This is a genomic window from Geomonas terrae (assembly GCF_004791675.1).
GTDB lineage: Bacteria > Desulfobacterota > Desulfuromonadia > Geobacterales > Geobacteraceae > Geomonas > Geomonas edaphica.
Map to the genome: position 1 here is coordinate 1 of NZ_SRSC01000007.1, position 57,671 is coordinate 57,671.

Consider the following 57,671-nt stretch of genomic DNA (forward strand, 5'->3'; position numbering starts at 1 on the left):
GAAGAGTTTCTCTGTGGCAATGCCGAGAGGGCCACACCCGTTCCCATCCCGAACACGGAAGTTAAGCCTCTCTGGGCCGATGGTACTGCATTGGTAACGATGTGGGAGAGTAGGTCGCCGCAGGGAACTTAATAGAAAAGCCCCACTGGATATCCCAGTGGGGCTTTTCGCTTTCCTGCCTTCTACCAAGCTGTCATGGCGGACCCGCCGCCGGCGGCCCTCTTACCCCCTGCCGTCTCCCTCTCCCGCAGATCAAAGCGCTTCCTCCTGTACCGTGTCGTTGCATTCCGTCGGCCCCCGGCTAAAATGTGGGCTGGTCAATTCTTGGGGGAGGTGTCTCATGGGAAACTTATGGCTCGTAATCCCGTTGTCGGTGCTCCTGGCTGGCTGCGCCAGCAAAGGTTATGTCGAAAGACAGATCGATCCGGTGTCATGCCGGGTGGACGTCCTCGAGTCGAAAATGGGGGCAGCGGAGACGAAGAGTGCCTCTGACGAGCAGCGCCTCAACGCGCTGGAAGCGAGGCTTGCCACCATCGAGGGGCAGGTAAGCCAGGCGCAGCTCGCCAACAAGGCAATGCTGGACGAGGCTACCGCCAAGGCAGCCGACAGCGCCCAGAGGGCCGAATCTGCCGCATCTTCGGCAGCACAGTCGGCGGAACGGGCGCAAAAGATCTTTGAACTAGGGCAGAAGAAGTAGCCTGCACGGCACTCCGATGCTTCGTCCCCTCGCCAGGTTGATTACTTCCCTTGGTCTTGTAGCCCTTGCAACTACAGCGGCGCAAGCGCCGGTTGATGCCGTCTACTATGACGGCTACCTCGGAAAAGTCTTCCAGTACCGGGTGCGCGAAGGCGAGTCGCTTTTGGAGATTGGTCGCCGCTTTGACCTGGGCTTCAACGAAGTAACCGCCGCCAACGTAGGCGTCGACCCCTACATGCCTTTTCCCGGCACTTTAGTTACCATCCCGACAGCGTGGATTCCGCCCGAGTTGTCTCCCCGCCCCTCGATCGTGGTCAATCTGGCTGAACTCCGGTTGTACTTTTTCCCGAAGGACCCTGCCGACCCACTCCTTTCCTTCCCGATAGGTATCGGAGATGAAGGGACCGATACACCGCTTGGCCTTTATACGGTGGATCGGAAGTCACTCAACCCTTCATGGCACGTACCTGCCTCCATACTGCAACAAAGGCAAGATCTCCCGCCCGTTGTCCCTCCCGGCCCGGAGAACCCTCTGGGAACCCGAGCCCTGCATCTCGCAGGTAACGACATCCTGATTCATGGCACAAACCGCCCCTGGGGGATTGGCAGACGTTCGAGCCACGGATGCATCAGACTCTATCCGGAAGATATCGTGCGGCTGTTCGAATGCGTGGGGAAAGGGACGCAGGTGCCTATCGTGAACCGCCCCGTCAAGGTTGGCCTGAGAAAGGGCAAGGTCTTCCTGGAGGTGCACGGGGAAGGGAATTACCAAGCAGAGCCCGGCGAGGTCCTGCACCAGATGGCGCGGCTTGATTTGCTGGCGAAGATTGACATCGGCCTGGTGGTCAGAGCGGTTTCCGAGAAGAGAGGATATCCTGTTGAGGTGACCTCGATCCGACGATGATCAAGGCATGGTCTTTCCGACGGAGGTGGCATCCCTCCATCGGAAAGGTCCGTTGTAGAAGTCACTTCTTTGGTTTCAGCGGGCTTTGCTTGTAAAAAATCCCAAGGACGCTCTGCTCATCAGCGGTGAGCTTCACCCCTTTGAGTTCCATTCTGTGTTGGATCTTTTGCATGTCCTTGCCCGCGGCAATGGCGCTCTCGATGCGCTCTGCGGTATGGCATGAGACGCATTTCTTGTCTATTACCAGGTGCGCTTCCTTGAACGTACCGCCAGTCACGGCGCCCAGGTCCTTACCTGACGAGGGGAATTGTGCGGCAAGTACAGTCCCGGCGTAAATGAGTGTCGCAGCAGCTCCCAATGCAATCGCATGTCTCATTGCAACTCCTTTGTCACGGGTGTTTTGAAACTGATATGACTCAACATATATCAGGTTTTCTGCGAATTGCTCAGTCTGCTTCTCATTTACTTGTTCTTGACAGCAAATGTGAGAGGTCTATTATCCAAAAAGCGCCGCTCGTTAGCATCTACTCACCGCCGGGGTTAAGCCGAGGTGACAGTGCCGGCCTGAGACCATAATTCTCTTTTCAGGAGGTCGTTATGGCAGTGCAAGCAGCAACTACTGTGAGGATGTTCGGAGCCCTGCATGGTATCAGAAGGGACCGCGGGTTACCTTCAGTGGTCGATGTGGACATCCCCGCTGACGGTTGTGCTGCCAGCGCGATAGCTGTAGCGCTGGAACTGCCCCTGAACCGGATTGACGGAGTTTTTATAAACCACAGGGTATATCCACTGGACCACCTGGTTCTCCCCGGTGATCGCGTTGCCTTCATCCCCGTCGGGGTGCCTGGCGGATCGGGGTTATTCAGCAGGCCTGTCTGTCGCTAGTTCATCTTCCACCACTTTCCTGCATGGCTCCACCTGTCTTTGCGAGCCTCGTTCATCTGTCTTCCAAGTCAGCCGTACGACCTTTCCTGAAACGAAGTGACAGCGGCTTGGTGAATCGCTTTGAAGACGTGGTAAACTCTGTCTGTTCACGGGACAGCCTATCCGGCCGATGCTCCTAATCATCTGACATGACAGACACGGAGATGCGGGAAATGGTAAAGCTAAAGCGCATTCTGTTGGTGGAGGATAACGCAAACGATGCCGAACTCACGTTGGAGGCGTTGGCAGAACACAACCTCGCCAATGGAGTCGATGTTGTCAGGGACGGTGCCGAAGCTCTTGATTACCTCTACCAGAGGGGGAAATACGAAGAGTATGAGCCGGGCAACCTGGCCGTTATCCTTCTGGATCTGAAACTCCCCAAAGTCGACGGCCTTGAGGTGCTGAGCGCCATTAAGGCTGATGAAAAGCTTAAATTCATCCCGGTGGTGGTTCTCACCTCGTCACGCGAAGAAAGAGACGTCGTTGAGAGCTACCGGCTCGGCGTGAACGCCTATGTCGTCAAGCCGGTGAACTTTTCCGAGTTCATCACGGCCGTCAAGGAAATCGGTGCCTTCTGGGCCATCGTCAATGAACCGCCCCCGATGTCTTCCCGAGGTTTGAATAAATGACGCAGCGTCTGCGCATACTACATCTTGAAGACGATCCGATGGATGCCGAGCTGGTTTTAATGGCGCTCAGCGCGGAAGGTGTGGATTGTGAAGTCGAGGTGGTATCTCGGCGTGAGGAGTTCCAGAATGCTCTGGAGCGGGGGGGGATGGATCTCATCCTCGCCGACTTCGCCCTCCCGGCCTTTGACGGTATGACGGCCCTCGCCATGGTGCGGACCAAGCTTCCCGACCTTCCCTTTGTCTTTGTGTCGGGCAAACTGGGCGAGGAAGCGGCGATCGAGTCCCTGAAAAGCGGCGCGACGGACTACGTGCTGAAAAGCCGGCTGTCTCGACTGGTCCCCGCGGTGCAGCGCGCGCTCACCGAGGCGAAGGAGCGGGCGAAGCAGCGGGAGACCGAACGGGAACTCGAGGTGGCCCACGCTGAGATTGAGAAAAGGGCCGAGGACTATCGGAACCTCTTCAACAGCATCCGGGACGTGATCGTGGTGTCCAATCACCACCGGACCATACTGCATGTGAACCAGCCAGCCCTGCGCGAGATCTTCGGATACGACTCCGAAGAGGTAATCGGCAAGAGCAGCAGGATTCTCTACGCAGACAAGCGTGACTACGAAAGCACCGGTAAAGAGGTGTTCGATGTACAGACCCCGGTGAAAGGTGCGCTATCGGAACTCCACTTCCGCAGAAAAAACGGCGAGGTGTTCATCGGCGAACTCTTCGCCATGAAGCGCCTGGACCGCTTCGGCAAGGTCACCGGCAACATATCCATTTTCAGGGATACAAGCGAACGCAAAAAAGCGGAGGCAGACCTCCGCGAGAGCGAGTTGCGCCGCATGCAACTGCAGATGGAGCTCGTCTACGCGGCCGAGATCCAGGCGAAGCTTTTACCACGTTGCTACCCGCAGATCCCGCACTTCGAGATGGCCGCCCGGTGCCTACCGGCCAAGCAGGTTGGTGGGGACTTCTACGACTGGCAGCAGGTGTCACCGGCGCTGTTCAATCTGACCCTTGGGGACGTGATGGGGAAGGGGATGGCGGCGGCCATGCTCATGGCGACCGTTCGGGCGGCGCTGCACGCGGTCACCCTGTACAACCAGCCCGCCCAGGCCGTGCATCTTGCCGAGAGGGCGCTCAACGAGGACCTGGAAAATTCAGAGAGCTTCGTGACCCTCTTTCACGCACAGCTCGACTCTGGCACGAGGACTCTCTCCTTTGTCGACTGCGGCCACGGCTACGTTTTTCTCCGGCGCGCGAACGGGAAGGTGGAGACACTGTTGCCGCGGGGGCTCCCGCTCGGTGTGAAAGGGGAGGAGATCTACCAGGAAGGCAGGATTCGCTTCGGGAGGGGGGACGTCATGGTCCTTTACAGCGACGGCCTGGTGGATGCGAAGCCGCAACTGGAACTGACCCACGAACTGATCGCCCGGCAACTGGCCGGCAAGGAGAGCGCCCTAGAGATGGTGGACAGCCTGATCGCCCTGACCGACAAGCCGGACCCGCAGCCGGACGACATAACCGTACTGGTGCTGCGAGGGCTGTAAGCCCCCGCGCCGGGTGCCGACCGCCTCGACCTCTCCTACTCGCCGATGATCTTGATCAGCACGCGCTTTCTCCGCATGCCGTCGAACTCCCCGTAAAAAACCTGCTCCCAGGGACCTAGATCCAGCTTCCCGCCCGTCACCGCAACGACAACCTCGCGCCCCATGATCGTCCTCTTCAGATGAGCGTCGCCGTTATCCTCGCCCACGTTGTGCCGGTAGCGGCTGTGCGGCTTTTCCGGGGCGAGCTCTTCCAGCCATTGCTCGAAGTCCTGGTGTAGCCCGCTTTCGTCGTCGTTTATAAAGACGCTGGCGGTGATGTGCATGGCGTTGCAAAGCAGCAGCCCTTCCCTGATGCCGCTTTCGGCGAGAGCCGCCTCTAAATCGCGGGTGATGTTAACGAACCCCCGTCTGCTCTTGATCTGGAACCACAGTTCCTTCCGGTGGTGCTTCATCTGAACTCCTTGTTTGTACGGTCTCCGCCCGCTTGGTAGCGCGTTGCGGTGAGCCGGCGGCGAAGGCTGCGTCAAGCAGGGCCGGGGCCGCCTTCCAGCGGTTGGGTGAATGCATGATGACCAGGAGCACCTTGCGGTCCTCGCGCTCGGCGATCGCCACGAGGCACTGTCCGGCGTTGGGTGTGGTGCCCGTCTTCACGCCGACGGCGCCGGGATAGCGTCCGATCAGCCTGTTCTTGTTTCTGAAGTAGAAGCTCCGCCTGCCGTCGACGGTCGAGATGCGCATGTTTTGCCGGGCGACAAGTCTCGCGAAATAGGGTATCCGCATACCCGCCTCGGCGAGGCGGGCGAGGTCGTGGGCGCTCGAGTAGAGCCCGGCGCTGTCGTGGCCGCAGGCGTTACTGAAGCGGGTGTTTTCGAGGCCTAACGCCCGGGCGCGCGCGTTCATCTGTAACACGAAAGTTTTCTGATTACCACAGGCGTGATCGGCGAGGGCCCGGCATGCGTCGTTAGCCGAGGCGATAAGGGTAGCGGCAAGCAGGTCACGCACCCTGAACTTCTGCCCACTGCGCAGACCTATCCTGCTCCCGGTTTCGCGGGATGCCGCACGGGAAACGGTGACCACGTCGTCCAGGTCGCAGCGCTCCATTACGACGAGGGCGGTCATCATCTTGGTGAGGCTTGCGGGCGCGCGCCTTAGAGAGGCGTTACGCTGGCGGTAGATGTGCCCGTCGATCTTCAGCAGATAGGTGGGGGCGGGGTAGCTTGATGCCGCGGCTGCGGGGGGGGAGGGGACGCAGACCAAAAGGAAAAGGATGAGAACTGGCTTTATTGGTGAGAAAATTTTCATCCTGCACGTTATAGCATCCTTTGCAGGTGCCGCAACGCGCAAGCCGGCGGCTCCGCCTCACGGAGCAATCTTGAATTTACAAACCGTCGCCGGTTAAGGTATCTTGGCTCCTTCGATTAACAAGATGGCTGTGAGGGACGACATTGGCTACAAAGATCCGCATTCTTCCTGAAAATCTCACCAACAAGATCGCCGCCGGCGAGGTGGTGGAGCGTCCCGCCTCCGTCGTCAAGGAACTGGTGGAAAACGCGCTCGACGCCGGTTCGAAAGAGGTGACGGTGGAGATCGAGTCCGGCGGCAGGCGGCTCATCAAGGTCACCGATTCGGGGAGCGGCATGTCCCGCGAGGACGCCCTGCTCGCCCTCGAGCGCCACGCCACGAGCAAAATCGCCAGCGACGACGACCTCTTTTCCCTGACCACCCTTGGTTTCCGCGGCGAGGCGCTGCCGTCGGTCGCCTCGGTGTCGCGTCTCACCATCGCCACCCGCACCGCGGAAACCCTGGAAGGAGCGGAGATCTACGTCGAAGGGGGGCGCATCAAGGAGGTCAAGGAGTGCGGCATGGCCTCGGGGACGGTGATCGAGGTGCGCAACCTCTTCTTCAACACACCGGCGCGCCTTAAGTTCATGAAGAGCGCGGAGACCGAGGGGGGGCACGTGGGCGAGCTGTTGACCCGACTGGCCATCTCCCGCCCGGACGTCCGCTTCACCTACAAAAACGACGGTAAGGTCGTCTTCCGTGCTCTCGACGCCGACCTTAAGGAGCGGGTGGCGACGCTTCTTGGTCGCTCCATCGCTTCCTTTCTCTACCCCGTCTCTTACGAAGACGGGGGCGTAACGGTAAGCGGACTGGTGGCGGCGCCCGAGTGCAGCCGCAGCGCGGCAAGCCATCTCTACACCTACATAAATGGCCGCTTCATCAAGGACAAGGTGGTGCAGCACGCCGTTCTCCAGGCCTACCGCAACTTCATGGAGCGCGGACGCTATCCGGTGGTTGCGGTCTTCATCGATATCCCTCCCGGCGAGGTCGACGTCAACGTGCACCCGACCAAGCACGAGGTGAGGTTCAGACAGCAGGGGCGTGTGCACGACGCGATCCAGTTCGCCGTGGAAAGCGTCCTGAAACAGACGCCGTGGCTGAAACGTCCTGCCGCGCCGGACGCTGCGCGCCCGGCGGAGACGCAAGCCGCGGCGGCGACTACGGCGACGAGGCCGCTTTGGACGCAGGCGGCGCCTCCCACTCAGGCTGCCCCGCCGAAGCAGGAGCGCTTTGAGGTACCCGCGGCGGCTCCCGCGCTGGAGCAACCGGCACCGTCGGTCAGCGAGGCCAAGGTGGCGGAGATTCGCGAACTGCTCACCGGGTACCAGGCGAAGCCTCAGCCCGCCCTGCGGCAGCAGTTACACTTCCCTTCCCAGTCGGAAAAGCCGCAGTCTGCACCCGAGCCCCCGGTCGTGCCGCAGCCGATCAAGGAAGAGGAGGCGGAAGGCGGCGCGCCCGGGTATTTCTCCTCCCTTGCCGTGATCGGCCAGTTCAACGCCTCTTACATCCTGTGCCAGCGGGGCACGGACCTGGTGCTCATCGACCAGCATGCGGCCCACGAGCGCGTTGCCTTCGAGAGACTGAAGGGGGAGTTTTCCGGGCGGGCGGTCGACAGCCAGGGGCTTCTCTTCCCGGAGACGCTGGAACTCTCCTTCAAGGAGTCTGCGGTACTCATGGAACATCTGGAGGAGTTGCGCCGACTCGGCTTCTCCTTCGAAGAGTTCGGCGGCAACACGTGGCTTTTAAACGCCGTGCCGCAGCTCTTGGCAGGGAGTGACTACCTGCGTACCGTGCGCGACATCCTGGAGGAACTCTCGAGCCTGAGTCGCAGCCGCACCTTCACCGACGTGCAGGAGGATCTGCTGGCGCGTATCGCCTGCCACAGCGTGGTGCGCGGGCGGCGCTCCTTGAGCGCCCAGGAGATTGCCGCTCTCTTCAGGCAGATGGATGAGACCGACTTTTCCAGTAACTGCCCGCACGGCAGGCCGGTCATGCAGACGCTCACCCTCTCCGAGGTCGAGAAGATGTTCAAGAGGGTGTAGCGGGGCATGACGGAGACTGCGAAAAAGAAAATCAAGCTGCTTGTGATCGGCGGCCCGACCGGTTCGGGGAAGAGCGATCTGGCCCTTAGGCTTGCGGAGGAGATCGGCGCCGAGATCGTGAACGCGGACTCGATGCAGGTCTACCGGGGCATGGACATCGGCACAGCGAAGCCTAGCCCCGAGGAACTCGCCCGCGTGCCGCACCACCTGATCGACATCGTGTCGCCGAACCAGGACTTCACCGCGTCGGAGTTTCGGTGTGCCGCCACCGCCGCCATCGAGGACATCGACCGGCGCGGCAAGAAGGCGATCGTCGTCGGGGGGACCGGTCTTTACCTGCGTGCCCTCTTGGAGGGGCTGCTCGACTCCCCGACCGGCGACCCGGAGCTGCGCCGTCAGTTCGACGATGTCCCGGGGGAGGAACTGCACCGTCGCCTGCTGCTGGCAGACCCGGAGACCGCGGCCCGGCTGCACCCAAACGACCGGGTCCGCCTGATCCGCGCCCTCGAGGTCTACCTCCAGACAGGTCGGCCCATCTCCGCGTTTCGTGCCGAGCATGGCTTTTCCGGTGCTTACTTCGATGCCTTCAAGGCGGCCATATCAGTGGAGCGCCAGGAGCTGTACCGCCGCCTCGAGCTCAGGGTGGAGCGGATGATAGCCGCCGGGCTCGTGGACGAGGTGAAAGGTCTCCTCGCCTCAGGGTACCGCCGCGACATGAAGGCCATGCGCTCTATCGGCTACAAGGAGATTTCCGCCCATCTGGATGGAAAAATTACGCTGGATGAAGCAGTTACGCTGATAAAGAGGGACACGAGGCGTTACGCTAAGCGGCAGATGACATGGTTTGCCAGGGAAAATGAAATTTATTGGCTTGAATATCCTACAGGTTTTGCTAGTATCCTTGGTCATGTGATTGAATTTTTTGGGTAAAGGAGCGGAATCATGCCGAAAACGCCTTTTAACATTCAGGACCAGTACCTCAACCAGTCCCGCAAGGAGCGTGTAAAGGTCCTGGTGCAGCTCATGTCCGGCGAAAAGCTGGAAGGGCATATCAAATCCTTCGACAATTTCTCCGTGTTGATGGAAGTGCACGGTGATATTCTCATCTACAAGCATGCGATCTGCAGCATCACCTCGGTAGACGGTGTATTCCGTCTGCACCAGTAGTTCAATAACCAGGGAAAAGCCACAGCAGAACCATGCGGCGCGGACCGAGATCCATCGGTGCGTCCCTTCCGGTTCACCGAAGTCCTCTCCCCAACCGGCCCGTTAGGGCCGGTTCGTTTTTTATCTGTTGCCAAAAACCTACTTCTCCTCCTATCATTAAGCCTGCATGCGCGCCGCCTGCTCCGCCCTGCGCCGAGAGAGCGGCAGTTTTCGCAGCCGGAAATACCTGCGTCTGCTGCAAGGCATGCACATCACAGGAGGAACCCCATGTCAGGGCTTACCATAGACCGGATCACACCGGGAAGCATAGCGGATGAGCTGGAGCTCCAGCCCGGTGACCGGCTCGTTGCGGTGAACGGTCACCAACTGCGAGATGTTATCGACTACAACTTTTACGCCGCGGACGACGAGCTCGAGCTGCAAGTTGAGAAGGCGGACGGGGAGCTTTGGGAGCTCGAGGTCGAACGCGAAGAGGGTGAGCCGTTGGGGCTTTCCTTCCAGGCGCCCGCTCCGGCGCGCTGCGGCAACAACTGCGTGTTCTGCTTCGTGCACCAGCTTCCCCGAGGGTTGCGCGGCCCTCTCTACGTGAAGGATGAGGATTACCGGCTCTCCTTTCTTTACGGCAACTACGTCACCATGGCGAACATCGGGCGGGCCGAGCTGGAGCGGATCAAGGAGCAGCGCCTTTCGCCGCTCTACATCTCGGTGCATGCGACGGAACCGGCACTGCGGGAGAAGCTACTCGGAAAGAGCGGCATCCTTTCCATCCTCGACGTGATCCGCGAGCTCGCCGAGGCGCGCATCACCATGCACACCCAGGTGGTACTCTGCCCCGGTTGGAACGATGGCGACGTCTTCGCGAAGACCGTCGCGGACTTGGCGGCGCTGCACCCGTGGGTGTCGTCGCTTGCCGTCGTTCCGGTCGGTCTCACCGAGCACCGCCATAATCTTCCACCCTTGGCGCCGGTCACCAAGGAGTTCGCCGCCGCCTTTGTGGGGGAGTGGTTCCCGCAGTCGCAGCTCCTCGAGGAGCGCCTTGGTGCGCCGTTTCTCTTTCTGGCCGATGAATTCTATATAAAGGGGGAGGTTCCTTTCCCGGACGTGGCGAGCTACGGCGACCTGCCGCAGTTGGAGAACGGCGTCGGGATGATACCGCTTTTCCTCTCCGAGGCCGATCAGGTGCTGCAGGAGGCCGAAAAGCTGAAGTCGGGACGCTTCACCGTGGTGACCGGCGAGTCCCCGTACCGCTTCCTCGCGGAGTTCCTGGAGCGCCTCTCCGGTGCCACGGGGGTCGCCATGCATCCGGTACCGGTACGCAACCGGCTCTTTGGCCCCACCGTCACCGTGACGGGCCTCGTGTGCGGCGCCGACTTGGTGGCTGCCCTGCAGGGAGTGGATCTTGGCGACGCGGTACTCGTGCCGGACGTGATGCTAAAGGAGGGGGAGGGGGTCTTCCTGGACGACCTTAGTCTGCATGACGTTGAGCAGCAGCTGGGTGCCCCGGTCCAGGTTGTGGAGTCGACCCCCTACGGGATCTACGACGCACTGGTGGAGCGGCTCGGGTAGGTAACGAGAGGCGGTGGCAGGATAATAAAAAAGCCGGAGGGGATCCATTCCCTTCCGGCTTTTCTCTTGTGGACTTCTTTTCCTAGCGGCTCATCGCGTCGATCGCCTCAAAGTCGAAGACGCTTTCGGCGGTGGACTGGATCAGGCTGATCTTCTCCACGTCGTCCGCGGTCATCTTCGAGACGTGCTCGGTCAGGGTGAGGAAGGCGTCGGCCGTGTTCTGCGAGGTGCGCAGGTACGGGATGTTGCTGTCATCCAGGATCTTCTGGGTGATGGCGGATACCGGCGCCGAGCCAGGGATGACCATCCCCGCCAGCTTGTGCCGGTAGGCCGGGATGTTGTACAGCGCCGACGCGGTGACGATGAGCTCGTCGCGCGAACTGGTGGTGATGAGGAGCGTCGAGTCCTGCAGGGTGTCGATGACACGCTGCGACGAGGCGGCGCCCAACTGGATGTGGTTGATGATCCGGTTCTTCCCGTCCTGATCCCCCTGCAGTGGCAGTTTCAGAAGCTTGGAGAGGTCGAGGAGGGTCGGATTCGCCAGGGTGCGGGAGTAGTCGAAGGCACCGGCGACACGCTGCTGGCGGCTTTCGAAGAAGGTCCGCAGGAACCCGAGCGTCTCTTCGCGCTTGGCGGAGAGAAGCTTGTTCACGAGGACCAGCTTCACGTCGGCACCCTGCTGCTGGAACAGGGAAAGGTTCAACTGCACCGAGTCGATGACGCAGCCGATGCCGCCCGCGGCGACCATGATCACCGGCGCATCGAGCGTCCTCGCCACCTGAGCGTTGTTGATGCCGACCACCGAGCCCACGCCGCCGTGTCCGGACCCCTCGATGATGAGGAAGTCGTTCTTCGCCTCGAGCTCGCGGCACGCCTTCTTGATCGCCTCAAGCGGCGCTTCGGGCGCGATCTCGCCGGAGAGGTACTTCTTCGTGTACCCCTTGCCGACGACGACCGGCGACATGAGCTTGCGGTCGGCCTCCAGGCCGTACACGGCGGCGATCAATGCGGCGTCCATGTCCATCTCGACACCGTCCAGCACGAATACCTTCGGGCCGATCGGCTTGATGAAGCCTACGCGGGCGTACTTCTTTTTCGCGAGGTGCAGCAGCGAAAGACTGATGGTCGTCTTCCCTACATGCTGTCCTGTCGCGGCTATGAAAATCTTCTTGCACATCTGGTTGTAGCCTCTTTGCAGCCCTTTCGGACGTAGTTCAGCTATTCACCCGGATTATACTGGTTTAGAAAAACGGGGGCAACATGGTATACGGTACCGCCGCGACTCTCTTCGCAACCCTTCAGCCTCCTTTCTTCTGTCTGGCCCGGAGCGCCTCCACACACTCCAGCTTCCCGTTATCTTCTTGACGGTTTAACGAGATTCTGCAATAATCCGCCGGTCCAAACGCCTGTTTGTTTACATCAAAATTTTCTAAGCTTCACCATCACCGACTACAGCAAAGAAAAGGAGCGTAAACGTGAAAAAGATCTGGGTTATCCTGTCGTCTCTGCTCGTCCTTGCCTGCGCCGTCTCGGCCTTCGCCGGCGACGGGTCCTTCAAAAGGGTGAAAAGCGCCGGTGCCATGACCATCGGGCTCGATGACGCGTTCCCCCCCATGGGCTACCGTAACGACAAGGGGCAGTTGGTAGGCTTCGACATCGATGCCGCCGAGGAAGTGGGCAAGCGTCTGGGCATCAAGATCAACTGGCAGCCGACCGCATGGGACGGCGTCATCCACGCTCTCAACTCCAAGAAGTTTGACTGCATCTGGAACGGCATGACCATCACCGATGAGCGCAAGAAAGAGGTCGCCTTCACCAAGCCGTACAAGATGGACGGCCAGGTAGCCGTGGTCCGCTTCGCCGACAAGAAGCACAAGAAACTTGCCGACCTGAAGGGCGCCAAAGTGGGCGTTCAGAAAGGTTCCTCCGCCGTCGAGGCGGTCAAAAAGCTTCCCGCTGCCGCAGGCGAAGTGCGCGAGTACGAGGACAACCCGAAAGCGCTGCTCGATCTCGAGTCCGACCGTCTTGACACCGTCATCATCGACGACGCAACAGGCCGCGACTTCATCGCCAAGCGCCCGGGCAAGTTCCGCATCCTGCCGGGCAACATCACCAAGGAGCCGTTCGGCGTCGCCTTCCGCAAGGAAGATGTCGAGCTGCGCGAAGCCGTTCAGAAGACCCTCGATAAGATGGTCAAGGACGGCACCATGGCGAAGATCTCCAAGAAGTGGTTCGGTGAGGACATCACCAACCCCAAGAAGTGGAAATAGTTAACCGTTTTCCCCTCCCCCTCGCGGGGAGGGGAAGAGTCACAAGTCCAGTCAGGTGTGCCGATGAAATTCTTTAACGGCAGGATTGCCAAAAGGTCGATCCTGCTTTTTTCATGCGTGCTGCTCTTCGCAGCCTCCATCTGTTTTGCCAAGGATTACGACCAGCTTTTCACCGAAGCCAATGACGCGATGGCTCAGGGTGACCTCCCCGCCGCCATCTCCATCCTGAAAAAGGTGGAGTTCGAGAAGGGGGACGATAGCGGTGCCTTCGTCAGGAGCAGGATGCAGATCGCGCGCCTGCAGTTCGCCCTGAAGGACATGAACGCCGCCAGCGCCGCCGCCAAGGAGGTGCTCGCCGTATACCCCGACAACAGCGAGGCGCTCAATTTCATGGCCTCGGTGCAACAGGAGCAAAAGCCCAGGTACAAGGTGTTCATCGAGGACTGCCTCCGCTTCCTGCCGCAGCTGTTGAAGGGCGCGGTGATGACGATCACCCTGGTGGTCTGCATCATCCTGATCTCTCCCGTCGGCGGGCTCCTCATCGCGCTCGGGCGCATCAGCACCTTCAAGCCGGTCTCCGGTCTTTGCTGGTTCTTCATCTGGCTCTTCCGCGGCACGCCGCTTCTTCTGCAGCTCTTCTTCATTTACTACGGCCTTCCGTCCCTCGGCATCACCTTCAAGCCGTTCACCGCAGCCATCCTGGGCCTCGGGCTCAACTACTCGGCGTACCTGGGCGAGATCATCCGCGGCGGCATCCAGAGCATCGAGCACGGGCAGATGGAGGCCGCTAAGGCGATCGGCATGACTTACTGGCAGGCGATGCGCCGGGTGATCATCCCGCAGACCTACAAGCGGCTCATGCCCCCCATCGGGAACGAGTTCATCGCGCTCATCAAGGACACCGCTCTCGTCTCCACCATCGCCATGGTCGAGTTGATGCGCTCCGCGGACCAGATGTTCAACGCCTACTTCAACGTGACCGCGTTGATCCTGGCGGCGCTCATCTACCTGCTCTTCACCACCATTTTCACCTTCATCTTCGAAAAGATCGAGATTCGGGCCGGCATCTATGAAAACCGCTAACCAACCGTTGTTAAGCCTCAAGGGGATCACCAAGCAGTTCGGCTCGCTCACCGCCGTGAACGGCGTCGACCTGGACGTCTGCCCGGGGGAGATCGTGGTCATCATCGGCCCCTCCGGTTCCGGGAAATCGACCCTTTTGCGCTCGATCAACTTCCTGGAGGAGATCGAGGAGGGGACCATCCTCTTCGAGGGACAAGAGATCGGTTACGTGACCAGCAAGCACGGGCGCCGTCACCTGGACGCGCCGCACAAGATATGCGCGCTGCGCTCCGAGATCGGCATGGTGTTCCAGCACTTCAACCTCTTCCCGCACATGACCGTCCTCGGCAACGTAATGGAAGGTCCGCTCACCGTGCAGAAGAAGAGCCCGCAGGAGGCGCGCGCGATCGCGATCGACATGCTGGCCAAGGTCGGCCTCTCCGACAAGCGCGACGTCTACCCGGCGACCCTCTCGGGGGGGCAGAAACAGCGCGTCGCCATCGCCCGGGCGCTTGCCATGCGTCCGAAGCTAATGCTCTTCGACGAGCCGACCTCCGCGCTCGACCCGGAACTGATCGGCGAGGTGTTCGATACCATCCGCGACCTCGGCAAGGAAGGGATGACCATGATCATCGTCACGCACCAGATGGGGTTCGCGAAGGAGATGGCGGACCGGGTCATCTTCATGGAGAAGGGCTCCTTCGTCGCCCAGGGGACCCCCGAGGACTTCTTTGCCAACCAGATGGAACACGACCGCATCAAATCCTTCCTGAACCGCATCCTCTAAAAAGCCGGCGGCAGCGACCCTGCCGCCGTTTTCCGCTATCCGCACTCCACTCCTTTTGTTCGACAACCCCCTGCCGCGTGCTACAATCTTCCCGTTGTCGCCTGGCCTATTATTAATGCACCGAAGCAGTGCGTCACATGGGGACCTGGCTCCGTGCTCTTTCACGGGCAGCCGGGAAAGGGGGAGAACATGATTAGAGCGGAAGAGGTTATCGGAACCATTCGTGCCGCCTTGGAGAGGGAAGCACGGGTGAACCTGCACGGGCACCCCATCGAGCTTGCTTTCGCCGACGGCGTGGTCACCATCTCGGGCGAGGTCGGTGGGATCGCCGCGAAGAAGCTCGCCCTCGAGATCGCCGCACGTCCCGCGCCGGTCACCGGCATCGTGGACCGGCTGCGCGTCGAGCCCTCCGAACCGATGGAGGACGGTGCCATTAGGGACCACGTCTGCAACGCGCTTTCCAGCGAGCCGGCCTTCATGCAGTACGCCGTCCAGGCGGTGGTGAAGCAGGAACTGGAGGAGGTGCGCGGCACCGCGCAAAGAGGGCTCGAGCGGGTGATCGAGGTTGAGGTCACTGACGGTGTCGTCGTCCTGAACGGCAGGGCCGAGAGCGTGTCGCACAAGCGTCTCGCCGGCGTGCTCGCCTGGTGGGTCCCCGGCAGCAGGGACGTGGTGAACGGGATCGAGGTCTGGTCCGACACCGAGGAAAACGACGAGGAGCTGGTCGACCTGATCAGGATCGTCCTGGAGAAGGATCCCCTGGTGAACGCCTCGCAGATCACGGCGCGCAGCACGGAAGGGGTCGTTACACTCGAGGGAGCCGTGCCGACGCCGAACAACAGGAGGGCCGCCGAGTCGGACGTATGGTACGTGCTCGGCGTGAACGAGGTGGTGAACCACCTGGTGGTAACCGGGTGAAGGAGCGACCGAAAGAGCCCTTCGTCCCGGCGCGGCGTCACGAGACCCTGCGCCGGGAGCTGGTTGCGCTGCTACGGGGGGAGACGCTCACCGCGAAGGAGCTCTCCGGCATGGTGGGGATATCCGAGAAGGAGGTGCTGGAGCACCTCGAGCATATAAAAACCGCACTCCATGGCAAGCTGGTGGTAACCCCGTCCCGCTGCCTGGAGTGCGGTTTTTCCTTTCAGAAAAGGGAACGTGTGAAAAAGCCGGGGCGCTGCCCGGTCTGTCGCAGCGAACGTATCGTGGATCCCGCCTTTAGCGTCGAGGCGGGGGATTAGACGTCCAGCACCACCGTCGCCCGCCACCCCTTGGCCACCTTTTCCAGCTTGTAGCGGAGCATGGTGACCGCCTTCACGTCCGTGTTCATCTGGTGCCGAACGACGTCGATCTCTTCACCGGACAGCCTCGCCCGCAACACGAAACCGCCGTCCGCGGGGGCCACGCTCACCTCGGTGGGAAGCAGCAGCAGTCGCCTCGCGTCCTTGTAGAAGATGAGCTCGTTCAAAAAGTCGAAGAGGAGCATCTCCTCGTTTTCTTCTTCCAGTTTCACCTCGAGCGTCTGCGCCGGACGCACCTCGCTCAGGTTCTCCACCATGACCTGCATGGTCGCCCGCCCCGCCTCTTGGAAGAGTTCCTCCAGGGTCGGCGCCCAGGCGTCGAAGGCTACGTCGGCGTGCGCTATGTCCCCGCGGTATGCAAACGGCATATACCCTCCGCTACCCCTTGATGTTCCCGATCGGTACGAGACGCGCGACGCGCTTACTGAGCCCGGCCAGCTCGGTCGCCGCCACCACCTCGTCGATGTTCTTGTAGGCGGGGCCCGCTTCCTCGGCGAGCCCGCCGAAGGAGTCGGTACGGACGTAGATGCCGCGCTGTTCCATGTCGCGCTGCAGCTTGTCCCCCCGAAAGCTCTTCTTCGCCTCGTGCCGGCTCATGGTCCTGCCGCTGCCGTGCGCCGTGGTGAAAAAGGCGTCCGCGCCGCTGGACATGCCTGCGAGGAGGTAGGAGCCGGTCTCCATGCTCCCTCCGATGATCACCGGCTGCCCGGTCTTCTCGTAGCATTCCGGCAGGCCTTCCCCTCCCGGAGGCCAGGCGCGCGTCGAGCCCTTGCGGTGCACCAGGAACTCCTTTTGTGTACCGTGCACGGCGTGCCGTTCGAGCTTCGCCGTGTTGTGCGCCACGTCGTAGACCATGCGCAGGCCGAGCTCGTCCGGAGAGGCGTGAAAGACGTCCGAGAAGACCTCCCTGATCCGGTGCAGGATCACCTGTCGGTTGGCAAATGCCATGTTGACCGCGCACTTCATGGCGCTGAAGTAGGCCTGTCCCTCCGGGGAATGGAAGGGGGCGCAGGCGAGCTCCCGGTCGACGATTTTTATGCCGTACTTTCTTTCCATGACGGAGAGGAAGAGCTTCAGGTAATCGGTTGCGACCTGGTGGCCGAACCCCCGGCTGCCGCAGTGGAACATGATGACGACCTGGTTCGGGACGGCTGTGAGCCCGAAGGCATCGGCTAACTTACGGTCCATGATGTTTTCCTGGCGCACCACCTGGATCTCGCAGTAGTGGTTGCCTCCCCTTTTATTTAGAAAAAAAAATTCACGATTGCAAGTGTGTGTGTAGATACTCACTCCTTATCGTGAAATTCACGATTAATATTCAAGCGGAAAAAGTTTAGAAAATATGGTTTGAGGGCAGCCGACCGATACCGGTGTTGCAAACTGCGCAGAACTCACCAACCCTGTTATAATAGATTAACATATTGCAAGGAGGTGGAGTATGGCCTTTCCGCATGACATCAAAAAAATCTCCCCGACGGTGTGGGAGTTGCCTGTTCATTACAAAGAGGGGATGCTGGTTCCTGCGCGGATATACGCAACAGAAAAGCTCTTGATGGCCATGGATGAAGGTGTGTTTGAGCAAGTGAGTAATGTCGCCTGCCTTCCTGGTATTTTGAAGTACGCATTCTGCATGCCAGACGGCCACTGGGGATATGGGTTTCCAATAGGTGGAGTGGCAGCAATGGATCCTGTGACAGGAGTAATCTCTCCTGGGGGAATTGGGTTCGATATTAATTGCGGTATGAGACTGGTGTTGACAAATCTAACGCACGAGGAAGTCGCCCCGCGTATACATGAACTCGTCGATGCCTTGTTTAATCGAATTCCGACTGGGGTGGGATGTAAAGGATTTATCAAGGTTTCCCAAAGCGAGTTTAGAGATGTTCTTGAAGAAGGCTCCAAGTGGTGCCTGAAAAAGGGATTTGCACGACCTGAAGATATTGAAGTGACAGAAGAAGGAGGATGCTTTGCAGGTGCTGAGTCATCTTCAATAAGTGATAAGGCAATTGAACGTGGAATAGACCAAATTGGAACTCTCGGTTCAGGTAATCACTATTGTGAAATACAAGTTGCAAAGGATGTGAATGTTTTTGATGAAATAATAGCAAAAAAATTTGGGTTCACTGTTCCAAATCAAGTTGTAGTAATGTTTCATTGTGGAAGCAGAGGCTTTGGACATCAGGTCGCTACGGACTACTTAAAATTATTCCTACAGGTAATGGGCAGCAAGTATAAAATAAATATTCGAGATAGGGAATTAGCTTGTGCTCCCTTCCATTCTAAGGAAGGTCAGTTATATTTTTCAGCTATGAAGTGTGCAGTGAATATGGCATTCGCCAATCGTCAGGTGATTTTGTACAGGATAAGAGAAGTTTTTAGCCGCATTTTTAGCAAAAGCCCAGAAGACTTGGGCATGGATATGATATATGATGTTGCACATAATACTGCAAAATTAGAGACTCACATAATAAACGGGGCAACGAAAGAAATTTTGGTTCATAGAAAGGGATCAACCCGTGCTTTTGGCCCAGTAATGGAGGGAATTCCTTCTGTTTACAGGGAGATAGGGCAACCAGTAATCATCGGCGGTAGCATGGAAACGGGCTCTTACCTCCTTGCAGGTCTTGAAACTGGTGCGGAGACCTTCTATACCACGGCCCATGGAAGTGGTCGCACCATGAGTAGGCATGAGGCAAAAAAAAACGTAAGGGGGAAGAAGCTTCAGCAGGATATGGAGGCGAGGGGAATTTATGTCCGTACCGATTCTTGGGGCGGTTTGGCTGAGGAGGCAGGTTCAGCATACAAAAATATAGACGAAATTGCTGAGTCAACAGAATTGGCCGGGCTGAGTAGACGTGTGGTTAAACTGGTTCCTATTGGGAATATAAAAGGTTAACTCGAACTTCACGGTCCACTGTGTGCTGTTGGGATGGTGCCTCCGGTGGTTGTTGTGGGAATCCTCCTGGGGCTCTTAAGACCAAGCCTGCCCAAATAACGGATCCTGGGACAGTGCTACCGCTCCCGGACTCTGTGGTAAGATAGGGGACACTGATGCCAGGATGTTGAGCTTCTCCAGCTGAAACCATTCCCTCGCCCCCAAGCGGAGATTATCTCATGATTGCCTTTGTAACTTTGAAGACCAATCTTAATTTTTCCTCCGATGCGTCCTTCAACAGATCTTCAACGGAAGATACCTTTAAGGTTTCCCCTTGCAAATGATCGTAATCAAAGAAATCTTTTAGCTCGACCTCTAATGTCCTGGCCATCTTCTCCAGCGTATCCAGGGACGGGTACGTAGCCCCGACCTCAATTCTGCTGACGAAGTTGGTGGCAATGCTAAGCTTCTCCGCCAAATCAGCTTGCGACAGACCTTCACTCCTTCTAATCTCTTTTATCCGTGCACCAAGCAGTTGCTTTGTCGATTTCATTAATCCCCCAGGGAAAAGTGAAATCTTAATGCTTTCTCTCTTGCTTTAGAACAACCTGTTGGGTTGTAAAACTTGCAAAAAATATAACTGAGAGGTATAGTTTGAGCTTGAGACAGCCCAGACCGCCTCCCCACTCGCGAGGCTACTGTGCGCATTTTTCCGCCACGTCGGATGGGCAGTTGCTCTGAAGGTGGTAAACGAGGTCGTCAATGCCGTACGTGGATAAGGAAAAGCAGCGGAAGTTTTGTCGTGAGCATTTGCAGAAAAAGAAGCAGGAAAATCCTAAGTGGCATATGGAGTTAAAGAGACGCCATAAGCAAAAACGGCAAGTGATTCATGATATAGTGGACCATATTAAAAGGAGCTTTGGTTGCCTTTTGTGTGAAGAAAAAAATCCCAAGAAGCTTCAGTTTCATCATGTCCTGCCAGAGTTAAAGGAAGTAACAGTAGCAGAGTTGATCAGCAAGAGGTCAAAGCTGATCACCATTTTAAAAGAAATTGATAAATGCGTCTGTGTCTGCGTCGCTTGTCACCGCCTCTTGCAGTCCAATCTGACTTTCGTTCATGGGGTCATGAGAAATGAAGGGTGGTACACAGACTGGGGTCTTCACGAGGCGCTATGGTGGGCAGATTCGCACCCTCAATACCGGATGAGAAAGCCGGAGTTTTTAGAGATCATTAAAGCCGTGATTAGAAATTCACAATTGCAGGATCTGAAAAAGTTCAGGCTCTTGGCTCCATAAGCTTTGTAACTGGAGAGAGATGTGGCTACTAATAAAGCTGAGCAGATCAAAGAGATAGTTAAAGCAAGCATTTGGGCGACGCCATCTGTTGCAGATCAGCCGTCAGTTCGACTCGTGCGTTGGTCGGTTATGCAAACAACTGAAGGGCATCAGCATTTTGTAGGTTACAACGTGGATGGTCGTGAAGGTAGAGTGAGTACGGAAATCCAGTGCTTCAATCCGAAAACGGCACAAGGCTTAACCCGATCAGGCAGAATATATCAACTCGTTGGGCCAGCAGGCCACGATTCTGACGGGTTATGGGTATGGAACAACCTGGCAAATGCGCGGAAACTGCAGTGGTGGGACGTTACCGAGGAATTTCAGCGTCTGCTACGTGATGAAGCAGAATAGTGAAAACAGAGATGCTGTTCAGAAGGAGATGATTTGTTCGTCGTATTAACAATCGCCAGAGTAGTGCGCAGTTCCGCGGGAAACCACAATTGGGTGTTATGTGAACTCAGGCACCCCTGCCCACACACGTGAATGGAAACACGGTAATATCCCTGCAAGGCCTTCTTTCATAACTGCAAGTTAACACGGACATGCCTTACCTCGAGGGCAGTTTTACAAATCGCTGTAGATTGACATGGAGGAGTATATGGTCCTATCCTTAGTCATTTCCAAAGCTGATTGCCAGAACGAAGCAAGAATTACCTCGGGTTCCGACCTTAGGGAGATTCTTCTTTTTTTGAATTTTTTGGGTGCTGATTGCTGGCAATTATACGATAAGGGCACAACGAGATTAGAATCGAACTTATCAGAGGTCTATGTGGCGATCGGTCCACTCAACTCTGATGATAGGGAAAAGTTTCTTGGACAAGTGGAATCATGTCTAATGGCGGTTTAAGTATCCGACTTGACGAGATTTAACAGGTCTCCCTTCACTTTCGTGGTGGACAAAATCCTTACCTTCCTCATGGCAATATCCAATTGCCCGCGAAGAATTTTGACCTCCTCCTCAAAATCACGCAGCTTGGCCTCGGCTTTTTTCCGCAAGGTGCTCTCTCTCTCCAGTTTATTCTCAGTGGAGGTAAGCCTCTGCCTCAAATCATCGACTTTCTTCAAGATGTGACCAAACTCCTTCTCGTCAAGTTGATCAGGAGAGGGCAGTGCAGATGCAGCGACCTCGTCGGCACCTATCCCCCAGCGCTTCAGGAGGTACTCTTTCACATGCTTTTTGCTAAAAGTCGCCGATGCTACACCTGAGGCTAGAGTTAGATTTCGACGAGTTATGCAGCGCCCCTCATCTCTTAACGTTCCTGCCGCGGTTTCGATTTTGTCATAGGTTTCCTGGCGGTCCCTCTCTTGCTTTAACCTAAGTGCCTCAGGTATTTCCTTCTTTGCCATCAGATCTCCTTTGCTGCCATGGCCGCTCTTAGATCAAAACCCACGGAAACGGATGAGACATTTGGTTCAGCCTCTATTGCGCGGGCAAAGGCCTGCCAGTTACCCACAAATACCACTTGCAGTCGTGCCCTCGTCAATGCCGTATATAGCAATGATCGATCAAGCCCCTTTGATTCCGTCACCGGAACGACAACCCGATTGAACTCCGACCCCTGTGCCTTGTGTACTGTGATGCCGTAAGCCAATTCAATCCCAACCTCAACCATCTGCTCATCGTCAAGCGTAATTTCCCTGTCACCAAAAAGGAATACAGGGTTGTACCCCTCTAGCCGCACCAATTGTCCTAACGTTCCGTTAAATAAGCCCAGTTCGTAACAGTTGCGGGTCACGATCACCGGGTCACCCACAAAGAAGCCCCATCGCGCCAAGTGCACGCAAGTCTGCGCATCCGAGAGTCTGTACTGAAAGTAGCGGTTCACCTTGGATGATGAATCGTCGCCAAAACGACGACGGACACAAAGCACCTGGCAGTCAAAGCTGAGTTTCTCACTTATGACGTAAAGCACAGCTGCAATATCGGAGTTGTCGTCAGCGCTGACAAAAAAAACTCCTTCTGCATGTCCCTCAAAGGCCTCAACGCTTGTAATCATCTGGAGGCCTGGAACGCACCCTACTCTCACGGATCTTGATATACCTGGTATGCCGGTGGTATCTTTCTGGCGGATGATCTTCTTAAGCTCAACAGTTCTAATGCCTTCGACGCCAACCAACAAGTGAAAGACGACACCGAAACCAATCGGCGGGAGTTGCCCGGGATCACCGATGAAACAGATCTTAACTTTATCAGGTAGGAGACCCAGCAACTTGTGAATTAAGGTCAAGTCGACCATACTGGCCTCATCTATAATAATATGGGCCCCTTCTTCGACCACCACAGCATCTTTGCTGCCTGGCATTTCCTTCCCCTTCTTCAGGTGCTCAATGAACGCATGGAGTGTATAGGCTTTCCGCCCGGTGGCCTCTTCAAGACGCTCCTTCGCACGCCCAGCCAGAGCCATTTGGAAGACGGTCCCTGAGGTCCGGTCGACCATATCATGAACGGCTCTCAGGATAGTCGTTTTGCCGGTGCCGGCGCCGCCAGAAACCACGCAGAGGTGTGAGGAACAAATCATGCGAACAGCTCGGAGTTGCTCTGAGTTTAAGCCGCTGCCATTACGCTCCGTAAATTTTTCATCAACCTGCGCTAGTAGTACCTCGAGGTGGTCAGCGTCTAGAGAAAACAAATTCTCGTAAGAGGATGAGTGGTCTAAGCGTGCTAACGTCACCAACCTGGATTCAACGCGTGCTTCCATACTGGCAGGGCCAATCGGCTGAAGCCCGTCCCCACACCGAACTAAAAGTTTCTCGTTTGTAGCGGCACGGATGGCTTTCTCAAACAGCGCATCAGACTTAGTTCTTAGAAGCATCTTAACCAAGGGCTTCAACTCATCTAGGGTGGTTGCTGTGTGGCCATCTGCCAGCCTATCATAAAGAGCCTGCGCGACTGACGCTGCAATTCGCCTATGATCTTGGCTGCCGATCCCCAAAAGCGCGGCGGCGGCCTCGGCCTTCTTCCACATGCTCTGCGTGGGCGTCCCGAAGGCAATCAGCCGGTATACGTTATCGTTCAGGCGAGAAACTACGTTTTCCTTAAAAACCCTTCGTACAACAACAGCGAGTGACCTGTCGAAGCCGTAGTTGTCGAGGAACTCGTAAATGTTGGCTGATTCACTGGACTGGAGCCATGCCTCGACCAACTTCTCAACCATTCCGACTGGCAGATACTTAGACATGAGCTCAACCTGCCCTTCATTAAGTGCATCTCTGACTGAAATGCCTTCAGTAGCTAAGCCAGCTTCCAGTCTGTCTAACTTACTTGCACCGAAACCGAATCCGCGAAACTGCTCACCCTCACAGAGGAATTGTTTGGTCAGCTTTCCCAAGGGAGGCGCGACGGAAATTGCATTCTTCACGTGGATAGTTTTAGGGTTTCTGGAGAAAGGTTTTTTTACACCCTCGACCCGCCACACCTCGCCCTTAACCGGCAGGCGCCCTTTCCATTTGTAGTCAATGGCCGCTGATATTTCATGGCCAGCGTCATTTTCGCCGTAAAAAATGGCTCCACCTCTGCTGCCAGGGAAAACCCCTTTAACAAAGAACACTGCAGTTTCGTTCTGATTTATCAACGGCTTCTCCTGAGCACTGGGTGGTAATGTGAACGAGCGGTGCTATAGCAAAACCCGTCTACCAGTCTCGAAAAGATGGTCAATTGCAGCACTCTCTTCCTGCCTGCAGAGGCGGGTCCGCTTAAGGTCTCCCTCTAGTCGCTTTACTAGATCCTTCAAACGAACATTCTCCTCAGTTAACGAGTCGATTTTTGCTTGCAGGATACTGTTAGCAGAGTCTAGTCGATCAGCGCGTTCAGTTAGCGCATCCTCACGTGTTTTTTCTTTCGTTTTTACCCGCGACTCCTGACCAATTTCTGCAAGGCACTCTGTGTGTTTTTTGCTGATGTGAGGGTTCTTGTAAAGGTGCTGTCGGTCTTCTTCCCGACCAAAAGCCGCAACGGCGATATCCTTTGTGGTTCCGGGAAAGCGACGCCCCTCTTTTTTCAGTCGTGTTACATAGTCCTCATACCAATATGAGTAAAGGAGGCTTATTTCAGAAGGGGACAATTTGAGTTTTGAAATACACTCACGGTCACCGGGCTTGATGCCCCTCAACATCCTGTCAGTACTAGCCACTGGTTGCTTCCCCTGCCTGCATGAAAAGGCTAAGCCGAATCCTGTCCAGCAGTTTCTCGTACTGCTGGGCCATATAGCTGGCTTGCTCAGCCAAGCTTCTGTTGCCACTCTTCGTATGCTTTACGATCCGATCAGCCCACTTTCCGTACTCGGCGGCATAGTAGTCCTCATTGTCGGCATCCGGTACGAGATACTCGCAGTCGAGGCATTCAAACAGGTCGCTTCCACATGAGGTCACGTCAGAACAGATGCCAAGATTGCCGATGCGGTATGCGCGAGGGGTCTTGAGGAGCTGTTCCTCTTTCTCAGTAGACATGTTCATAATCCGGCCCCTGAACAGGACAGGTGGACCTTGCTCACCCCTCTCTCGTCGCTCCTTGGCACGGGCCTTGATTTCTTCATCCTTGACGTGAACGTAGGATGTCGTCAGCATCTGAGTACCATGGTGCCCCGACATGTCGCGAATCTCGACAAAGGTGAAACCCTCGTAGAGCCGCTCGGTGATGCCGTTGTGACGGAAACAGTGCGTGATCAAGTCGTAAGATTTGCCATCTGTGCCAATCACTTTGAAATGCTCTGTCATTTGCTTCATCCTCCTGCGAACCGTGGGGCCAGTCAAAATAAAAGGTGCCAGTTTCCGGTCTTGGTCGCTACCGGCAAGTATCGCGTTAATCATTCGGTTATGTGGAGAAATCATCAGGTATCCCTTATCACTTTCGGGCAGCACATCCTGTAGCTCCTTCGCAACCTTCTGTTGGGCGCGTACCATATCGAGCAGGAACTTGCCGTGTCCTTCGTCCAAGATATGTATCAACTTTTTCCTCGCTTTGTGTTGATTGGCAGCTTGCTTATAATCCGGCACCGTGAGGATGAATCCTTTTCTGCCGTTGAACACATATGGACGAAGGCACTTTAGTCGGATGGAGCATAACTCGCCGACGCGGGAGGGGATGCTCCTAAGAATCCAGTAGCATAGACGATCCTCAAGAGGAACGCGTTCGTCGCGGTACGCCAGGTCAAGCTGTTCGAGAACCATCTCAGGAACAAGGCGCTGACTGTGTTTTCGATCGAGTTCTGTCCGAGAGAAGGGGTTTCCCGGCGCAACTGGTGTTGCGTCGGGCATGTATGGCCAAGTCTGCATGTCCTTGAAGAAGTTATTTACGGCGCTCCACCAACACTCCTTGCTTGACTTACTAATGTCCCTGCGTGGCAACAGGTAATCCTCATATGCCTCAATAACCAGACGGTTGATCTCTGAAAGGTCAGGGGCACCGACTTCCTTGATAAAGAACTTGAGGCAATTGGCCATACTCACAACATTGCTGGATTGGGTGCTTACGGCCCCTCCGTTGCGCAGCCTAAGTAAGACCCAGAAACGTACCACATCCCTATACATAGCAGGAATGCTTGCGAAGTAGATCTTATAGTTGCCATCGCTGTGACCAGCCGAGCGTTTAAGCTTGTCTAAGAACCAGATGGTGTCAGTAAAAGCCGATGCGCTCGTCAGGGTCTGAAAATAATCCTTAAGCTCGGTTTCAATGCCCTCGGTGTACTCGTCAGCTATCGCAACGTCTGTTAACATAAGGTTCCATCATAGGATTCGATGTTTTCTAACGTAGAACTGTAGGCCATCAGCAACCTTTTCGATTTCTGGTACTCGCGGTACTCACAGTATTCCGACTCAGGAATGCCGGCCTTAGCATAGACAGCTTCAAGTTCCGCTGTCTCGCGCCTCTGCGACTCTACAAGGCTTAGCCACTTCGGCTTGAACTGTGGACCAGTGCAAAGATTTTTACAGGTGGCACAATTCGTCTCGCCTGGTCTCTTGCTACAGGGGCCTTCACTGGCGTGCTTGACACACCGCCCCAATTCAACGTCACGCTGGCCTAAAGCAAACTCTGTGTACAACACTCGACGTTCCTCTTCACTGAACTTACTCAACTGTTTCTGCGGCACTTGGGCACGGAATTTTTTCTCGAAAAATTCATGGTTCAGCTCCCCCTGCCGAAGCTTACGAACCTCTGCATAGATTCCGTCTGTCGTCTTCTGGTCGAGATGGCCGAGAAACTGCCTGACCTCAATTGGACGTGCTTTGTTTTCAACCATCACAACGGCAACGGTTTTCCGACACTGGTGAGATTTAAAATCCCACAAATTACCGTCATGATCAGTAATGTTGTGCTTCGCGATGAGCATCCTGATTGGGTGCGTGAAGCCGTGAGCGCTCAGGACATTAACTTTGGACGACTCATCGGAAGACTTCTTCACGAAGATCAGCTTCGTTCCGGTCTCAGCCCGAAGTGCTTCGCTAGCCCGCTCCTGTTCCAAGAGGGCTCGAACGACATCCAGATCCTGGACTCCGACCTCATGGTACAGGCTAAGCCCCCTCCTCACTCGGTGGTTCTTCGTCTTCTGCGGAATATATTTCAAGATGTGCATCTCGATGTCATCGTCATAGGTGAGGCCCCCTTCCTCAATCATCACTGCGTCTAGGTACCTAAGCCCCATTTCCATCATGATTGTAAGACAGCGATTGACCTCAATTGGCAATTCGGTCTTATGGAGAAGCAATTGCAGTACTATCTCCTCCGGAATATACTCAGTAGATGCAGTGTGATCACTTTCGTTCTTGAAACTAACAGTGCGGAAAACATTTTTCAGAACAGGTGGTTGGCCGTCCGGTACAATTACAGTTGTTCGTGCCAGCCAATCGAACATCTGGTTCAGAATCTTGAAGTGGCCTCGGACGGAAGCCATGGCAAGAGGCTTATTTTTATAGGAGCGGGCTTCACAGCACAGGTACTGTACGAGCCTTCTGATGTGTGTGGCAGTTACTGCCGATGGAGTTGCAACGCCAATCTTATCCGACAGGAAGTTGAAAGCCCTCGCGATCATTCCTGTAAAAGTTGATCCGCGAAAGCTGGTCACCTTATTGCGCCATCGCTTGTTAATGAGCCAATATTTGAAAGCTGACTTAAAGTAGGGGTTTTTGACTACAGAGAAATCAAATTCAGCACTCTGCAAACTGGTTCCTTCTGATTTAACCCAGAAGACCTTCCACACGTCGGTGTCCATTCGCATGGCGGCGGCGTTTGATTTTGGCAGAACAACTTGCTGCACCTTCTCCGCCTTGCCGATAATGTCATAAACATGCCTCTTGAAGGTCTTAAATTGTGCAATTTGGTGTGGCTCATTGCCACCTTGAAATTCTCCGATTTCAATGCCGAATACCGTCCTGTAAAAAGAGCTCTGATTAATCTTCTCTCTCTTCGCAGTAAAGATGCTTGCCTGCCTTGTTAGATAGTCCCGGAATTCGACTGGCCACAGAGTGAAGCCAATCTTTAACACGGATGTGATCCCATGCCTCTTTACATGGCATACCAGGGTATCCTCACCATCCAGGGTAAACCTCAGTTCATAGATCTGCTCACGAAGTTCCAGGCCAAGGAATTCTGTGCTTTCATCAATATGTTTCAGTGCGAGACAACGTTCCGACATTGAATCCTGTGGTGGAATGTCAAGAAACGAACGGCAAAGTTTATAGAGGGGCCTGTTGCGTCCACCGTTCAATTCTACTCCCATATCCACCCCCCATCGTGTTCCCTACTTATCTGTCATATGCGCCGTTTTACCAACGGCTTCGCCGCCTTTCGGCAGCATTTTTGATTACTTTCTTGCTTCGCGTGTCCCTATAGGCGTCTAAAGGTTTTTGGGAAGCCCAGCCAACCATCTGGCGGATAATTTCTGGATCTTCTCCTTCCTCTAACTTCTCTTGGATAAAACTTCTACGCCCCACATGGGTCGCAATCTCGGTTGGGTCAATGCCAACTTTTTTTGCAGCCGTCTTCAGTACTCCCCACCAGTTGCGGTAGGTGACAGCTTTCCCGTAGGAAACATCATGCTTCTTCAGATTCACAAACATTGGCACCAAATAATCATCCAAGGCCGTCTCCACGTCCGCTCGCTCCGTCTGTATGTACCGGTCGATGTACTCAGAGGTCCGCTGGTCATGGAACGCGATAATCCTGAACTTGTCCTCGTACTCGTCCGTGTAGCCTTTCGAGCGGGATGGCTTTACCGTCAGGTCGTCGCTGTCATATGCTGAATATTTTATGCTCAAAGCCTCATCGATACGCATGCCCTCGCATAAAAGCATGAAAATCGCCTTATCTCTCTCGGTGTGGAAACTGTCTAGGAAGGCCTTCTTCTCTGCTTCTGTAAGCCAGTGCTTCTTATAGCCCGATGGCTTAAGACGCATATTCTCAATGTCCAGGATCTCGTCAACATGAACCTCATAGATCTGGCCGTACATAAAGCTGTGCTTTACTTTGTTACGAGCATTAAACTTCCTCTGAGCGCTCGTATGAACAGGTACAAATACTTCAACATGGCCTGCAAACCACCTATAAAATCCTTGAATAGCGATTATTGCCCTTTTCAAAGTGCTGTATGTAATCTCACTTGTGATTTTGAGTACACTGCTATTACAGTAAAGACCGTAAGCAAGGTAGTCTTTATAAGCTTCTATGTCGGGTAATGTAGCTTCATGGTACTCAGTCTTGCGCCGATAGAGAAAGTTTAACCACGCCACAAGGTCATAAGCATATGTTTTCCCCGTGCTAGGAGATCGACCACTTTTCTTATGTATGAATTGGTTAATTGCATTAACAGGTAGGCAGTCGCGATAGACATACCACCTCTGAACGTACCCTCCTTTGTCATTGGGAAGAAGAGCTTCTTTGACTTCATGCGGACTGACAGGTTGTCTGTTTGTCACTTGCGCGCGCCTCAACCAGCTCGTTTAGTTATTGAATTTTTGCCCTCATTTCGGTTTGTCCTGCACTATTTGGCCTCCAGAGGTGTGTCAGCAATGTGGAATATCAGAACCTGTAACGAATTTGAGCACCCGATGTGCCGCGGAGGACGCGGAAACGGCAAGGTCACGGAATGAGAAACTATTAGTTGCCGCCGCACTTCCCGCCCCCTTCCAGGCAATGGGAGAGAGACAAGACGTCACTCTTGGGTATTTTTGCTAGTGGCCAGTCTTAGGAGTAGTCACCCCTTCTCAAAGATGGTAGGCTTTGTAAACCGGGGTTCGCTGTGAACCTGGGTTTACAAAGGTATACTTAATCATACGCAACATGTCAATGCGATTTAATTTCGATATGGAGATGAGATAGTGGGTGATAATTTCAGCAATCTACTGGACGAGTTTAAAGCAAAAGAAGGGATCAGGAGCGATGCGGCATTGGCAAAGAGCCTTGGTGTAACCCGCACGTTTATCTGTGCAATCCGAAATGGTAGAAAATGCATGCCACAGACCCTGCAAGACCATATTTCACTGAGGTTGGCTACTGACGTGGCAGCTGAAAGCCAACTACAAGACTACGTTGTTAAGCCTTCTCCCAAAAGCTATCCAATTGATTTAACGGTCATAATAGCCGCTGCGACGAGAGCAAATGGTAAATGCGAGCTTTGTGAACAGCCCGCTCCGTTCTTACGTGCTAACGGGGACCCATACCTTGAGGCACACCACATCAAGCCTCTAGGTGAAGGTGGACTCGATACGGTGTACAACGTCGCGATGTTGTGCCCTAACTGCCACCGGAGAATTCATTACGCAAAAAACGAAGACGATGATAAAAAACTAATCTCAGGCTGCAAAAAATGCACATACAAGTTCTGAAGCGTTTGGAGCCAGAGGGTCCCAGCCACCTCTAGACGTCATTTGCGTAGGTCGTTGTAAGCGGCAACAGCAGTAGGTGGTCTACAGGACATCTCACAGCTTTTGAAAAGGCACGCTAGGTACCTCCTCGTAGTCGTCGTAGTACGGTTTGATCGTGATGCTGGGCAGCCGCTATTATCGGTTCTTCAGGGTTTTCCGTGGGGAAACGAAGCCTGTCACCCTTGGAAATCGGCTGGTGGTTGGAACGGATCGATTTGAAGCCGCCGGTAGCAGCATCTGGTTGAGAGTGGAGCGGTGGAATTTGGGCCGGACCTGGATGGCTAGGCATATCGGTCGGCGGTCAAGAAGGCGAGGCGTGAGTTGGAGGTGTAGGTATGCAAAAGACGATAATTGAACTGACCCATTGGGCTGTGATGGAACGGCCGAACGGGACCAGACATATCATCGCAGACAGCAGAGAGCGCCCAAAACGCTGCCTCACGACAAAAATCCAAGATTTCTTTCCCGCAACCCAGCAGGTAAAAACTTGGGGGGATTATACCTACCAACTCGTCGGGCCGCCTTCTCCGTCTCCTGATGGCACTTGGGAGTTGGGGCAGCACTGGGACGGCAGGGATATCTCCGCTGACTTTGAAAGACAGATCGAGGCCGCAAAAGGAGGCGAAACCCAAAAGTAGTGAGAACCATCCATGAGTGGTTGGGAGGTATGAGTCTTCTCCGGTATCGAGTTTTTGAGCCACCTTCCGCGCCAGGAGTTGTGGCATCTCGGTTATTGCCCCCACGGAAAACCCTGAAGAGCCCTATTATCCTGGTTGGCTGACCAAAAACACTTGGTCCGAAGACTGGCGTCATTTCCTGTGTGACCGCGTTACGGGGGTGCCGGTAAAACTTATTTCGTTGACAGCCCCCCACTTCCCACTTGATGTGTCTGCGCCGTCCAAGCATTTATCAGTTCTCTACCAAAACGTTGACCTGTAAGCGTATTTGTACTATACCATTTTAATCTTTCACGATTTGCACAGAGCTTGTTCTGAGAATGGTGGTTCTTTATAGTTTCGGGTATTTACCATGGGTAATATACAGTGGCGCGCTACTCATGCCTTGGATCTCATTTTAATGGAGTTACCCCAGGCGAGTCGCAAACAGATCATGAGGCAAGTATGACGCCTGAAGCCAAAGCGCGCCTTAAAATTGATGAACAGCTCGATGAAGCCGGCTGGAAAGTGCAAGATTTCAAGCAGATCAATCTTGGGGCCAATCTGGGCGTTGCCGTGCGTGAGTACCCCACCGACACCGGTCCCGCTGATTACGTTCTTTTCGTGAGCCGCGAGCCGATTGGGGTGGTCGAGGCCAAAGCGTTTAACACTATCCTTACCTTTGTAGAAGACCAGACCGAGCGCTATGCGAACAGCAAGCTCAAATGGAAAGTTCGGGCGACCCCGCTTCCCTTTCTCTATGAAAGCACCAGTTTGGTTACTCATTTTACTGACGGCCGCGATCCGGCTCCGCGTTCCCGCGAGGTGTTCCACTTCCACCGGCCTGAGACGCTGGCTGATTGGCTGGGTCAGCCGAACACTCTTCGCCGCCGTCTTACCGAGCAAATGCCAGAACTTCCTGTCCGGAACCTACGCGACTGTCAGGTAAATGCAGTCACTGAGCTGGAGAAATCCTTTGCCTACAACAAGCCGCGTGCTCTGGTGCAGATGGCTACAGGCGCCGGCAAAACCTTCACCGCAATAACCTCAGTTTATCGTTTGCTCAAGTTCGGCGGGGCAAAGCGTATCCTATTTCTGGTAGATACCCGCAATCTCGGGAAACAAGCTCATCAGGAGTTTCACGCCTACACTCCGCCCGATGACGGTCGTAAATTCACGGAACTCTACAATGTACAACGTTTGGCAAGTAATACGCTTGATCCACATGCCCAGGTCTGCATATCGACCATCCAGCGGCAGTACTCCATGCTCAGCGGGGAGCCTATCGATGAATCGGCCGAGGACGTGTCGCTCAACGAGGTGATACAGACCGAGAATCAGGAAAAGGCCGTCGTCTATAACCCGGCCATCCCCATCGAGAGTTTCGATTTCATCTTCATCGATGAGTGCCACCGCTCCATTTATAACCTCTGGAAGCAGGTGCTTGATTATTACGATGCCTTCCTCATCGGCCTGACCGCCACACCCGACAAGCGCACTTTTGGCTTCTTCAACGAGAATGTGGTAGCTGAATACTCCTATGAACAGTCAGTTGCCGATGGTGTAAATGTCGGCTATGACGTATTTGAGATTGAAACCGAAATCACTAAGAAAGGCTCCAGGCTCAAGGCTAAGGAGTGGGTGGACCATCGCGACCGCCTCACCCGCAAGAAACGCTGGAGCCAGCTCGACGAAGATACCCTCTACAATGGCAAGGAACTGGATCGATCGGTGGTAAACAAGAGCCAGATTCGCAAGGTGATCCAGGAAATGAAGTCAGCAGTGGAAACGGTGATTTTCCCGAATCGACGGGAGGTTCCTAAAACCCTCATCTTTGCTAAGACCGACAGCCATGCCGATGACATCATCGCGAGTGTCCGCGAAGTCTATGGGCAGGGCAACGCCTTTTGCAAGAAAGTTACTTACAGGGCAGAAGAAGACCCGGACAGTATCCTTTCCAGCTTCCGCAACGACTACAATCCGCGTATTGCTGTCACCGTGGACATGATCGCCACCGGTACCGATGTCAAGCCTTTGGAAGTGCTGCTCTTCATGCGTGATGTCCGGAGCAAAAACTACTATGAGCAGATGAAGGGGCGTGGGGTGCGGAGCCTCGGTTTTGACGACCTGCACCGCGTCAGCCAGTCTGCCGACAGCGCCAAGACCCGCTTCGTCCTGATCGATGCCGTAGGGGTGGAAAAGTCTCTTAAGACCGACAGCCGTCCGCTGGAGCGCAAGCCCGGTGTGTCGCTCAAAGACCTGTTGCAAGGGGTAGCCATCGGTCACCGCGATAATGACACGGTGCTCAGCCTTGCCAACCGTCTTATTCGGCTGGCAAAACAGTTGGACGAAAAGACGCTGGGGCGTATAGCTAGGGAAGCCGGTGGTGTAAAATTGCCGGAGCTAGCCAAGAGACTGTTGTGTGCGCTAGACCCGGACAAGGTTGCCGAAGCTGCCATTACCGCCGCTCAGGTAGAAGGCACAAGTCGCACAGAAGAGACATTGACCGAGGAGGAATTACAAGTTGCCCGCACCCAGCGCCTTACAGAGGCGTGCGCCCCTTTTGATAAGCCAGAACTGCGAGAGATTATCGAAGCTGCTCGGCTGGAGCGCGAGCAGGTAATCGACCACATCAACCTCGATCAGGTAACCTTCAGCGGTTTCAGCGAGCAGGCAGAGGTCGCAGCCCACAAGACCATCCAGAAATTTACCGATTACATTGCCGCCCATAAGGACGAGATAGCTGCGCTCGACTTCTTCTACCAGCAGCCCTACCAACGCCGCCGCCTGACCTTCGAGATGATTGAGGAGTTGCATGATGCTCTCGCGCGACCTCCGCTATTGCTCACGACCGAGCGGTTGTGGAGCGCCTATTACCGTGTCCAGCAAAGCCAGGTGAAAGGAGCTGACAGCAAGCGGCAGATGACTGACCTGATTGCGCTTGTCCGTTTTGCCATCGGACTGGATGGCGAACTAAAGCCCCTTGCCGATACGGTCAACCTGCGCTTCCAGGAATGGATCTTCCGCCACAATGGCCAGCGCACAACGGCATTTACCCCTGAGCAGACCGAGTGGCTGCGGCTGATGAAAGACCATATTGCCGCCAGTTGTGGTATTGATAGGAATGATTTTGACTATGCGGAGTTTGCTGACAAAGGTGGGCTGCAGAAGGCTTGGAGGCTATTCGGGACGGAATTGGATATGTTGATGAATGAAATGAATAAGGAGCTAGTGGCGTAAGCCGCTGAAACGTAATGGCATTAACCAAAAGTTTAAAAGAGATTATTGCGGAAGACCAGACGGGGCTTCTTTCAAAGCACGAAACGTGGGAACGAGTGCGTCTCGGAGATGTTGCCGGTGTGCTTAATGGATTCCCTTTTGAATCTCGATTTTTTCATCCTTCAGCAGGAATGCCTTTGATTCGTATCAGAGACGTTTTGTCAGGTTCAACAGACACATTTTATACGGGTGAGTTCGAGAGACAATTCTTGGTTAATCCAAGTGAACTTCTTGTTGGTATGGATGGTGATTTTAACTCTGCGCGTTGGAAGAGCAGCCCCGGGTTGCTCAATCAGCGAGTCTGCAAAATCACGCCAAACGAAAACTTCTATTTGGGGCGTTTACTTGAATATGCGTTGCCTGGTTTTCTTGCGGCTATTAACGCGGCTACATCATCAGTGACTGTGAAGCACTTGTCTTCTCGAAGTATTGAAGAAATAGAACTTCCATTACCTCCTCTTAAAGAACAAAGCCGTATCGTAGAAAAACTTGATGAAATCCTGTCTGACCACGATGCCGGTGTGGCCGAATTGAAAGCCGCACAAAAGAAGCTGGCCCAATATCGACAATCAGTTTTGAAATCAGCTTTTGAGGGTGAGCTCTCCGCAGCGTGGCGAATGAAGCGGCCTAAACAAGTTAATTTTCAGGATACAGGCGCACAACTACTCGAAAAAATTCTTGCCGACCGTCGTAAACGTTGGGAAGAAAAACAGCTAATCAAATTTAAGGAACAAGGCAAAGTCCCTCCCAAAGGATGGCAAGATAAATACCTTGAACCAGCAAAGCAAGATGCCACAAATTTGCCTATATTGCCTGATAATTGGGTATGGGCGAATTTGGGACTTTGTTTTTATGTAGGTGTGGGAGCAACTCCGAGCCGGAAAGAGCCAGATTACTGGAATGGTGAAATACCATGGGTAAGTTCCGGAGAAGTTCAGTTCTCACGAATTAGCTCAACGCGGGAGCATATTTCCGAAAAAGGATTGAAAAACACCAGTACCCAGGTAAACCCTAAAGGCTCCGTGTTACTTGGCATGGTTGGCGAGGGCAAGACACGCGGACAGGTATCTATTCTCGATATTGACGCTGCTAATAACCAGAATTGCGCCGCAATCTGGGTTTCAGAAACTGGGATCATGCCGGAGTTCGTTTACTACTGGCTGTGGTCGCAATATGATGCGACACGTAGAGGAAGTAGCGGCAATAATCAACCCGCACTCAACAAGTCCCTGGTAGAGAAAATAGCTATTCCTATCCCGCCACTCGCTGAGATAGAAGTAATCGCTGACATGATTGATTCTGCTTTAATTAATATTTCGGATCAAGAATCCGCAATCATCAATTCCCTTAAACAATCAGAAGTTCAACGCAAGAACATACTAAAAAGTGCATTCTCCGGCAAACTGGTGCCTCAAGATCCAAACGACGAACCGGCTACTGTTCTGCTAGAGCGCATTCATGCCGAGCGCGAAGGACTTGCGAAACAGCCTAAAATGCGCAAGGCAAAGGTGAAAAAGGAGATCTCCGCTGCGATGAAAAAGTTGATCGAAGTGCTCGGGGAGACTGGCGATTGGATGCTTGCTCAAGACGCATTCCGTTTGTGTGGAGTGGCTGATGTTGGTGCAACTACAGATCAAATTGAGGGCTTATATGCTGAACTGAGAGAGCTAGACAAGGCAAAGCGTCTTATGGTGGAGGTGGTAACCGATGCTAACGGCCGCAAACAATACGATCGGCTGAAGCTCGCGGAGAAAGTCTAGTCATGCGTTTGGACAAAATCACAATAGGAAGTGAGAAAGATAGCCCGGCTCACCAATTCAAGAACCTGAAGAACGTCACCATTGACTTTGACCAAGATCATTGGGTGACAGTTGTGATAGGTTGGAATGGAACCGGGAAGTCCAATGTTCTGGAAGCTTTGGCGATAATCTTCCGAGAACTGATCAGCAGTAAAAAGCCTAAGATCGATTTTGCTTTCAAACTGGCTTACCGCATGGGTGCAGGTGGTACCACACGGCACATTCACATAGACGCTGATCCTGATCGCGATAAAGATCCCTTCATAATCCATGTTGCAACAAACAAAGAGGCTCAGGGTAAAGGGGCAGAGGAGGGGGTATCCGCTCTCCGAGGCAAACGAATAAGACTATCCACGTTTGTTGCAGAGGATGAAATAAATCTGCCACGATATGTGTTCAGCTACTATTCTGGTGAAAGTACTCGAATGTATGAAGTTTTTCGGCCTTACCTGGAAAACTTCGATAGTAAGCTGCGAAAGGGCATTGACCCTGGGTTAAAACGTCTTTTCTACGCCATGCCGGTACACAGTCAATTTGTTTTGTTAGCATTTTTGATACAACAAAGCGACGTAGTCCGGGAATTTCTGGATGAGCATCTTGGATTGGATGCGGATGAGGGTATTGAATCCGTGTTGTTCGTATTGCGCGAGCCACCATGGAAATCAAAGGACGGCGATCCGCGCTTTTGGAATGCACGTGGTGTGGTCAGCAATTTTCTTGCGAAGCTTTACGACATTGCTCTAGCTCCGATCAAAGTAAGCCGCAATGTGGCTACCTCGATCTGGAATAAGGAAAAGTTGGAGTTCAAATACCTTTATGTTAAAGACATCCAGGCATTACGAATGTTGGTCGGAGACCAGACTCCGGCGCAATTCTTTCGTGATCTTGAAAGTACCTATGTCTCTGAACTATTTGAAGAAGTACGAATCCGTGTACGGCTTAAAAAAAACGACGGCAGTGTGACCTTTCGCGAACTGAGCGAAGGAGAACAGCAGTTGCTTACTGTACTAGGACTGATGTGTTTTACTGCAGAAAAGGAAAGTTTATTCTTGTTAGATGAGCCAGATACCCACCTAAACCCAAAATGGTGTGTCGATTATTTTGGTTATCTTCAGAAATTTGCAGGTTCAGATGCAACGAACCGTGAGACCAGTCATATTTTGCTGACTACACATAACCCATTAGCCATAGCAGAATTAGTCAAAGAGCAAGTGCAGATTTTACAACTCAAACATGGCGATGATAAGCGGTGCATTGTAGCCACCCATCCGGATATGGACCCACGTGGTCAAGGTTATGCAGCTATTGTTACAAGCGACATGTTTGGGATAGCATCATCACTGGATAAATCGACACAGGAACTTTTAGAAAGACAACGTCTTTACGCTGGTAAATCGAAATTGAGCGAGGAGGAGTTGCGCTCCCTAGATGAAATTAATACAAAGCTTGAACGCTTAGGCTTTCGATTCTTCCTCCCAGATGATGAGTATTCGAGGTACCTTCGCATTAGATTCCAGGTGTTAGAAGCTAAATTCGGGGCTGATAATGCTGAGGTCACCGCTAAGGTGCTTGCGATGTCACGTATTGAAAGGGAGGAACTGGCAAGTGAACTTATTGATGCTCTTGTGAAAGACGAAGATAATGAGCCGAAAGGGCAAAAATGAGATACATCGATATTGACGACCTGGTCTTGCCCGCTAACTGGAATGCCCGCGCTACTGCCGCTGCGGCGAAGGTTGCGCTGGGGGGAGATCCAGATGTTGACAGCCAAGTTTGGCGAGATTTGAAGGACGGTCTTGGGGACCTGTCAAATGATAAATGCTGGTATTGTGAAACGCCCATCCCCCGCTCTGATAACGCCGTTGACCATTTTCGTCCCAAAGGACGATGCAGCGACGCGGCTACAACCCACAACGGTTATCGATGGCTAGCTTTTGAAAAGACCAACTACCGTTATTCATGTACTTTTTGCAATAGCCGCCGAAAGGATGTTTCTCACGGCACCGTAGGCGGAAAAGCAGACAGATTCCCACTACTAAATGAAGCTAACCGTCTGTATGCACCGGGGCCACTTCATCAAGAAGAGCCAGCCCTTCTTGACCCTTGCGCCTTGGATGACTGGGAGCTGCTTGGTTGCCGTCAGGAGGATGGATCGCCATGCGCATCTAGCAATGATCCGATTGTTGAACAACGGGTACGTGCTTCAATAGAAGTTTGTCATTTAGACCATGAACCTACTTGTAAACTTCGACATCCTCTGGTTGTAAAACTCCTTAGCGAAGTTGCTCAAGCAAAGCGATTTTTTCCTTTAAGCAAAACAGATCCGGCAATGCGTCATGAGTTTTATGAAGTAGCTAAAAGAATAAAAAAGTCCATCGACCGAAAGTCTCCTTTTAGTGGAGAGTTAATATTTATCCTAAAAGGGCAGCGCCACACTGACCACCCCTGGATACAAAAAATACTGGAGTCTTAACGTGACATCTTCTGCTCTTGTTCAAAAACTGTGGAACTTCTGTAACACTCTGCGCGATGACGGCGTTGGCTATGGCGATTATCTTGAACAACTCACCTATCTGCTGTTCCTGAAATTAGCCCACGAGTACGCCCAAGAACCTTATAAGCGCGACACTCACATTCCTAAAGGTTACGACTGGCCGACGCTGCGATCTAAGAACGGCGCGCCTCTCGAAGCCCATTACATAGAGGTTTTGCAGAAGTTGGGTAAAGAAACGGGTATGCTGGGGGCAATTTTCTTCAAGGCCCAGAACAAAATCCAGGATCCAGCCAAGCTCTCCCGCCTGGTGCAATTGATCGACGCAGAAAACTGGATCAGCGTTGACACCGATACCAAGGGAGACCTCTACGAAGGCCTGTTGCAGAAGAACGCTGAAGACACCAAAAGCGGCGCTGGGCAGTATTTCACACCTCGGCCTCTGATCGATGCTGTGGTGGCCTGTGTAAGGCCCGAGCCGATGAGGACCATTGCTGACCCAGCTTGTGGTACTGGCGGCTTCTTCCTTGGCGCTTATAAATGGCTCAACCGCAAGGGCATAACTTTGGACAAAAAACAGAAGGAGTTTCTAAGGCGCTCGACATTTTACGGAAATGAAATCGTAGCCGGTACTCGCCGACTTTGCATGATGAACCTGTTTCTGCACAACATTGGTGATCTCGACGGAGAGCCCAGCGTGGACCGTGCCGACGCCTTGCTATCAGACCCAGGTAATCGCTTTGACTACGTGCTGGCAAATCCTCCTTTTGGCAAGAAGAGCAGCATGACCATTACCAACGAAGAGGGAGGAGAGGATAAGGATGCCCTGACTTACCAGCGCCAGGACTTTTGGGAAACTACCTCAAACAAGCAACTCAACTTTGTACAACACATTTGCACTATCTTAAGAGATGACGGTAAGGCTGCCGTGGTTCTGCCAGACAATGTGCTGTTTGAGGGAGGGGCTGGTGAGAAGATCCGTAAAAAACTATTGGAAACCTGCGATGTACACACCATCTTACGCCTCCCCACTGGCATCTTCTACGCGCAAGGTGTGAAAGCAAATGTAGTGTTCTTCGATAACAAGCCGAAAGATGGGAAAGTGCATACAAAGGGTGTTTGGTTCTACGATCTTCGCACCAACAAGCACTTCACCCTCAAGACCAGGCCGCTCAAAATCGACGACCTCAAAGATTTTATAGCCTGCTACAACCCTGACAATCGACATGAGCGCACAGCATCTGAGCGGTTCAAGTACTTTCCCTACGATGACCTTATTGCACGCGACAAAGCGAGCCTTGATATTTTCTGGCTCAAGGATGATAGTTTGGACAACCTCGATGAACTGCCGCCACCCGACGTCCTCGCGCAGGAGATCATCGAACACCTTGAGGCTGCCTTGAACTCTTTCCGGGATGTGGCTGCTGGATTGGCCAGCAGTAAGTAGATAGGTTGTTAATGAAAGGTAATTTGAAGATTTGATAAAGTTCACGTACTCAGTGTTGTACTGCAAATGCCGCAGGAGGTGAATGTTGGTATGGGCTGTTTGTTCTGCACGGAGTAGTCAAACGAATACCTTGCCCTAAGCTTAACGATTTCTGTCCGCTAGGCTTGAACCTTCACATTGTTATGTCGTTCCCCTAAAGGAGTTGTTCCAATGGACTTGGACTTAGATTATACATCCCTTCTTGCAGGCATTAGCATCACAGCAGTTGCGGGGTGGATCGGTTCCTTCTTCGGTTTACGGAAGGATGAACGTACTGTTCAGATGGAGCAGGTGACGAAGGAACGGACAAAGTGGCGGGAAAACATACGTAAACTTACAGAAGAAATAGTCGCCACATACCTTGGACACACCCCCACCAAGCCACAGGCAGAAAAAATTGCAACGTGCAGAAGTCGGTTGGCCACCTCTCTTAATCCGAAAGACCATAGTGATAATGAACTATTAGAGCACTTTGACATGCTGTTTAAAGGAGAGAGGACGGACATAACTCTCTTTACACACCGAATTGCCCTTCTTCTAAAGCATGACTGGGAACGAGTAAAGTGGGAGTGCACACCAATCTACATAAAGCCTTTCCTGGTTTTCAGTAAGAACCAACGCCTTCGGCGAAGGTCCGATTATCGGGAAATTGGGCCTAAAATATAAGTACAAAGGCTGTGATATCACAAGGTAAGTATGGGCGGGGACACAGGAACTTTTAATGCCCCCGCATGCGACCCTAGTTATAAAGCTGGTTCTTTGAATGCATCCAGATTTTACGGAGCTCGTTGTGGCCGATGCATATCAGGAAAAACACTCATTTCCACCCTCCCTCATGTTTTGGCTAATAACCTGGACGTTGCTGCAAAACTAATCCACGCCTTTCATCGAGCAGAATGCAGGAGTAGCAAGAGAATTCTTGGCTACCCACGTGTTCCGTCGGGTGTCCTAGCCTGTTGCTTGGCGCGAGCTGCCCCTCTCTGATTTAATCAGTTGCGAGGTAACTCAAACAGTATCGTACCCCACTTCACGAGGGAGGTCACGAACGGAAAAAAAGAGTTGCCATGCGACGTAGGAGACTTCCGCCGCCCTGTCTGGCCCTGTATCCAGAGCTGTCTTCATGGTCGATGGCTTTGCCGCCGAGCCCGGCACGGTGGCGGGGTTCCATATCAAAAGCTGCGGCGTCAGCAACGCCAATGTTATCGACACCGTCAGACGCGCGGTTATGGTAATTGTCCTGGCCCCTTCCCGCCGACTAGGACGACACCACCCTCTAAACCCTCCACCCCGCAGTTCCTCTCCCAAATCGGTTCATCCGCAGCGGGAATGGCGCAGCCTTCCTGAAGCTGACTATGACAAAGACATGCCCCCTGTGTGGTTGATAGAGTTTTACGATATGCGAGGCATAAAAGTCAGCTGTCAAGGTATGGTGATGTGGCTGCAAGGGTGAAAGGCACTAATCGTGACGTGTTTCTAAATAAAACGCTCCCCAAGGTGCCGAGCTGATGGTAACCGCGCTCGATCGCCTTCTCGCTTATGTGCGATGGATCGGCACCGGCAAAGCATCCCCCCTCCTCGGTCATCTCCAGGTCCTGCTCCGTCGCGAAGCCGTTTTTAAGGCACCAGCGCGACCCCTGCTGCACCACGGTGCGGAAGTCGTCCTGCTTCAGTTTCACGAACCCCTGGCATCCCACACCGGTCGGGATGCGGGCGAAGAGGCGGTCGACCAGTTGGTGGAGCTTCGGTTGGACTTCTTCGGCGGTGAGGGTGGTGAGTACGAGACGCATGCCGCAGTTGATGTCGAAGCCAATCCCCCCAGGCGAGATCACCCCCGAGCCTGGATCCATGGCGGCGACCCCGCCGATGGGGAAACCGTAGCCCCAGTGGCCGTCGGGCATGCAAAAGGCGTAGCGTTGGATGCCGGGGAGGGTGGCTACGTTGCTCACCTGCTCGAAGACGCCGGCGTCCATCTCGTTGACGAGTTTCTCGCTGGCCACGATCCTTGCGGGGACGAGCATCCCCGTCTTGTAGCTCACCGGGAGCTCCCAGATCGTGTCGGAAATGCGCTTGAGCGCGGCTGGTACGTTCATGGTTCCTCCGTCTTATGCTCGGCTGACGCTGCACCCTGGAGATGTTACCACACCTGTTCGGGGTTGCCGGGCATGAGGAGGCGCGCTGGGGGAGGGGAGACGGCGGGCTTTCGTCTCAGGCCGAGCCGGATGCAAAAGAGTGAAGAGGCGGCACGGCAGGCGCCGTTTCCTGTTTCACCCAGTGTTCCGACCTGTCATAGCCCAGGATGCAGCCGGTCTCCAGCAGGTGTTCGAGGTAGTAATCGTTGATGACGTCGTAGGTGAAATCGTCGTAACAGACAAGCACGCCCATTGGTCTCTCCTTCATCCGTGACAGTGGCTGTTTTTTATTCCTATCGGAGCAGGGACGTTAAGGCTTTAACTTCTTTTCATGGCGGCCTCTTTCTTTCCGCTCCCCCTGGTTTCCATCCCCTTACTCTGTCAGCCGAAGCGGAGCGCCAGAAAGATCTTTCAAAGCAGCTCAAGTAGTTGACAAGGGTACGGGGTCCCCTGTATGCTCCTTTGGTGCTAAAGCGCAACAAAACGTTCAGAGGTATTTAAATGGATATCGATCACAGGGAAGAGATGGAAAACGAAGAGGAGAGCTTTGCCGATCTGTTCGAGCGGAGCCAGAAGGACGCCGGCCGGCTTGAGCCGGGTGCCAAGGTCGAGGCGACCGTACTGCAAATCGCCAAGGACTGGGTCTTTCTGGATACCGGCCGCAAAGGCGAAGGGATCCTCGACATCAAGGAAGTCCTCGACGCTGACGGCAATGTGACCGTCAAGGTTGGCGACAAGGTCACCGCCTGGTTCCTCTCTTCGCGCAACAACGAGATGCGTTTCACCACCAAGGTTGGCGCGGGGAGCGGTCAGGCTGCCGGCAACGCGCAGCTCGAGGAAGCTTTCGCGGCCGGCATCCCGGTCGAGGGCGTGGTGGAGAAGGAAGTGAAGGGTGGTTTCGAGGTGAAGGTGGCAGGCTCGCGTGCCTTCTGTCCGTTCTCCCAGATTGCCCTGAGAAGGGTCGAGGACACCGCGGCGCTTCTCGGCAAGCACATGTCGTTTAAGATCATGGAATACTCCGAGAAGGGGCGCAACATCGTGCTGTCGCACCGTGCCCTCCTCGAGGAGGAGCAGCAGGCGCAGAAAGAGGCGCTCAAGGAAACCCTCAAGGTCGGCGACCGCGTGAAGGGGACCGTGACCTCGCTGCGCGACTTCGGCGCTTTCGTCTCCATCGGCGCGGTGGAGGGGCTTCTGCCCGTCTCCGAGGTTGCCTGGGCGCGCGTGAATCACGTAAGTGACGTGCTCTCCGTCGGACAGGAAGTCGAGGTAGTGATCAAGGGGATCGACTGGGACAAGAACCGTATCTCCTTCTCCCTGAAAGACACCCTGGCCGACCCTTGGGAAGAGGCGGCGGGCGCGTTCCCGGAAGGTTCCTACCAAAACGGCAAGGTAGCAAGGCTCACCCCGTTCGGCGCCTTCGTTACCCTGGCGGCCGGCGTGGACGGCCTCATCCATATCTCCAAGCTCGGCGCCGGCAAGCGGATCCAGCACCCCCGCGAAGTCCTCGCCGAAGGGCAGGAGGTCGAGGTGAAGGTCGAGTCGGTGGACCGTGATGCGAAGAAGATCTCCCTGTCGCTTGCTTCCGTGAGCCGCGCCCAGGAAGAGCAGACCGCCAGCATGGACGCCTACAAGAAGACGGTTTCCGAGGCCCCCAAAGGGATGGGGACCCTGGGCGACCTGCTCAAGGCGAAGCTGAAGGGGTAGCCCGTGGAGGAGCTTTTCCCTGATACGGACCGGCTGCTGCAGTTGGCCCGCACCAGGATGCCCTATGGGAAGTACGCCGGCGTGCTGCTCGTGGACCTTCCCGAGCCTTATCTCGTATGGATGAGGCAGAAGGGGTTCCCCGGAGGGGAACTCGGGGCGATGCTCGCATGCATGTACGAGGTGAAGGCAAACGGCCTCGAGTACCTGTTCGAGCCGCTGCGACGCAGGTAGCAAGTCTCATCCATCAGCAATTTACCCAAGAAAAAGCCCCCCTCGCCTGGCGAGGGGGGCTTTTTCTTTCCGAGCGGCGCGCTTTCCTAGCGCGTCCAGTCGACCCGGACCATGCGCTGGTCGTGGCTCCACTTGTAGTGAAGCTCACCGCGCTGCGACTTGTACAGCTCTCGCCCGATCTTCTGCGCCAGTTTGTCCTCGGTCGTGGTCACCACGATACCGCCATTCTCCTCCCTGATCTCCATGATGCGCCCGAGCGGGTTCTTTTCCCGGTGCTTCACCTCCTGCTGCTTCACCGTGTTCAAGATCTCCTCACGGTGCTGCGCGAGGAACGGGCCGGAGAGCGTCACCACGCCGGCGGGGTCTTCTCCGACGATGCGCCGGCAGGCGGGGCAGAGGACGTCGCCCTTTTGTGCAGCGACGCTTCCCGCCACGATCTGCCAGCGTTTGTTGTGGTAGACGATGCCGCAACCCTTGCACACGGTTCCGTCCGGCAGTCCGCGCTTGGGCAGGTAAGGCTCAGGGCTGCGGGCGGTCATTTGTCCCTTTTCCTCCATGGTTATTCTGGCTCCGCGTGGCATGGCAACCTCCATTCTTTTAGATTCGCCATAATTAGCGCGCACCCATTATAACACCCGCTTGCACCGCTGCATGGCGGAGGTCCGGTTTGCGGCACGAAAAGGCCGGTTTGCGGCACGAAAAAGGCCCGGTGCTTGATGCACCGGGCCTTAAAAAATGTAACTGGCGCCACTTTATGAGATCCTTTACCCCTATCCGTCGGTGGAAGGCGGGTACCGGGGGCGGATAACGCGCTCCGGCGGGACCGTGTTGCCCGTTGCTCCGGGTTCCTTCCCCTTTTTGAAGCGGTTTTTACGCGCATGGCGGATGAGATTATTTTAGGCCAATCGGCTTGATCTCCGTAAGCGCCAGTTACTGGCTCCAAAGTGCCGTAAAGGTTTATGTGAGACCACGCTCTTTTGTGAAGCATCTCCCCGGAAAACGCTTTAGGTAATTCCGTAGAAGCATCGGGAACTGCACACCACGTCTGAAACCTGGGAAATCATAAGTGTGGAATAACCTGGCTACCTCACGCCACCTTTACCTGTACTCCAGAGCTTTTTTCAAAGAGCCTTTCATCTGATTTAAGTCTACGCCTGCCCCATATAAGAGTCAACAGGTTGAATGTTACGCATTGTGGCACGTAATTAGTGAGTTCTAATGCCTTTGCCGCGCTTGCTTGATACTTGGCTGCGCGCCGTTACCGGCTACCAGATCCAGTCGCAGGTCGTCCGGGAACGTTCGGTTGAGACGACCGGTCCCTGTGGTAACATTGCGCCTTCGGGGGGATGCCATGACCAGCGACCTCAAGAGAGAATTGATGGCGAGGAAAGAGCGGATGCTGACCGATCACCTGGCGGGGCGCGGCATCAGGGACGGCGCCGTGCTGAAGGCGATGCGCGAGGTGCCGCGCGAGTCGTTCTTGCCGCCGGAGATGAAGTTTCTCGCCTACGAGGACGGCCCGCTGCTGATCCAGGAGGGACAGACCATATCCCAGCCGTACATCGTCGCCTACATGATCGAGGCACTGGAGCTCGGTGGGGCCGAGAGGGTGCTGGAGATCGGGACCGGCTCGGGCTATGCCGCCGCCGTGCTGAGCCTCTGCGCCGCCGAGGTATTCACCGTCGAGCGCCTTTCGTACCTTGCTTGCAGCGCGGAGGAGCGGCTTCGGGAACTGGGTTACCGAAACGTGACGGTGCACCTGGGTGACGGGACGCTGGGATGGCCGGAGCACGCCCCTTACGACGGCATCGTGGTGACCGCAGGGGCGCCCGAGGTGCCCGACACGCTGCTGGAGCAGCTCGCACCGGGGGGGAGACTCGTGATACCGGTGGGGCGCAGCCAGCACCTGCAGGAACTCGTGCGGGTGCGCCGCCTCGACGGGGGAGAGCTCCGCTACGAGGAGCTCTGCGGTGTCCGCTTTGTTCCCCTCATCGGGGCCAAAGGTTGGGGCGACTAGGAAAGGGTTGCTGCCTCGGCCGCGGGAATCTCGCCGAGCGCTGCCAGTAGGGCCTCCTCCCCAATGGAACCGAAACGGGAGGCGAGACGCAGCAGCTGCTCGGGAAGCGGCGCCGGTACGTCGATCTCCTCGCCGGTGGCCGGGTGCATGAGTGTTGTGCGGAAGGAGTGGAGCGCGTGGCCGGCGAAGCCGGTGAGGCTCCTGCCGCCGTAGCGCTTGTCACCGAGGATCGGGTGCCCGATCATACGGAAGTGCTGCCTTATCTGGTGCATCCTGCCGGTCAGCGGATAGACCGCCAGCAGGGCGACCCCGCCCCCCTGCAGGAGTCTCACGTAACTCGTCTGCGATTCCTTGCCGTCCAGGGCGGCATCGATGGTCCCCTGCTTCTGCAGCTTCCCCTCCACCACCGCGAGATACAGCTTTCCGAGCCCTTCCTCCTGGATCATCTTGCCGAACATGCCGGCGGCGACCGCGCTCTTCGCGAGGATGATCGCGCCGGAGGTCCCCTTGTCGAGCCGGTTGACCGGCCTGAGCTTTCCGGAGCCGTCCCGCTTTTGGAGCAGGGCCTCGGCGAGATCGACCAGGGTGATCTCCTCCGGGTCTTCGGTGCGATGCACGGCGATCCCGGCGGGTTTGTTAAGGCAGAGGATCCAGGTGTCTTCGAAGAGGATGTCGAGCTCCGGGGTGAGGCGGGCGAGAAGCGCGGTCGTCTTCGAGCTCTCCTTGATGGTGATCTGGTCGCCCAGACGGAGCAGCTCGCCGGGGTCGGCTGGAGCGCCGTTTAGCTTCAGGTGCCCGGAGGCGATGAGCTTCTTGATGTAGGAGGACTGGGCGCTTGGGAGCAGGTTCCGCATGAAGCTGTCCACGCGCCGCAAGTGGTCTTTGGCCGCTATCTGGTAGGTTAACATGGGACGGAGTATACCTTCATGAGGAAGAAGGCGCAAGGGAATCCGGGGGAGGGGGAGGGGGAGGGGCAAAGAAAAAGGGCGCACCCCGGTGGGTGCGCCCTCGATGTTACCGGAAGGTGCGGGAGCGATCAGCCCCTACTTCTTCACGTTGTAGAACACCTCGTGTCCCCTGAAGATGGCGACCTCGTCGAGTTCGTCCTCGATCCTCAGGAGCTGGTTGTACTTGGCGACGCGGTCGGTGCGGCAGAGCGAACCGGTCTTGATCTGGCCGGCGTTGACCGCGACGGAAAGGTCGGCGAGGGTCACGTCCTCGGTCTCGCCGGAGCGGTGCGAGATGACGCAGGTGTAACCGGCACGCTTGGCCATCTCGATGGCGTCGAGGGTTTCGGTCAGGGTGCCGATCTGGTTCAGCTTGATCAGGATGGAGTTCGCGATCCCCTTCTTGATCCCTTCTTTAAGGATGGAGGGGTTGGTCACGAAGAGGTCGTCGCCCACGATCTGGATGCGCTTGCCGAGGCGGTCGGTGAGTTTCTTCCAGCCGTCCCAGTCGTTTTCGGCCATGCCGTCCTCGATGGAGATGATCGGGTACTTGTTGACGAGGTTCTCGTAGAAGTCGACCATCTGGTCGGCGGTCTTCTTCGACTCCGCCTCGTTCTCCAGGGTGTACACCCCGTTTTCGAAGAGCTCGGAAGAGGCGACGTCGAGGGCGAGGACGACTTCCTCACCCGGCTTGTAGCCCGCCTTCACGATGGCCTCCATGATCACCTGGAGCGCCTCCTCGTTGGATTTGAGGTTCGGCGCGAAGCCACCCTCGTCCCCCACCGCGGTGTTGTAGCCCTTACCCTTCAGGACCGACTTGAGGGCGTGGAAGATCTCGGCGCCCATGCGGAGCGCCTCCTTGAAGCTCTTCGCACCCGCCGGCATGATCATGAATTCCTGGATGTCGACGTTGTTGTCGGCATGCGCGCCGCCGTTGATGATGTTCATCATGGGCAGCGGCAGTTCCTTGGCGTTGGCGCCGCCGATGTACTGGTACAGCGGCAGACCGACCTCGTCGGCTGCGGCCTTGGCCACGGCGAGCGAGACGCCGAGGATCGCGTTGGCGCCCAGACGGCTCTTGAACTCGGTACCGTCGAGTTCGAGCATCTTCTTGTCGATACCTACCTGGTCGGTGGCGTCCATGCCGGTGATCTCGTCGGCGATGATGTCGTTGACGTTGGAGACGGCCTTCTCAACGCCCTTGCCGAGATAGCGCCCCTTGTCGCCGTCGCGCAGCTCAAGGGCCTCGCGCTCGCCGGTAGATGCGCCTGAAGGAACCGCTGCTCTACCCATGGCACCGGAATCCAGGAACACTTCGACCTCGAGTGTCGGGTTTCCCCTGGAATCAAGGATTTCTCTGGCGTAAACGTCGGTTATCTGGCTCATCTCTCCCCTCCCTGCAATGGATTTTGGATTGTGAACGGGCGGCACCGCCCGTCTTAATGGAGTTCCGTTATATAACATAACGTGCCTCAAAGGGAAGGAACTTTTGTAAAAATTTGCTAACTTGCCGTCGTGACAGCGGTTCCCGAGTTTTCGTTTAGATTGACAGTAATCGAATAAAAGGGATATATTGTGCCCTTGCTGCTAGCCTTGCAGTCTCTGTCCTTACGACACGGGAACCATTGAAATAATGCCCACTGAAAGCGGCGATAAACAGACAAATCAGAAGAGCTCGCTGATCCGGTTGTGTGACAGCTGGATGGAAGCGGTCGCCCAAGGTTTCTCCTGCGACCGTTATGAGAAGCGCAGCCGCTTCATCATGCTCTTCCTCACCGCCTTATTCCTCACCCTGTTCATCATCCCGAGCCCGCAGTTCCTCTCGGTGCACTACCGGGAGGGGGATATTGCGACCTCCGACATCCGCGCCACGCAGGACTACCTCATCGAGGACCTGCTCCTCACCGAGAAGAAGCGTGCCGAGGCCGAGGCTGCCGCCCCCTTCGTCTATACGCTCGCACCCAACGGCAACATCGACCTGGTGCGCCGCCTGGAGGACGCCCTCGAGCTGATGGACGACGCCACCCTGCACGGCGAGGCGAGGCGCAAGGCGGTGATCGCGGCGGTCGGCGTGGACGTCTCTGCGCAGGAGCTGGCCGCGCTCTCGCGGGTGAGGCAGCAGCGTGCCTTCCTCTCCGACCTCGGGCGGCAGCTAGCCCCCTTGTACCGGCAGCGCATCGTGGCGGACAGGGGGCACTTCGCCGCGGACCTGCGCCACGGCATCGTGGTGGTGGACGAGACGACCAAGCAGGACGTGGCGGGAGGGGACTACTCCGCCAGCCTCGATCTCGCCGGGGCGCGCCGCGCCTTTTTAGAGCTGACCCTTACCCAGGGTGCTGCTCCCCGTGACCTCGAGACCCTGAAGGGGCTCGCGCTGCGCATGATCGCCCCGAACCTCACCTTCGACCGCAACGGCACCGACGAGAAGAAGAGCCAGGCGCGCGCAGCGGTGCGTCCTGTCCTCTTTAAGATGAAGCGGGGCGAGATGCTGGTCCGTGTCGGTGAGCGGGTCACCTCAGAGCAGGCCATGAAGCTGGAGCGGGTCTTCAGTGCGCGCAACAGCGCCCCGATCCTCACCGGCCTCGGCATCTTCGGGCTCATCCTGGTGCTCTGTTACGCCCCCTTCCGCTTCGGTCGCAAGAACATCAGGAAATTCAACCCGAGCAACAAGGACATCCTGCTACTGTCCCTTCTCACCGTGGTGAACTTCGGGGTGCTGAAGCTGGTCTCCACCGTTTCCACCGCCATGGGGGGGCTCTTCCCTTCCATCGACACGGCGAACTACTTCTACCTTTTCCCCTTCGCGGCCTCCGCCATCGTCGTCAGGATCATCCTGAACTCCGAGGTCGCCCTGGTCTACTGCGCCATCACAGCGCCCCTGACCGGGATCATGCTGAACAACTCGCTCCAGGTCGTCGTCTACGCACTTCTGGGGGGCATCGTCGGCGCTCACGGCGTGCGCCAGTGCAAGGACCGGGGGACCATCTACAGCGCGGGTCTCAAGGTCAGCGCGGTGAACATGGCGCTCGCCTTCTGTTTCCACGTCTACAACGACAGCCCGATCTCGCTGCAACCGGTTTACGGCATCGTCTTCGCCTTTTTAGGCGGCATCATCAACGCGGCCTACGTGTCCGGCATGATTCCGCTCATCGAGGCGCTGTTCCAGTACACCACCGACGTAAAGCTTTTGGAGCTTGCGAACCTCAACTCGCCGCTGTTGCGCGAGCTGATGATCCGGGCCCCCGGGACCTACCACCACAGCGTCCTGGTCGGCAACATGGTCGAGGCCGGCGCCGAGGTGATCAACGCGAACCCGCTGCTAGCCCGCGTCGCCGCCTACTACCACGACGTCGGCAAGTTGAAGAAGCCGCAGTACTTCATCGAGAACATCCACGATGGGGAGAACCGCCACGACAAGCTCTCTCCGAGCATGAGTGCACTCATCCTGATCTCGCACATGAAGGACGGCGTGGAGCTCGCCAAGGAGCACCGCCTGGGGCAGCCGATCATCGAGATCATCCGTCAGTCCCACGGCACCTCGCTTATCAACTACTTCTATCTGAAGGCGAAGGGGCTGGAGACGCCGGGTACCCCCCCTGTGGAGGAACGCGACTTCCGTTACCCGGGGCCCAAACCGCAGACCAGGGAGGCGGGGCTCGTGCTCTTGGCGGACTGCGTCGAGGCCGCCTCGCGCACGCTTGCCGATCCGACACCGGCGAGGATCCAGGGGCTCGTGCAGAAGATCATCAACAACATCTTCATCGACGGGCAGTTGGACGAGTGCGAACTGACGCTCAAAAACCTGCACGAGATAGCCAAGAGCTTCAACCAGATACTCGTGGGAATCTACCATCAGCGTATCGATTACCCCGAGCCCGCCTACAAGGAGAAGACGATTGCCAGGAAGCAAGAAGATATCGATAGCGAACCGCCAAAGGCGGATGCCGGTCGTGAAGACGGACCTGCGAAGGGTGGCACAGAGGATCTTAGACGTCTTGGGATGTCCTGAGGCGGAACTCTCGGTGAGCATCGTCGGGGACCGGGCCATCCGGGTCCTGAACCGTGAGTACCTGGGGCGTGACAAGGCGACCAACGTGATCTCCTTTGCCATGCAGGAAGGGGAGTTCGGGGCCATCAACCCGGAGGTGCTGGGGGACGTGGTGATCTCCGTGGACACCGCGGCGCGCGAGGCCGAGGAGTCCGGCGACACTTTTCTGGGCCGCCTGTACTTCCTGCTTATGCACGGCATCCTGCACATCACCGGATACGACCACGAAAGAAGCGGTGAGGCCGAGGCCGCGCGCATGGAGGCGAAAGAGCGTGAGATCTTCGCCCTGCTCGTCGAGGAAGGGCTTGTCTAGCCTGGGAAAACGGTAGCATGAAGCCGACCCGCTTCATCGACTCGGTGAACTGCGCGATCGAGGGGATACTCCACGCGACGCGCACGCAAAAGCACATGCGCTACCACTTCCTGGCGGCGCTCGCCGTGCTCTTCACCACCCTTTTGCTGCGGGTCTCCTCCATGGAGTTCATGCTGCTCGCCCTGGCGGTCAGCTTCGTCCTCTTCGCCGAACTCATGAACACGGCGGTCGAAATCGTGGTGGACATGATTTCGCCCGGGTACCACCCGCTGGCAAAGCTCGCCAAAGACGTCGCCGCGGGCGCCGTGCTCGTGGCGGCCTTCGGCACCGCCATCATGGGGTACCTGGTGCTCGCCAGGTACGTGCTTCCCTGGCAGAAAGCGGGGCTCGAGATGATCGGTACCGAATCGGAGACGGGGATGGTGGTTTCGGTGGTCCTCGTGCTCATCGTCGTGGTGATCATGAAGGCGCGCGGCGGCACCGGGACCCCGCTCGAGGGGGGTGGCGTGAGCGGGCACTCGGCGGTCGGCTTTTGCATCGCCACCTCGGTCGCGCTGCACACCCAGGACCCGCTCATAGCGGTTTTTTGTTTCATCCTCGCCGCCATGGTGAGCCACTCGCGTCTTCTTTTGAGGATCCACCGTCCCAGGGAAGTCGTGGCGGGTGGGCTCGTCGGGGTGGCGATCACCGTGGCAGTGCATCTGCTGTTCCGCGCCTTCGGGTGAAAGTCTTGACCGACAACGCAGCAACAGTAAGGAGAAACATCCTTGGAAGAAGGTAGCGGACGCAAGGGACAGGGGCTCATCGAATCCCTGACCCGGCTCTTGTACGGCAAAAAGAGGGTCACCGGGGTCGAGATCCAGGAGATCATGGACGCCGGCGAGGAAGAAGGGGTCATCAACCAGGAGGAGAACGCGATGATCCGCTCCATCCTCACCCTGGGTGACTCGATGGTGCGCGAGATCATGCTGCCGCGCATGGAGATGTCCTGCGTTTCCATCCAGGACGAGGTGAGCGAGGTGCTGAAATCGATCATCGCCTCCGGCCACTCGCGCCTGCCGGTCTACGAAGGGACCATCGACAACGTCATCGGCCTCATCTATGCGAAGGACCTCCTGAGGTACTGGGGCGAGCCGGACGACGCCATCGAACTGCGGAAGCTGATCCGTGCCCCCTTCTTCGTCCCGGAGACCAAGAACCTGGAGGAGCTGCTGCACGACTTCAAGAAGCGGCGCGTCCACATGGCGGTGGTCATCGACGAGTACGGCGGCACCGCGGGGCTCGTCACCATCGAAGACCTGCTCGAGGAGATCGTGGGGGACATCCAGGACGAGTACGACCTCGAGACCGAGCGCCTCTCGGTGCAGGGGGACGGCTCCATCGTCGCCGACGGCAGGCTCACCATCGAGGAGGTGGAGGAGCACTTTCACGTCTCCATCGAGAAGGACAACTTCGAGACGGTGGGGGGGCTCATCTTCCACCTGACCGGCCGCATCCCGCTGGCGGGCGAGGTGATCGAGAGCGAGACCCTGATCCTCACCGTGCTCGAAGCGGACGAACGCCGCATCGCGAAGGTGCACATCGCCCGTAAAGAAGAGCTGGAACGGGAGTCCGAGGAGTCGTGACCGGCATTACGGTGAACCCCGGCGCGACGACCGCGGGGCGCTATCTGCTGGCGCTTTGCTCGGGTGCGCTGCTCGCGGTTTCCTTTCCGCTTCCCGGCATTTCGGTGCTGGCGTGGATCGCCTTCGTGCCGCTGTTTGTCGCCGCCGACGGCGTCTCCCAAAGGACCGGGTTCCGGCTCGGGTTCGTCGCCGGCAGCGCCGCTTACACGGCGCTTCTGTACTGGCTGAACGTGGTGATGATGGGGTACGGCAAGCTGCACTGGAGCGTGAGCGGCACGCTCTTTCTCCTGCTCGCAGGCTACCTTGCGCTCTACCCGGCTGCGGTCATGTGGATGGTGCGGCGCTGCGAGGAGAACGGCATCCCGCTTCTTTGCTCCTTTCCGCTTCTGTGGGTCACGGGGGAGGCGGTCCGCTCCTATGCGTTCACCGGTTTTCCGTGGGCGAACCTCGGGTACTCGCAATACCGCACCCTGCCGCTCATCCAGATCAGCGACCTGACCGGCGTGTACGGGGTGAGCTTCCTGGTCGCCTTCGCCAACGTGGTCTTTTACCGGATCTGGGGTTCCATGCGGCATAAAAAGCCCTACCCGGTGCGCGCGCTCATCATGCTGCTGCTGCTTCTTGCCGCCACCATGGTGTACGGCGTCGCCCGGCTCACCCGTGCCGATAAAGGTGTGACGCAGCGGGTGCTCATGGTGCAGGGGAACATCCCGCAGGACGTCAAGTGGTCCCCGGCCTGGCAGGACGCCACCGTGAAGACCTACGAGCGGCTGACCCGCGAGGGGTGCCGCGAACCCGGGACGCTCGTGATCTGGCCCGAGAGCGCCCTGCCGTTTTTCCTGCAGCAGGAGCCCGCCTATGCGGAGCGGCTCAAGAAACTCGCCAGGGAACTGAAGAGCCCTATCGTGGTGGGAAGCCCCGCCTTTGAAGAGGAGGGGGGGAAGGTGCGCTATCTGAACAGCGCCTTTCTCGTCACCGAACAGGGTGTCGTGGCCGGACGAAGCGACAAGGTGCACCTGGTCCCCTTCGGCGAGTACGTGCCGCTTGCTCCGCTTTTGCCGTTCGTGAACAAGCTGGTTACCGGGATCGGCGATTTCTCTCCGGGCAAAAGTGGCCAGGTGCTCGCCTCTTCCGCGGGAAAGCTCGGCGTGCTCGTCTGCTTCGAGGGGATCTTCCCTGAAATCGCCCGTGCCTACGTCGCGCAGGGTGGCGGGCTCCTGGTGAACATCACCAACGATGCCTGGTTCGGGCGCACTTCGGCACCGTACCAGCATCTCTCCATGACCGTGTTCCGGGCCGTGGAGAACCGGGTCCCCCTGGTGCGTGCCGCCAACACCGGGATCAGCGCGGTGATCGACAGCAAGGGGCACATCCGTGGGGTGACGCCGCTGTTCCAGGAGGGAACCCTGGCCGGGGAGATCCGCACCGGCGCGCGGGGGACCTTCTATACCCGTTTCGGCGATCTCTTCGCGCTGCTTTGTCTCTCCGGGAGCGCGGGGATGGCGGTCGCATGCTACCGTCGTAGAGGGCGGGACTGATTTTTGACAACAACCAATATCGCCTGAAGGCGATGCGACATGAGGAGCCGTACCGATGTTCAGAGAAGAAATAGCCAAGATAGAAGAGCTCGTGGAGCGTATCAACAACCTCCGGGGGTCTCTTTGACGTAGATGACAAGAGGGAGCGGATGCAGGAGCTCGAGGAGGTGACCGCCCGCCCCGATTTTTGGAACGACGCCGAGAATGCCCAGAAGGTCCTCAAGGCCAGGATGGCCATGGAGAAGGACGTCACCACCTGGGAATCGCTCGAGCGGCAGGCCGGCGACATCAAGGAACTGATCGAGCTGGGGAGCGAGGAAGAGGACGAGGCGACCCTTGCCGAGGTGCGCGCCATGAACGCGCAACTGGAGACCGGGGTGAGCCAGGCGGAATTCCGTCGCATGCTCTCCGGGCCGCACGACGCCTCGGGCGCCTTCGTTTCCATCAACTCCGGTGCAGGCGGGACGGAGTCGCAGGACTGGGCCGAGATGCTCCTGCGCATGTACCTGCGTTACTGCGAGAAGAAGGGGTGGAAGACCGAGATCACCGACTACCAGGAAGGGGATGGGGCCGGGGTCAAGGGGGTTACCTTCGCGGCGACCGGCGAGTTCGCCTACGGGTACCTGAAGGCGGAGGCGGGGATCCACCGCCTGGTGCGCATATCGCCCTTTGACAGCTCCGCCCGGCGTCACACCTCGTTCGCCTCCGTGTTCGTCTTCCCGATCCTGGAGGAAGAGGACATCGACATCAAGATATCGGAGAGCGACCTGAGGGTCGACACCTACCGCTCCTCGGGGGCCGGCGGTCAGCACGTCAACACCACCGACTCCGCGATCAGGATCACCCACCTCCCCACCGGCACCGTGGTGGCCTGCCAGAGCGAGCGGAGCCAGCACATGAACAAGGCGACCGCGATGAAGGTGCTCCGCTCCAAGCTCTACGAGTTGGAACTCAGGGAGCGCGAGGCCAAGGCGGCCGATATTGCCGGTGAGAAGAAGGAAATCGGCTGGGGTAGCCAGATCCGCTCCTACGTGCTGCATCCCTACAAGATGGTGAAGGACCTGCGCACCGGCGTAGAGAGCGGCAACCCCGACAACGTGCTGGACGGCGCTCTGGACGACTTCGTGGTCCCCTACCTCATGGGCGTGCGCCGCGAGACGAGCGACATCTAGGGGCGGGTTTCCGGGGCGGGAGCCCTGACAAGGAACGATAATGCTTAAGACGGTAAGACTTTTAGTCATATATCTATTGCTGCTGGCCCCCGCGGCCACCGGCTGCGCCGCCCAGCGTGCGGGGCTCACGAGCGTTGGCTTCGCCATCCAGGTGGGCGCCTTCTCCGACGTGAGAAACGCCGAGCGGCTGACCAAAAAACTCCAGGAACAGGGCATCGAGGCCTTCTACTTCAAAAGGGAAAACGGCATCTACGCCGTGCGCTTCGGGGACTTCCCCCGTCGCGACGATGCGCGCAAGGCGGCGCAGAAGCTCGTGAAGGAGAGGACCATCGGCTCCTACTTCATCGCCGCGCCACAACCCGAGCGCAGCGCCGCGCTGCGCGAGACCGTGATCGAAAAGGCGCCGTCCCCCTCGATCACCAAGCCGGCGAAGCCCGCGAAGAAGAAGGAAGAGCCGGTGAAGCGCGACCGCAGCGACATGGGCGGGATCGCCGCCCGGACCGCCGAGCGTTTCGTCGGTATCCCGTACCGTTGGGGCGGGGACACCGTGGTGGACGGCATGGACTGCAGCGGCTTCGTGCGCGCCGTCTACAACCTGTGCGGCGTCAACATCCCGCGCACCTCGCGCGAGCAGTACCGGGTGGGTGACGCCGTCGGGCGCGAGGAGTTGAAGGACGGCGACCTGGTTTTCTTCGGGGGCTCCCCGGACGAGATCAACCACGTGGGCATCTTCGTCGGCAACCGCCGTTTCGTGCACGCCCCGCGTCGCGGCGACGACATCAAGGTGAGCTCCATGGACGAATCCTACTTTCAGAAGAGGTTCGTCGGCGCGAAGCGATACTTTTAAGCCGACGCCGTTTCAAGCCGATGAGAGTGCGGTACCTGAAACAGAGACAACCTAGAACGTAGAACATAGAACCTAGAACATAGATTGTAGAACGAGAATTAAAAGACAGGAGCAGTTATGGCATTTATCAAGCCGTTCAAGGCGGTGCGCCCCAAGAAGGACCTGGCGGAGAAGGTCGCCGCTCTTCCCTATGACGTGATGAACACGCAGGAGGCCATGGCGATGGCGGCCGGCAATCCGGCGAGCTTTCTGCACATCTCCCGCCCGGAGATCGATCTCCCGGAAGATATCGACGTGCACTCGGACCCGGTCTACGTGCAGGGACGCGAGAACCTCGCGAAGTTCATGAAGGAAGGGGTGCTGCTGCAGGACGACACCGAGCGCTACTACGTGTACCGCCAGAAGATGGGCAACATCACCCAGACCGGCCTCGTGGTCTGCGCCGGGGTCGACGACTACCAAAGCGGCACCATCAAGAAGCACGAACTGACCAGGGCGGACAAGGAGGAGGACCGCGTAAAGCATATCGACGCGCTGAACGCGAACGACGAGCCGGTCTTCTACACCTACCGCAACGCCCCGGCCATCACCGCGACCATCGACCAGGTAACCAAGGGTGAGCCGCTTTACGACTTCACCACCGACGACGGCGTCTCCCATACCCTGTGGGACATCGCGGACCAGGCGCTCATCGACTCCCTGACCGCAAGCTTCGCCGCGATCCCGACCCTCTACGTTGCCGACGGCCACCACCGCAGCGCCGCGGCGAGCCGGGTGCGCGACCTGAGAAAGGACGCCAACCAGAACCACACCGGCAGCGAGGAGTACAACTTCTTCCTCACCGTCATCTTCCCGGACAACGAGATGACCATCATGCCCTACAACCGGGTGGTGAAGGACCTGAACGGCCGCAGCTTCGCCGAGTTCATGGCGCGCGTCGGCGAACGCTTCGAGGCGACCCCGGTCTCCGGCGCGGTGCAGCCCGGCGAGCGGCACCAGTTCGGCATGTACCTGGGGGGGAAATGGTACGTGCTCGTCCCGCGCGAGGACTCCTTCCCGGAAAACGATCCCGTCGCCTCCATGGACGTAT

Annotated in this window: 53 protein-coding genes and 1 rRNA gene (1 of these 54 running past the window's edge); 36 read left to right on the forward strand and 18 right to left on the reverse strand. The window is 56.4% G+C overall.

What is annotated here, in order from left to right; translation table 11 throughout:
• Positions 1-9 precede the first annotated feature (9 nt).
• The 3 genes from rrf (at position 10) to E4633_RS20085 (ending at position 1,601) form a co-directional block, all read left to right on the forward strand.
• Positions 10-126: ribosomal RNA gene (gene rrf / locus E4633_RS20075) — 5S ribosomal RNA — on the forward strand.
• Positions 127-340: 214 nt separating this feature from the next.
• On the forward strand, positions 341-697 hold the full coding sequence (locus tag E4633_RS20080; protein ID WP_135873098.1) for a hypothetical protein: 357 nt from the start codon (positions 341-343) through the stop codon (positions 695-697).
• A gap of 16 nt (positions 698-713) precedes the next feature.
• Positions 714-1,601, forward strand: a complete 888-nt coding sequence (locus tag E4633_RS20085; protein WP_135873100.1) for a L,D-transpeptidase family protein — start codon at positions 714-716, stop codon at positions 1,599-1,601.
• A gap of 61 nt (positions 1,602-1,662) precedes the next feature.
• On the opposite strand, the gene E4633_RS20090 is transcribed toward E4633_RS20085, so the two are convergent.
• Positions 1,663-1,977: a cytochrome C gene (locus E4633_RS20090; protein WP_135873102.1), complete on the reverse strand. Its 315-nt coding sequence runs from the start codon at positions 1,975-1,977 to the stop codon at positions 1,663-1,665.
• Positions 1,978-2,698: 721 nt separating this feature from the next.
• Between E4633_RS20090 and E4633_RS20100 the strand changes: the two genes are divergently transcribed.
• Positions 2,699-3,157 (forward strand): response regulator, encoded by a 459-nt coding sequence (locus E4633_RS20100; RefSeq protein ID WP_135873106.1) that lies wholly within the window; start codon positions 2,699-2,701, stop codon positions 3,155-3,157.
• Entirely contained in the window at positions 3,154-4,698 is a 1,545-nt protein-coding gene (locus E4633_RS20105; RefSeq protein WP_135873108.1) for a SpoIIE family protein phosphatase, read from the forward strand. The genes E4633_RS20100 and E4633_RS20105 overlap by 4 nt, the downstream gene beginning before the upstream one ends.
• A 35-nt stretch (positions 4,699-4,733) precedes the next feature.
• Here E4633_RS20105 and E4633_RS20110 read toward each other — a convergent pair whose 3' ends face one another.
• Positions 4,734-5,150 carry a secondary thiamine-phosphate synthase enzyme YjbQ gene (locus E4633_RS20110; protein ID WP_135873109.1) on the reverse strand — a complete coding sequence of 139 codons (417 nt, stop codon included), beginning with the start codon at positions 5,148-5,150 and terminating at the stop codon, positions 4,734-4,736.
• Positions 5,092-6,000, reverse strand: coding sequence for a D-alanyl-D-alanine carboxypeptidase family protein (locus E4633_RS20115; RefSeq protein ID WP_135873111.1), 909 nt, complete (start codon positions 5,998-6,000; stop codon positions 5,092-5,094). The genes E4633_RS20110 and E4633_RS20115 overlap by 59 nt, the downstream gene beginning before the upstream one ends.
• Positions 6,001-6,143: 143 nt before the next feature.
• On the opposite strand from E4633_RS20115, the gene mutL reads away from it, so the two are divergent.
• The 4 genes from mutL to E4633_RS20135 all read left to right on the forward strand — a co-directional run bounded on the left by mutL (position 6,144) and on the right by E4633_RS20135 (position 10,814).
• Positions 6,144-8,081, forward strand: coding sequence for a DNA mismatch repair endonuclease MutL (mutL, locus tag E4633_RS20120; protein WP_135873113.1), 1,938 nt, complete (start codon positions 6,144-6,146; stop codon positions 8,079-8,081).
• 6 nt (positions 8,082-8,087) lie between these two features.
• Complete coding sequence (miaA, locus tag E4633_RS20125) at positions 8,088-9,011, forward strand: tRNA (adenosine(37)-N6)-dimethylallyltransferase MiaA (protein ID WP_135873115.1); 924 nt, start codon at positions 8,088-8,090, stop codon at positions 9,009-9,011.
• 12 nt (positions 9,012-9,023) lie between these two features.
• Positions 9,024-9,248 (forward strand): RNA chaperone Hfq, encoded by a 225-nt coding sequence (hfq, locus tag E4633_RS20130; RefSeq protein WP_012529414.1) that lies wholly within the window; start codon positions 9,024-9,026, stop codon positions 9,246-9,248.
• Between the two features lie 267 nt (positions 9,249-9,515).
• The gene (locus E4633_RS20135) at positions 9,516-10,814 is read left to right on the forward strand and encodes a DUF512 domain-containing protein (RefSeq protein WP_135873117.1); all 1,299 of its coding nucleotides are present in this window, start codon (positions 9,516-9,518) and stop codon (positions 10,812-10,814) included.
• An 82-nt stretch (positions 10,815-10,896) separates the two neighbouring features.
• On the opposite strand, the gene E4633_RS20140 is transcribed toward E4633_RS20135, so the two are convergent.
• Positions 10,897-11,991, reverse strand: coding sequence for an AAA family ATPase (locus E4633_RS20140; RefSeq protein ID WP_135873119.1), 1,095 nt, complete (start codon positions 11,989-11,991; stop codon positions 10,897-10,899).
• A gap of 298 nt (positions 11,992-12,289) precedes the next feature.
• Between E4633_RS20140 and E4633_RS20145 the strand changes: the two genes are divergently transcribed.
• The 5 genes from E4633_RS20145 (at position 12,290) to E4633_RS20165 (ending at position 16,171) form a co-directional block, all read left to right on the forward strand.
• The gene (locus E4633_RS20145) at positions 12,290-13,084 is read left to right on the forward strand and encodes an amino acid ABC transporter substrate-binding protein (RefSeq protein ID WP_135873121.1); all 795 of its coding nucleotides are present in this window, start codon (positions 12,290-12,292) and stop codon (positions 13,082-13,084) included.
• Between the two features lie 63 nt (positions 13,085-13,147).
• Positions 13,148-14,167 carry an ABC transporter permease subunit gene (locus tag E4633_RS20150; protein ID WP_135873123.1) on the forward strand — a complete coding sequence of 340 codons (1,020 nt, stop codon included), beginning with the start codon at positions 13,148-13,150 and terminating at the stop codon, positions 14,165-14,167.
• Positions 14,154-14,933 carry an amino acid ABC transporter ATP-binding protein gene (locus E4633_RS20155; RefSeq protein ID WP_135873125.1) on the forward strand — a complete coding sequence of 260 codons (780 nt, stop codon included), beginning with the start codon at positions 14,154-14,156 and terminating at the stop codon, positions 14,931-14,933. Before E4633_RS20150 ends, E4633_RS20155 begins: the two co-directional genes overlap by 14 nt.
• A gap of 189 nt (positions 14,934-15,122) precedes the next feature.
• Complete coding sequence (locus E4633_RS20160) at positions 15,123-15,851, forward strand: BON domain-containing protein (protein ID WP_135873127.1); 729 nt, start codon at positions 15,123-15,125, stop codon at positions 15,849-15,851.
• On the forward strand, positions 15,848-16,171 hold the full coding sequence (locus E4633_RS20165) for a transcriptional regulator (protein ID WP_135873129.1): 324 nt from the start codon (positions 15,848-15,850) through the stop codon (positions 16,169-16,171). The genes E4633_RS20160 and E4633_RS20165 overlap by 4 nt, the downstream gene beginning before the upstream one ends.
• Here E4633_RS20165 and E4633_RS20170 read toward each other — a convergent pair.
• Positions 16,168-16,599: an archease gene (locus tag E4633_RS20170; protein WP_135873130.1), complete on the reverse strand. Its 432-nt coding sequence runs from the start codon at positions 16,597-16,599 to the stop codon at positions 16,168-16,170. The two genes, E4633_RS20165 and E4633_RS20170, sit on opposite strands and share 4 nt — an antisense overlap.
• A gap of 10 nt (positions 16,600-16,609) precedes the next feature.
• Positions 16,610-17,521: an RtcB family protein gene (locus E4633_RS20175; RefSeq protein WP_281276800.1), complete on the reverse strand. Its 912-nt coding sequence runs from the start codon at positions 17,519-17,521 to the stop codon at positions 16,610-16,612.
• 148 nt (positions 17,522-17,669) lie between these two features.
• Between E4633_RS20175 and E4633_RS20180 the strand changes: the two genes are divergently transcribed.
• A complete protein-coding gene (locus E4633_RS20180) occupies positions 17,670-19,127 on the forward strand; it encodes an RtcB family protein (protein ID WP_135873133.1) in 1,458 nt (485 codons plus the stop codon).
• A 211-nt stretch (positions 19,128-19,338) separates the two neighbouring features.
• Here the strand turns inward: E4633_RS20180 and E4633_RS20185 are convergent, their stop codons facing one another.
• Complete coding sequence (locus E4633_RS20185; protein WP_135873135.1) at positions 19,339-19,659, reverse strand: helix-turn-helix domain-containing protein; 321 nt, start codon at positions 19,657-19,659, stop codon at positions 19,339-19,341.
• 209 nt (positions 19,660-19,868) lie between these two features.
• Here E4633_RS20185 and E4633_RS20190 point away from each other — a divergent pair, with 209 nt between their 5' ends.
• The gene (locus E4633_RS20190) at positions 19,869-20,402 is read left to right on the forward strand and encodes a hypothetical protein (RefSeq protein WP_135873137.1); all 534 of its coding nucleotides are present in this window, start codon (positions 19,869-19,871) and stop codon (positions 20,400-20,402) included.
• Between the two features lie 21 nt (positions 20,403-20,423).
• Entirely contained in the window at positions 20,424-20,795 is a 372-nt protein-coding gene (locus E4633_RS20195; RefSeq protein WP_135873139.1) for a hypothetical protein, read from the forward strand.
• Between the two features lie 492 nt (positions 20,796-21,287).
• Here the strand turns inward: E4633_RS20195 and E4633_RS20200 are convergent, their stop codons facing one another.
• Genes E4633_RS20200 through E4633_RS20225 form a run of 6 tightly spaced genes read right to left on the reverse strand, consistent with a single transcriptional unit; the run spans position 21,288 to position 29,351 of the window.
• Complete coding sequence (locus E4633_RS20200; RefSeq protein ID WP_135873141.1) at positions 21,288-21,791, reverse strand: hypothetical protein; 504 nt, start codon at positions 21,789-21,791, stop codon at positions 21,288-21,290.
• Entirely contained in the window at positions 21,791-24,016 is a 2,226-nt protein-coding gene (locus E4633_RS20205; RefSeq protein ID WP_135873142.1) for an AAA family ATPase, read from the reverse strand. Before E4633_RS20205 ends, E4633_RS20200 begins: the two co-directional genes overlap by 1 nt.
• A gap of 42 nt (positions 24,017-24,058) precedes the next feature.
• Positions 24,059-24,574, reverse strand: coding sequence for a hypothetical protein (locus E4633_RS20210; RefSeq protein ID WP_135873144.1), 516 nt, complete (start codon positions 24,572-24,574; stop codon positions 24,059-24,061).
• Positions 24,567-26,156, reverse strand: a complete 1,590-nt coding sequence (locus tag E4633_RS20215) for a site-specific integrase (protein WP_135873146.1) — start codon at positions 26,154-26,156, stop codon at positions 24,567-24,569. The genes E4633_RS20210 and E4633_RS20215 overlap by 8 nt, the downstream gene beginning before the upstream one ends.
• Complete coding sequence (locus E4633_RS20220; RefSeq protein ID WP_135873148.1) at positions 26,150-28,156, reverse strand: tyrosine-type recombinase/integrase; 2,007 nt, start codon at positions 28,154-28,156, stop codon at positions 26,150-26,152. Before E4633_RS20220 ends, E4633_RS20215 begins: the two co-directional genes overlap by 7 nt.
• Positions 28,157-28,202: 46 nt before the next feature.
• Complete coding sequence (locus E4633_RS20225; protein WP_135873150.1) at positions 28,203-29,351, reverse strand: tyrosine-type recombinase/integrase; 1,149 nt, start codon at positions 29,349-29,351, stop codon at positions 28,203-28,205.
• Between the two features lie 402 nt (positions 29,352-29,753).
• Here E4633_RS20225 and E4633_RS20230 point away from each other — a divergent pair, with 402 nt between their 5' ends.
• The 8 genes from E4633_RS20230 (at position 29,754) to E4633_RS20265 (ending at position 40,676) form a co-directional block, all read left to right on the forward strand.
• The gene (locus E4633_RS20230; protein WP_198419486.1) at positions 29,754-30,260 is read left to right on the forward strand and encodes an HNH endonuclease; all 507 of its coding nucleotides are present in this window, start codon (positions 29,754-29,756) and stop codon (positions 30,258-30,260) included.
• Positions 30,261-30,634: 374 nt separating this feature from the next.
• Positions 30,635-30,937 carry a hypothetical protein gene (locus E4633_RS20235; protein ID WP_135873151.1) on the forward strand — a complete coding sequence of 101 codons (303 nt, stop codon included), beginning with the start codon at positions 30,635-30,637 and terminating at the stop codon, positions 30,935-30,937.
• 483 nt (positions 30,938-31,420) lie between these two features.
• Entirely contained in the window at positions 31,421-34,195 is a 2,775-nt protein-coding gene (locus E4633_RS20240; RefSeq protein ID WP_135873152.1) for a type I restriction endonuclease subunit R, read from the forward strand.
• A gap of 14 nt (positions 34,196-34,209) precedes the next feature.
• Complete coding sequence (locus E4633_RS20245; protein WP_135873154.1) at positions 34,210-35,994, forward strand: restriction endonuclease subunit S; 1,785 nt, start codon at positions 34,210-34,212, stop codon at positions 35,992-35,994.
• Between the two features lie 2 nt (positions 35,995-35,996).
• A complete protein-coding gene (locus E4633_RS20250) occupies positions 35,997-37,697 on the forward strand; it encodes an AAA family ATPase (RefSeq protein WP_135873155.1) in 1,701 nt (566 codons plus the stop codon).
• Positions 37,694-38,506, forward strand: a complete 813-nt coding sequence (locus E4633_RS20255; protein WP_135873157.1) for a hypothetical protein — start codon at positions 37,694-37,696, stop codon at positions 38,504-38,506. Before E4633_RS20250 ends, E4633_RS20255 begins: the two co-directional genes overlap by 4 nt.
• Position 38,507: 1 nt before the next feature.
• The gene (locus tag E4633_RS20260) at positions 38,508-39,971 is read left to right on the forward strand and encodes a type I restriction-modification system subunit M (protein WP_135873158.1); all 1,464 of its coding nucleotides are present in this window, start codon (positions 38,508-38,510) and stop codon (positions 39,969-39,971) included.
• 210 nt (positions 39,972-40,181) lie between these two features.
• Complete coding sequence (locus E4633_RS20265) at positions 40,182-40,676, forward strand: PIN domain-containing protein (protein WP_198419487.1); 495 nt, start codon at positions 40,182-40,184, stop codon at positions 40,674-40,676.
• A gap of 746 nt (positions 40,677-41,422) precedes the next feature.
• Here E4633_RS20265 and E4633_RS20270 read toward each other — a convergent pair.
• Both E4633_RS20270 and E4633_RS20670 read right to left on the reverse strand, forming a co-directional pair.
• Positions 41,423-42,100 (reverse strand): RtcB family protein, encoded by a 678-nt coding sequence (locus tag E4633_RS20270; protein WP_246038274.1) that lies wholly within the window; start codon positions 42,098-42,100, stop codon positions 41,423-41,425.
• Between the two features lie 115 nt (positions 42,101-42,215).
• Positions 42,216-42,392 carry a GSU3473 family protein gene (locus E4633_RS20670; protein WP_198419488.1) on the reverse strand — a complete coding sequence of 59 codons (177 nt, stop codon included), beginning with the start codon at positions 42,390-42,392 and terminating at the stop codon, positions 42,216-42,218.
• A gap of 248 nt (positions 42,393-42,640) precedes the next feature.
• Here E4633_RS20670 and rpsA point away from each other — a divergent pair, with 248 nt between their 5' ends.
• Together rpsA and E4633_RS20280 are read left to right on the forward strand one after the other, a co-directional pair.
• Positions 42,641-43,843, forward strand: a complete 1,203-nt coding sequence (gene rpsA, locus E4633_RS20275; protein WP_135873159.1) for a 30S ribosomal protein S1 — start codon at positions 42,641-42,643, stop codon at positions 43,841-43,843.
• A 3-nt stretch (positions 43,844-43,846) separates the two neighbouring features.
• Complete coding sequence (locus tag E4633_RS20280; RefSeq protein WP_135873162.1) at positions 43,847-44,074, forward strand: DUF3820 family protein; 228 nt, start codon at positions 43,847-43,849, stop codon at positions 44,072-44,074.
• Positions 44,075-44,160: 86 nt separating this feature from the next.
• On the opposite strand, the gene E4633_RS20285 is transcribed toward E4633_RS20280, so the two are convergent.
• Positions 44,161-44,655 carry a BCAM0308 family protein gene (locus tag E4633_RS20285; protein WP_135873164.1) on the reverse strand — a complete coding sequence of 165 codons (495 nt, stop codon included), beginning with the start codon at positions 44,653-44,655 and terminating at the stop codon, positions 44,161-44,163.
• A gap of 770 nt (positions 44,656-45,425) precedes the next feature.
• Here E4633_RS20285 and E4633_RS20290 point away from each other — a divergent pair.
• Positions 45,426-46,091 carry a protein-L-isoaspartate(D-aspartate) O-methyltransferase gene (locus E4633_RS20290; protein ID WP_135873166.1) on the forward strand — a complete coding sequence of 222 codons (666 nt, stop codon included), beginning with the start codon at positions 45,426-45,428 and terminating at the stop codon, positions 46,089-46,091.
• On the opposite strand, the gene E4633_RS20295 is transcribed toward E4633_RS20290, so the two are convergent.
• On the reverse strand, positions 46,088-46,999 hold the full coding sequence (locus tag E4633_RS20295; protein ID WP_135873168.1) for an RluA family pseudouridine synthase: 912 nt from the start codon (positions 46,997-46,999) through the stop codon (positions 46,088-46,090). The genes E4633_RS20290 and E4633_RS20295 overlap by 4 nt on opposite strands.
• Before the next feature lie 135 nt (positions 47,000-47,134).
• Entirely contained in the window at positions 47,135-48,424 is a 1,290-nt protein-coding gene (eno, locus tag E4633_RS20300; RefSeq protein WP_135873170.1) for a phosphopyruvate hydratase, read from the reverse strand.
• 247 nt (positions 48,425-48,671) lie between these two features.
• On the opposite strand from eno, the gene E4633_RS20305 reads away from it, so the two are divergent.
• The 8 genes from E4633_RS20305 to E4633_RS20340 all read left to right on the forward strand — a co-directional run.
• Entirely contained in the window at positions 48,672-51,047 is a 2,376-nt protein-coding gene (locus tag E4633_RS20305; RefSeq protein ID WP_135873172.1) for an HD family phosphohydrolase, read from the forward strand.
• On the forward strand, positions 50,980-51,399 hold the full coding sequence (gene ybeY, locus E4633_RS20310; RefSeq protein WP_135873173.1) for an rRNA maturation RNase YbeY: 420 nt from the start codon (positions 50,980-50,982) through the stop codon (positions 51,397-51,399). Before E4633_RS20305 ends, ybeY begins: the two co-directional genes overlap by 68 nt.
• 17 nt (positions 51,400-51,416) lie before the next feature.
• Positions 51,417-52,124, forward strand: a complete 708-nt coding sequence (locus tag E4633_RS20315) for a diacylglycerol kinase (RefSeq protein ID WP_135873176.1) — start codon at positions 51,417-51,419, stop codon at positions 52,122-52,124.
• A 42-nt stretch (positions 52,125-52,166) separates the two neighbouring features.
• Positions 52,167-53,024, forward strand: coding sequence for a hemolysin family protein (locus tag E4633_RS20320; RefSeq protein ID WP_135873178.1), 858 nt, complete (start codon positions 52,167-52,169; stop codon positions 53,022-53,024).
• Positions 53,021-54,562, forward strand: a complete 1,542-nt coding sequence (lnt, locus tag E4633_RS20325) for an apolipoprotein N-acyltransferase (protein ID WP_135873180.1) — start codon at positions 53,021-53,023, stop codon at positions 54,560-54,562. Before E4633_RS20320 ends, lnt begins: the two co-directional genes overlap by 4 nt.
• 55 nt (positions 54,563-54,617) lie before the next feature.
• Positions 54,618-55,734 (forward strand): peptide chain release factor 2 gene (gene prfB / locus E4633_RS20330; protein ID WP_135873182.1). Its coding sequence is split into 2 segments (ribosomal slippage): positions 54,618-54,686 and positions 54,688-55,734, totalling 1,116 coding nucleotides; the frame shifts between segments, so codons are not numbered across the junction.
• Positions 55,735-55,774: 40 nt separating this feature from the next.
• Complete coding sequence (locus tag E4633_RS20335; RefSeq protein WP_135873184.1) at positions 55,775-56,581, forward strand: NlpC/P60 family protein; 807 nt, start codon at positions 55,775-55,777, stop codon at positions 56,579-56,581.
• A gap of 117 nt (positions 56,582-56,698) precedes the next feature.
• A protein-coding gene (locus E4633_RS20340) for a DUF1015 domain-containing protein (RefSeq protein ID WP_135873186.1) crosses the window boundary here: on the forward strand, positions 56,699-57,671 show its 5' portion. Its footprint extends 269 nt past the window's final position; the window shows 973 of its 1,242 coding nt (coding positions 1-973); it begins with the start codon at positions 56,699-56,701; its stop codon lies beyond the right edge, outside the window.

What these genes read in the sequence shown, in the direction of transcription:
- E4633_RS20290 (WP_135873166.1), top strand. Translation starts at nt 45,426, where the DNA reads ATGACCAGCGACCTCAAGAGAGAATTGATGGCGAGGAAAGAGCGGATG.
- E4633_RS20670 (WP_198419488.1), bottom strand. Translation starts at nt 42,392, where the DNA reads ATGGGCGTGCTTGTCTGTTACGACGATTTCACCTACGACGTCATCAAC.
- E4633_RS20085 (WP_135873100.1), top strand. Translation starts at nt 714, where the DNA reads ATGCTTCGTCCCCTCGCCAGGTTGATTACTTCCCTTGGTCTTGTAGCC.
- E4633_RS20180 (WP_135873133.1), top strand. Translation starts at nt 17,670, where the DNA reads ATGGCCTTTCCGCATGACATCAAAAAAATCTCCCCGACGGTGTGGGAG.
- E4633_RS20135 (WP_135873117.1), top strand. Translation starts at nt 9,516, where the DNA reads ATGTCAGGGCTTACCATAGACCGGATCACACCGGGAAGCATAGCGGAT.
- E4633_RS20250 (WP_135873155.1), top strand. Translation starts at nt 35,997, where the DNA reads ATGCGTTTGGACAAAATCACAATAGGAAGTGAGAAAGATAGCCCGGCT.
- eno (WP_135873170.1), bottom strand. Translation starts at nt 48,424, where the DNA reads ATGAGCCAGATAACCGACGTTTACGCCAGAGAAATCCTTGATTCCAGG.
- E4633_RS20265 (WP_198419487.1), top strand. Translation starts at nt 40,182, where the DNA reads ATGGACTTGGACTTAGATTATACATCCCTTCTTGCAGGCATTAGCATC.
- E4633_RS20220 (WP_135873148.1), bottom strand. Translation starts at nt 28,156, where the DNA reads ATGGGAGTAGAATTGAACGGTGGACGCAACAGGCCCCTCTATAAACTT.
- E4633_RS20105 (WP_135873108.1), top strand. Translation starts at nt 3,154, where the DNA reads ATGACGCAGCGTCTGCGCATACTACATCTTGAAGACGATCCGATGGAT.
- rpsA (WP_135873159.1), top strand. Translation starts at nt 42,641, where the DNA reads ATGGATATCGATCACAGGGAAGAGATGGAAAACGAAGAGGAGAGCTTT.
- E4633_RS20235 (WP_135873151.1), top strand. Translation starts at nt 30,635, where the DNA reads ATGCAAAAGACGATAATTGAACTGACCCATTGGGCTGTGATGGAACGG.
- E4633_RS20200 (WP_135873141.1), bottom strand. Translation starts at nt 21,791, where the DNA reads ATGGCAAAGAAGGAAATACCTGAGGCACTTAGGTTAAAGCAAGAGAGG.
- hfq (WP_012529414.1), top strand. Translation starts at nt 9,024, where the DNA reads ATGCCGAAAACGCCTTTTAACATTCAGGACCAGTACCTCAACCAGTCC.
- E4633_RS20335 (WP_135873184.1), top strand. Translation starts at nt 55,775, where the DNA reads ATGCTTAAGACGGTAAGACTTTTAGTCATATATCTATTGCTGCTGGCC.
- E4633_RS20185 (WP_135873135.1), bottom strand. Translation starts at nt 19,659, where the DNA reads ATGAAATCGACAAAGCAACTGCTTGGTGCACGGATAAAAGAGATTAGA.
- E4633_RS20150 (WP_135873123.1), top strand. Translation starts at nt 13,148, where the DNA reads ATGAAATTCTTTAACGGCAGGATTGCCAAAAGGTCGATCCTGCTTTTT.
- E4633_RS20115 (WP_135873111.1), bottom strand. Translation starts at nt 6,000, where the DNA reads ATGAAAATTTTCTCACCAATAAAGCCAGTTCTCATCCTTTTCCTTTTG.
- E4633_RS20090 (WP_135873102.1), bottom strand. Translation starts at nt 1,977, where the DNA reads ATGAGACATGCGATTGCATTGGGAGCTGCTGCGACACTCATTTACGCC.
- E4633_RS20080 (WP_135873098.1), top strand. Translation starts at nt 341, where the DNA reads ATGGGAAACTTATGGCTCGTAATCCCGTTGTCGGTGCTCCTGGCTGGC.
- E4633_RS20215 (WP_135873146.1), bottom strand. Translation starts at nt 26,156, where the DNA reads ATGTTAACAGACGTTGCGATAGCTGACGAGTACACCGAGGGCATTGAA.
- E4633_RS20295 (WP_135873168.1), bottom strand. Translation starts at nt 46,999, where the DNA reads ATGTTAACCTACCAGATAGCGGCCAAAGACCACTTGCGGCGCGTGGAC.
- E4633_RS20285 (WP_135873164.1), bottom strand. Translation starts at nt 44,655, where the DNA reads ATGCCACGCGGAGCCAGAATAACCATGGAGGAAAAGGGACAAATGACC.
- ybeY (WP_135873173.1), top strand. Translation starts at nt 50,980, where the DNA reads ATGCCGGTCGTGAAGACGGACCTGCGAAGGGTGGCACAGAGGATCTTA.
- miaA (WP_135873115.1), top strand. Translation starts at nt 8,088, where the DNA reads ATGACGGAGACTGCGAAAAAGAAAATCAAGCTGCTTGTGATCGGCGGC.
- E4633_RS20240 (WP_135873152.1), top strand. Translation starts at nt 31,421, where the DNA reads ATGACGCCTGAAGCCAAAGCGCGCCTTAAAATTGATGAACAGCTCGAT.
- E4633_RS20270 (WP_246038274.1), bottom strand. Translation starts at nt 42,100, where the DNA reads ATGAACGTACCAGCCGCGCTCAAGCGCATTTCCGACACGATCTGGGAG.
- E4633_RS20255 (WP_135873157.1), top strand. Translation starts at nt 37,694, where the DNA reads ATGAGATACATCGATATTGACGACCTGGTCTTGCCCGCTAACTGGAAT.
- E4633_RS20170 (WP_135873130.1), bottom strand. Translation starts at nt 16,599, where the DNA reads ATGCCGTTTGCATACCGCGGGGACATAGCGCACGCCGACGTAGCCTTC.
- E4633_RS20245 (WP_135873154.1), top strand. Translation starts at nt 34,210, where the DNA reads ATGGCATTAACCAAAAGTTTAAAAGAGATTATTGCGGAAGACCAGACG.
- E4633_RS20315 (WP_135873176.1), top strand. Translation starts at nt 51,417, where the DNA reads ATGAAGCCGACCCGCTTCATCGACTCGGTGAACTGCGCGATCGAGGGG.
- E4633_RS20155 (WP_135873125.1), top strand. Translation starts at nt 14,154, where the DNA reads ATGAAAACCGCTAACCAACCGTTGTTAAGCCTCAAGGGGATCACCAAG.
- E4633_RS20160 (WP_135873127.1), top strand. Translation starts at nt 15,123, where the DNA reads ATGATTAGAGCGGAAGAGGTTATCGGAACCATTCGTGCCGCCTTGGAG.
- E4633_RS20305 (WP_135873172.1), top strand. Translation starts at nt 48,672, where the DNA reads ATGCCCACTGAAAGCGGCGATAAACAGACAAATCAGAAGAGCTCGCTG.
- E4633_RS20140 (WP_135873119.1), bottom strand. Translation starts at nt 11,991, where the DNA reads ATGTGCAAGAAGATTTTCATAGCCGCGACAGGACAGCATGTAGGGAAG.
- E4633_RS20110 (WP_135873109.1), bottom strand. Translation starts at nt 5,150, where the DNA reads ATGAAGCACCACCGGAAGGAACTGTGGTTCCAGATCAAGAGCAGACGG.
- E4633_RS20100 (WP_135873106.1), top strand. Translation starts at nt 2,699, where the DNA reads ATGGTAAAGCTAAAGCGCATTCTGTTGGTGGAGGATAACGCAAACGAT.
- E4633_RS20190 (WP_135873137.1), top strand. Translation starts at nt 19,869, where the DNA reads ATGCCGTACGTGGATAAGGAAAAGCAGCGGAAGTTTTGTCGTGAGCAT.